Source organism: Pantoea sp. X-Soil-OKNW-713 (genome assembly GCF_059730685.1).
On sequence record NZ_AP035998.1, the window covers coordinates 1 to 57,671 of the forward strand.

At 51.2% G+C, this 57,671-nt stretch carries 50 protein-coding genes and 3 pseudogenes (1 of these 53 running past the window's edge); 38 read left to right on the forward strand and 15 right to left on the reverse strand.

Annotation, left to right across the window (positions count from 1 at the left end; genetic code table 11):
- The first annotated feature begins 542 nt into the window (after positions 1–542).
- A complete protein-coding gene (locus tag AC6I8R_RS24980; protein ID WP_021183835.1) occupies positions 543–1,622 on the forward strand; it encodes a RepB family plasmid replication initiator protein in 1,080 nt (359 codons plus the stop codon).
- A 600-nt stretch (positions 1,623–2,222) separates the two neighbouring features.
- On the opposite strand, the pseudogene gstA reads toward AC6I8R_RS24980, so the two are convergent.
- A pseudogene (gene gstA / locus AC6I8R_RS24985) lies at positions 2,223–2,828 on the reverse strand (glutathione transferase GstA).
- 129 nt (positions 2,829–2,957) lie between these two features.
- On the opposite strand from gstA, the gene AC6I8R_RS24990 reads away from it, so the two are divergent.
- On the forward strand, positions 2,958–3,848 hold the full coding sequence (locus tag AC6I8R_RS24990; protein ID WP_021183837.1) for a LysR family transcriptional regulator: 891 nt from the start codon (positions 2,958–2,960) through the stop codon (positions 3,846–3,848).
- A 117-nt stretch (positions 3,849–3,965) separates the two neighbouring features.
- Here AC6I8R_RS24990 and AC6I8R_RS24995 read toward each other — a convergent pair whose 3' ends face one another.
- Positions 3,966–4,634 (reverse strand): DUF3313 domain-containing protein, encoded by a 669-nt coding sequence (locus tag AC6I8R_RS24995; RefSeq protein ID WP_051337950.1) that lies wholly within the window; start codon positions 4,632–4,634, stop codon positions 3,966–3,968.
- A gap of 118 nt (positions 4,635–4,752) precedes the next feature.
- On the opposite strand from AC6I8R_RS24995, the gene AC6I8R_RS25000 reads away from it, so the two are divergent.
- Both AC6I8R_RS25000 and AC6I8R_RS25005 read left to right on the forward strand, forming a co-directional pair.
- Positions 4,753–5,223, forward strand: a complete 471-nt coding sequence (locus AC6I8R_RS25000) for a hypothetical protein (protein ID WP_497833166.1) — start codon at positions 4,753–4,755, stop codon at positions 5,221–5,223.
- Between the two features lie 376 nt (positions 5,224–5,599).
- Positions 5,600–5,884, forward strand: coding sequence for a hypothetical protein (locus AC6I8R_RS25005; RefSeq protein WP_208727042.1), 285 nt, complete (start codon positions 5,600–5,602; stop codon positions 5,882–5,884).
- A 307-nt stretch (positions 5,885–6,191) separates the two neighbouring features.
- Here AC6I8R_RS25005 and AC6I8R_RS25010 read toward each other — a convergent pair whose 3' ends face one another.
- The gene (locus tag AC6I8R_RS25010) at positions 6,192–6,815 is read right to left on the reverse strand and encodes a TetR/AcrR family transcriptional regulator (protein WP_497833167.1); all 624 of its coding nucleotides are present in this window, start codon (positions 6,813–6,815) and stop codon (positions 6,192–6,194) included.
- A 79-nt stretch (positions 6,816–6,894) separates the two neighbouring features.
- The gene (locus AC6I8R_RS25015; protein ID WP_497833168.1) at positions 6,895–7,536 is read right to left on the reverse strand and encodes a TetR/AcrR family transcriptional regulator; all 642 of its coding nucleotides are present in this window, start codon (positions 7,534–7,536) and stop codon (positions 6,895–6,897) included.
- Between the two features lie 116 nt (positions 7,537–7,652).
- Between AC6I8R_RS25015 and AC6I8R_RS25020 the strand changes: the two genes are divergently transcribed.
- From AC6I8R_RS25020 to AC6I8R_RS25050, 7 genes and pseudogenes are all read left to right on the forward strand, one after another.
- The gene (locus AC6I8R_RS25020; protein WP_021183843.1) at positions 7,653–8,306 is read left to right on the forward strand and encodes an O-methyltransferase; all 654 of its coding nucleotides are present in this window, start codon (positions 7,653–7,655) and stop codon (positions 8,304–8,306) included.
- Positions 8,306–9,643 carry a hypothetical protein gene (locus tag AC6I8R_RS25025; RefSeq protein ID WP_497833169.1) on the forward strand — a complete coding sequence of 446 codons (1,338 nt, stop codon included), beginning with the start codon at positions 8,306–8,308 and terminating at the stop codon, positions 9,641–9,643. The genes AC6I8R_RS25020 and AC6I8R_RS25025 overlap by 1 nt, the downstream gene beginning before the upstream one ends.
- 29 nt (positions 9,644–9,672) lie before the next feature.
- Positions 9,673–11,142 carry a prolyl oligopeptidase family serine peptidase gene (locus AC6I8R_RS25030; protein ID WP_497833170.1) on the forward strand — a complete coding sequence of 490 codons (1,470 nt, stop codon included), beginning with the start codon at positions 9,673–9,675 and terminating at the stop codon, positions 11,140–11,142.
- Positions 11,143–11,322: 180 nt separating this feature from the next.
- Positions 11,323–11,616, forward strand: a pseudogene (locus AC6I8R_RS25035) (peptidase); the annotation flags it as partial.
- Positions 11,617–11,984: 368 nt separating this feature from the next.
- Entirely contained in the window at positions 11,985–14,330 is a 2,346-nt protein-coding gene (locus AC6I8R_RS25040) for a membrane-bound PQQ-dependent dehydrogenase, glucose/quinate/shikimate family (protein WP_497833171.1), read from the forward strand.
- 143 nt (positions 14,331–14,473) lie between these two features.
- Positions 14,474–15,823: an NTP/NDP exchange transporter gene (locus tag AC6I8R_RS25045; RefSeq protein WP_497833172.1), complete on the forward strand. Its 1,350-nt coding sequence runs from the start codon at positions 14,474–14,476 to the stop codon at positions 15,821–15,823.
- On the forward strand, positions 15,804–16,640 hold the full coding sequence (locus AC6I8R_RS25050; RefSeq protein WP_497833173.1) for an aldo/keto reductase: 837 nt from the start codon (positions 15,804–15,806) through the stop codon (positions 16,638–16,640). Before AC6I8R_RS25045 ends, AC6I8R_RS25050 begins: the two co-directional genes overlap by 20 nt.
- Here the strand turns inward: AC6I8R_RS25050 and AC6I8R_RS25055 are convergent.
- Positions 16,637–17,269 carry a hypothetical protein gene (locus AC6I8R_RS25055; RefSeq protein ID WP_497833174.1) on the reverse strand — a complete coding sequence of 211 codons (633 nt, stop codon included), beginning with the start codon at positions 17,267–17,269 and terminating at the stop codon, positions 16,637–16,639. The genes AC6I8R_RS25050 and AC6I8R_RS25055 overlap by 4 nt on opposite strands.
- The gene (locus tag AC6I8R_RS25060; RefSeq protein WP_013512403.1) at positions 17,269–17,601 is read right to left on the reverse strand and encodes a helix-turn-helix transcriptional regulator; all 333 of its coding nucleotides are present in this window, start codon (positions 17,599–17,601) and stop codon (positions 17,269–17,271) included. The genes AC6I8R_RS25055 and AC6I8R_RS25060 overlap by 1 nt, the downstream gene beginning before the upstream one ends.
- Positions 17,602–17,762: 161 nt before the next feature.
- Here AC6I8R_RS25060 and AC6I8R_RS25065 point away from each other — a divergent pair, with 161 nt between their 5' ends.
- From AC6I8R_RS25065 to ydfG, 4 genes are all read left to right on the forward strand, one after another.
- Positions 17,763–18,338, forward strand: coding sequence for a cupin domain-containing protein (locus tag AC6I8R_RS25065; protein ID WP_497833175.1), 576 nt, complete (start codon positions 17,763–17,765; stop codon positions 18,336–18,338).
- A 99-nt stretch (positions 18,339–18,437) separates the two neighbouring features.
- Complete coding sequence (locus AC6I8R_RS25070; RefSeq protein WP_497833176.1) at positions 18,438–18,986, forward strand: YbhB/YbcL family Raf kinase inhibitor-like protein; 549 nt, start codon at positions 18,438–18,440, stop codon at positions 18,984–18,986.
- 9 nt (positions 18,987–18,995) lie between these two features.
- A complete protein-coding gene (locus tag AC6I8R_RS25075; protein WP_208727054.1) occupies positions 18,996–19,181 on the forward strand; it encodes a tautomerase family protein in 186 nt (61 codons plus the stop codon).
- 17 nt (positions 19,182–19,198) lie between these two features.
- Entirely contained in the window at positions 19,199–19,948 is a 750-nt protein-coding gene (ydfG, locus tag AC6I8R_RS25080) for a bifunctional NADP-dependent 3-hydroxy acid dehydrogenase/3-hydroxypropionate dehydrogenase YdfG (protein ID WP_497833177.1), read from the forward strand.
- 87 nt (positions 19,949–20,035) lie between these two features.
- Here the strand turns inward: ydfG and AC6I8R_RS25085 are convergent, their stop codons facing one another.
- From AC6I8R_RS25085 to AC6I8R_RS25110, 6 genes are all read right to left on the reverse strand, one after another.
- A complete protein-coding gene (locus AC6I8R_RS25085; RefSeq protein WP_497833178.1) occupies positions 20,036–21,298 on the reverse strand; it encodes a c-type cytochrome in 1,263 nt (420 codons plus the stop codon).
- Positions 21,299–21,308: 10 nt separating this feature from the next.
- On the reverse strand, positions 21,309–23,078 hold the full coding sequence (locus tag AC6I8R_RS25090) for a GMC family oxidoreductase (protein ID WP_497833179.1): 1,770 nt from the start codon (positions 23,076–23,078) through the stop codon (positions 21,309–21,311).
- A 17-nt stretch (positions 23,079–23,095) separates the two neighbouring features.
- The gene (locus AC6I8R_RS25095; protein WP_497833180.1) at positions 23,096–23,824 is read right to left on the reverse strand and encodes a gluconate 2-dehydrogenase subunit 3 family protein; all 729 of its coding nucleotides are present in this window, start codon (positions 23,822–23,824) and stop codon (positions 23,096–23,098) included.
- Between the two features lie 434 nt (positions 23,825–24,258).
- The gene (locus tag AC6I8R_RS25100; protein ID WP_497833181.1) at positions 24,259–25,518 is read right to left on the reverse strand and encodes a glycerate kinase type-2 family protein; all 1,260 of its coding nucleotides are present in this window, start codon (positions 25,516–25,518) and stop codon (positions 24,259–24,261) included.
- A 2-nt stretch (positions 25,519–25,520) separates the two neighbouring features.
- Positions 25,521–26,609, reverse strand: coding sequence for a tartrate dehydrogenase (locus AC6I8R_RS25105; protein ID WP_021183859.1), 1,089 nt, complete (start codon positions 26,607–26,609; stop codon positions 25,521–25,523).
- 18 nt (positions 26,610–26,627) lie between these two features.
- A complete protein-coding gene (locus AC6I8R_RS25110) occupies positions 26,628–27,938 on the reverse strand; it encodes an MFS transporter (RefSeq protein ID WP_497831472.1) in 1,311 nt (436 codons plus the stop codon).
- Positions 27,939–28,068: 130 nt separating this feature from the next.
- Here AC6I8R_RS25110 and AC6I8R_RS25115 point away from each other — a divergent pair, with 130 nt between their 5' ends.
- The 5 genes from AC6I8R_RS25115 (at position 28,069) to AC6I8R_RS25135 (ending at position 33,056) form a co-directional block, all read left to right on the forward strand.
- Positions 28,069–28,977, forward strand: a complete 909-nt coding sequence (locus tag AC6I8R_RS25115; RefSeq protein ID WP_497831473.1) for a LysR family transcriptional regulator — start codon at positions 28,069–28,071, stop codon at positions 28,975–28,977.
- 383 nt (positions 28,978–29,360) lie between these two features.
- Entirely contained in the window at positions 29,361–30,656 is a 1,296-nt protein-coding gene (locus tag AC6I8R_RS25120; RefSeq protein ID WP_497833182.1) for an MFS transporter, read from the forward strand.
- Positions 30,657–30,715: 59 nt separating this feature from the next.
- Complete coding sequence (ttdA, locus tag AC6I8R_RS25125) at positions 30,716–31,576, forward strand: L(+)-tartrate dehydratase subunit alpha (protein ID WP_021183863.1); 861 nt, start codon at positions 30,716–30,718, stop codon at positions 31,574–31,576.
- Complete coding sequence (gene ttdB, locus AC6I8R_RS25130) at positions 31,573–32,181, forward strand: L(+)-tartrate dehydratase subunit beta (protein WP_021183864.1); 609 nt, start codon at positions 31,573–31,575, stop codon at positions 32,179–32,181. The genes ttdA and ttdB overlap by 4 nt, the downstream gene beginning before the upstream one ends.
- A 20-nt stretch (positions 32,182–32,201) precedes the next feature.
- The gene (locus AC6I8R_RS25135) at positions 32,202–33,056 is read left to right on the forward strand and encodes a fumarylacetoacetate hydrolase family protein (protein ID WP_021183865.1); all 855 of its coding nucleotides are present in this window, start codon (positions 32,202–32,204) and stop codon (positions 33,054–33,056) included.
- 121 nt (positions 33,057–33,177) lie between these two features.
- On the opposite strand, the gene AC6I8R_RS25140 is transcribed toward AC6I8R_RS25135, so the two are convergent.
- Together AC6I8R_RS25140 and AC6I8R_RS25145 are read right to left on the reverse strand one after the other, a co-directional pair.
- The gene (locus AC6I8R_RS25140; RefSeq protein WP_036625976.1) at positions 33,178–34,188 is read right to left on the reverse strand and encodes a substrate-binding domain-containing protein; all 1,011 of its coding nucleotides are present in this window, start codon (positions 34,186–34,188) and stop codon (positions 33,178–33,180) included.
- A 36-nt stretch (positions 34,189–34,224) separates the two neighbouring features.
- Positions 34,225–35,499 carry an O-acetylhomoserine aminocarboxypropyltransferase/cysteine synthase family protein gene (locus tag AC6I8R_RS25145; RefSeq protein ID WP_497833183.1) on the reverse strand — a complete coding sequence of 425 codons (1,275 nt, stop codon included), beginning with the start codon at positions 35,497–35,499 and terminating at the stop codon, positions 34,225–34,227.
- A 318-nt stretch (positions 35,500–35,817) separates the two neighbouring features.
- Here AC6I8R_RS25145 and AC6I8R_RS25150 point away from each other — a divergent pair, with 318 nt between their 5' ends.
- From AC6I8R_RS25150 to AC6I8R_RS25200, 11 genes are all read left to right on the forward strand, one after another.
- Entirely contained in the window at positions 35,818–36,897 is a 1,080-nt protein-coding gene (locus tag AC6I8R_RS25150) for an S-methyl thiohydantoin desulfurase (RefSeq protein WP_081692769.1), read from the forward strand.
- Between the two features lie 11 nt (positions 36,898–36,908).
- Positions 36,909–37,511 carry a glutathione S-transferase family protein gene (locus AC6I8R_RS25155; protein ID WP_497831477.1) on the forward strand — a complete coding sequence of 201 codons (603 nt, stop codon included), beginning with the start codon at positions 36,909–36,911 and terminating at the stop codon, positions 37,509–37,511.
- A 65-nt stretch (positions 37,512–37,576) separates the two neighbouring features.
- Positions 37,577–39,217: an S-methyl thiourocanate hydratase gene (locus AC6I8R_RS25160; protein WP_497833291.1), complete on the forward strand. Its 1,641-nt coding sequence runs from the start codon at positions 37,577–37,579 to the stop codon at positions 39,215–39,217.
- Positions 39,218–39,222: 5 nt separating this feature from the next.
- On the forward strand, positions 39,223–41,544 hold the full coding sequence (locus AC6I8R_RS25165) for a molybdopterin-dependent oxidoreductase (RefSeq protein ID WP_497833184.1): 2,322 nt from the start codon (positions 39,223–39,225) through the stop codon (positions 41,542–41,544).
- 156 nt (positions 41,545–41,700) lie between these two features.
- Positions 41,701–43,098, forward strand: coding sequence for a hydantoin-5-propionate amidohydrolase (gene ertD, locus AC6I8R_RS25170; protein ID WP_497833185.1), 1,398 nt, complete (start codon positions 41,701–41,703; stop codon positions 43,096–43,098).
- Positions 43,092–44,357: an N-carbamyl-l-glutamate amidohydrolase ErtE gene (gene ertE / locus AC6I8R_RS25175; RefSeq protein WP_021183873.1), complete on the forward strand. Its 1,266-nt coding sequence runs from the start codon at positions 43,092–43,094 to the stop codon at positions 44,355–44,357. The genes ertD and ertE overlap by 7 nt, the downstream gene beginning before the upstream one ends.
- Positions 44,358–44,425: 68 nt before the next feature.
- Entirely contained in the window at positions 44,426–45,529 is a 1,104-nt protein-coding gene (locus AC6I8R_RS25180; protein WP_497833186.1) for an ABC transporter ATP-binding protein, read from the forward strand.
- Entirely contained in the window at positions 45,526–46,176 is a 651-nt protein-coding gene (locus AC6I8R_RS25185) for an ABC transporter permease (protein WP_021183875.1), read from the forward strand. The genes AC6I8R_RS25180 and AC6I8R_RS25185 overlap by 4 nt, the downstream gene beginning before the upstream one ends.
- Positions 46,173–46,892: an ABC transporter permease gene (locus tag AC6I8R_RS25190; RefSeq protein WP_021183876.1), complete on the forward strand. Its 720-nt coding sequence runs from the start codon at positions 46,173–46,175 to the stop codon at positions 46,890–46,892. Before AC6I8R_RS25185 ends, AC6I8R_RS25190 begins: the two co-directional genes overlap by 4 nt.
- 5 nt (positions 46,893–46,897) lie before the next feature.
- Positions 46,898–47,773: an ABC transporter substrate-binding protein gene (locus AC6I8R_RS25195; RefSeq protein WP_021183877.1), complete on the forward strand. Its 876-nt coding sequence runs from the start codon at positions 46,898–46,900 to the stop codon at positions 47,771–47,773.
- A gap of 66 nt (positions 47,774–47,839) precedes the next feature.
- Complete coding sequence (locus tag AC6I8R_RS25200; RefSeq protein ID WP_497833292.1) at positions 47,840–49,375, forward strand: HAL/PAL/TAL family ammonia-lyase; 1,536 nt, start codon at positions 47,840–47,842, stop codon at positions 49,373–49,375.
- Positions 49,376–49,455: 80 nt separating this feature from the next.
- Here the strand turns inward: AC6I8R_RS25200 and AC6I8R_RS25205 are convergent, their stop codons facing one another.
- A complete protein-coding gene (locus AC6I8R_RS25205; RefSeq protein WP_497831487.1) occupies positions 49,456–50,355 on the reverse strand; it encodes a LysR substrate-binding domain-containing protein in 900 nt (299 codons plus the stop codon).
- Between the two features lie 302 nt (positions 50,356–50,657).
- Between AC6I8R_RS25205 and AC6I8R_RS25210 the strand changes: the two genes are divergently transcribed.
- From AC6I8R_RS25210 to AC6I8R_RS25240, 7 genes and pseudogenes are all read left to right on the forward strand, one after another.
- Positions 50,658–51,194, forward strand: a complete 537-nt coding sequence (locus tag AC6I8R_RS25210; protein WP_036625989.1) for a sugar dehydrogenase complex small subunit — start codon at positions 50,658–50,660, stop codon at positions 51,192–51,194.
- Positions 51,195–51,205: 11 nt separating this feature from the next.
- Complete coding sequence (locus AC6I8R_RS25215; RefSeq protein ID WP_021183881.1) at positions 51,206–52,810, forward strand: GMC family oxidoreductase; 1,605 nt, start codon at positions 51,206–51,208, stop codon at positions 52,808–52,810.
- The gene (locus tag AC6I8R_RS25220) at positions 52,807–54,195 is read left to right on the forward strand and encodes a c-type cytochrome (RefSeq protein WP_497833187.1); all 1,389 of its coding nucleotides are present in this window, start codon (positions 52,807–52,809) and stop codon (positions 54,193–54,195) included. The genes AC6I8R_RS25215 and AC6I8R_RS25220 overlap by 4 nt, the downstream gene beginning before the upstream one ends.
- 216 nt (positions 54,196–54,411) lie before the next feature.
- Positions 54,412–55,358 (forward strand): annotated as a pseudogene (locus tag AC6I8R_RS25225) (LysR family transcriptional regulator).
- Between the two features lie 120 nt (positions 55,359–55,478).
- Positions 55,479–56,594: an alkene reductase gene (locus AC6I8R_RS25230; RefSeq protein WP_497833188.1), complete on the forward strand. Its 1,116-nt coding sequence runs from the start codon at positions 55,479–55,481 to the stop codon at positions 56,592–56,594.
- A 49-nt stretch (positions 56,595–56,643) separates the two neighbouring features.
- Complete coding sequence (locus AC6I8R_RS25235; protein ID WP_021183885.1) at positions 56,644–57,327, forward strand: type 1 glutamine amidotransferase domain-containing protein; 684 nt, start codon at positions 56,644–56,646, stop codon at positions 57,325–57,327.
- A gap of 6 nt (positions 57,328–57,333) precedes the next feature.
- A protein-coding gene (locus AC6I8R_RS25240; protein WP_497833293.1) for a type 1 glutamine amidotransferase domain-containing protein crosses the window boundary here: on the forward strand, positions 57,334–57,671 show its 5' portion. It continues 523 nt past the right edge of the window; only the first 338 of its 861 coding nucleotides appear in the window; it begins with the start codon at positions 57,334–57,336; its stop codon lies off the right edge, out of view.

Here is a 57,671-nt window from a genome sequence, read left to right on the forward strand (position 1 = left end):
ATGGCCTGGATAGATGTTGATGACTGCTGTAGGGAGAGGAAAGACTGCTGTGTTGAGTTAATTGACTGCTAAAGAGAGTACTGATGACTGCTATGTTGAGCAAGCGATGACTGCTGTAGTGAGTAACTGTTTGATTTGGTTGTTTATAAGTCAAAATGCCTAAAATCCGCGCTAAGCTGCGTCCTTACTGTTATCAACGGACTGCCTGAGTTCTCTGTAATTTGATTTCATTGAGTTATACACAGGCCAAAAACATAAAAATAGTCCTCTAAAATCATCCTCAATCTGGATCCAATAAACGATCCGTTAGATAGCGCAGCAGTTTGATCGTTTTCGATTATCGTCAATATAATGATTTATAACAAATTATCTCCCACAATGACTACTATAGAGAGTGAAGAAGACTGCTGTGATGAGTCAAATGACTACTATGGAGAGCAATTAAACTGCTGTAGTGAGTAGAATAACCGCTGTAGTGAGTGCTAGTATCCGAAATATCGAGTAACGGCGATCATCGCTTGTTCAGATCACGGATTTTTCAAATGCCGAAAAAAGAACAAGAAAACAAACTGATAGCTGAGGCTTTCAGTGAAACGGATAAACGAACTGGAGAGGTTGTTCACCTCACGCCAAACAGTAATAACACTGTTCAGCCGGTTGCATTAATGAGGCTGGGACTGTTCGTTCCGACCCTCAAATCCACCGCGAATGGCAGAAAAAATCAGTTATCCACTATGGATGTCACTGATGAGCTGAAGCAACTGACGATCGTTAAAGCCGAAGGGTATGAAAATATCAAGATCACCGGCGCGCGTCTTGATATGGACAACGATTTCAAAGCATGGGTTGGCATTATTCATGCGTTTGCCAAGTACAAAGTGCTGGGAGACAGTGTCACGCTGCCTTTCGTCGATTTTGCCAAACTCTGCGGGATCCCGTCACTTCGCTCTTCCGCTAAGCTCAGAACACGCCTGGAAGCCTCTTTGACGCGTATCGCGACGAATACCATCCACTTCACCAATAAAGAAGGGGAGTATTACGTTACGCATCTTGTCCAGTCAGCGAAATACAGCGTAAAAAATGACACTGTCACTTTGCAGGCGGATCCCAAGATCTTCGAACTGTATCAGTTCGATCGTAAGGTACTGCTTCAGCTTCGCGCAATTAACGAATTAGCCCGCAAAGAGTCAGCTCAGGCGCTTTACACCTTTATCGAGAGTTTGCCCCCGGATCCTGCTCCTGTGTCGATGCAGCGCTTACAGGCGCGCTTAAATCTGACTTCGCGACCAAACACCCAATACGCGACCGTCAGAAAGGCGATGGAGCAGCTCAAAGAGATTGGCTACCTCGATTACACCGAGTTTAAGCGTGCCAGCACCGTTTACTTCTCCATTCATTATCGACAGCCCAAACTCAGACCAGCAAACATCCCGCTGAGCCTGCCAGAACTCGGAGAAGACGATCTCGATAATGAGATCGATATCGTCCCGGTTAAGAAGAAGGTGAGGGCAAAAACGACGGTGAAGAAGACCAGGGAAGAGTCGGCAGGGAAGATGGTGATGCTTTCTGATGAGGAGTTGGCCATCCTGGAAACCATCAGGAAGACCAAAAAAGCTGAATAGTCCGTCAGCTGTTATGCGCTCAACATTCCCCTAACGCTGTAGTGAGTTTTACTCACTACAGCGGTCTTTTGTATTTCAGCCACTCAATAGATCCCCGATCACAACTCGCTATAGCAGTCATCTGCACTCACCATAGTGGTCATTTGGCACTTCTGAAAAGAAACCGCTGTAGAGAGAAAGAAGACTTCCAACTTGCCAGTAATGACCACTATAGAGAGAAGGCATTGATGTTTTCAGGCCTCCCTTTGCACAACCCCCCTGGTAGTTACTAACCTGCAAGGCCTTTATATACGTGATGTTAGTGTTTACTAACAATGAGTATTTCCTTATCAAGTGGATGTTTACTGCAAAAATCAAAACACGGGTGATATCGCCCAATTCTGGTAATTCTCTCCATAGCAGTCATCCCTGAAACGGTCGTTACTCTCCATAGTGGTTATCCTGAAGAACACGCATTACTCTCCACAGTGGTCATCAACAACAACTGACGATCTCACCTGTTCTTTGCAAGTCTTCCGGCAGGCTTCATCGTGGTTCCAATGTAACCTCGGGCTTGGAAACCAGATTCAGATCAGGCGCGCGGGAAAGGTTCACGGGCCTTTAATTTGGGGCTTCAGCGCGTAATGCAGCCTGCACCGCAGGCCGCAAAGTAACAGAGGCCTGATAGGCCGATAGCGCAGGCCAGTTATGAAGTTCGATGGAGAACCATTTACACCAGCCCAGCACGGTGAAAAGGTAGGCATCGGCAATGCTGAACGATGAGCCTGTCAGACAGGTTCTTCCTGCGAGAGTGTCTTGCAGGAAATCGAACCGTTTGAACAGCTTTTCACGGAAGATATCTTTGGTGGTCTCGGGTAGCGTGGTATTGAACAGCGGTGCCGAGCCAGCGTGAATTTCAGTGGCGATGAAGTTCAACCATTCCTGTAATCGTAGCCGCTCCCAACTGCCTGCGGGCGGTGCCAGCTCACGCTCAGGTTTCAGGTCAGCCAGATACTGCACAATAGCCGGACCTTCTGTAAGTATCTGCCCATTTTCCAGTTCCAGCGCAGCGACATAACCCTTGGGGTTAATGGTGCGAAAGTCTTGACCATCTGCGGTCAGCTTACTTTTGTTGTCCACTCAGATTAGCTCAAATTCAAGCTCAAGTTCGCGCAGCACTATATGGGGTGAAAGCGAACAGGTGTTTGGGGCGTAATATAACTTCATGATATCTCCATAAATATTGAAAACAGTTTCGAAGTGCACTACCTGCACTTGCAGTCACTGTGATTGAGTTGAGATATTCTGTAAAATTAATAGTTAATTAATGAAGTATTAGTTGAGCTACTGATCATCATGATGAATCTATTGCACTGGCGGCTACTGGTTGCTGTCGCCGATGCCAGCAATATCTCGCGTGCCGCAGAGGATGTGGGAATGACTCAGTCTGGTGCCAGCCAGGCTATCGCTCAGTTGGAATCATCACTTGGGTTCCAGGTTTTTACCCGTGAGCGACGGCAGATCACCGTTACCGCATTGGGCGAGCTGGTGGTTGAGCACGCAAGGAATATGCTGGTTCAGCTGGAGGCGATCCGGGCGCTGGCCGATAACAATCGCGGTTTAAGCACTGGACGCATTCGCCTGGCCAGTTTTCCCTCGGTCACGTCAACGCTACTACCCGGGTTGTTGCGGGATTTCAGGCGCCTGCATCCCGGTATTGAAGTTGTCGTGTTGGAGGGGACAGACGAAGAGGTGGAGGAGTGGGTGGCTGAAAGCACTGTCGAGTTGGGGATCGTCATGAACCCTGATTCTGGCCGTGCGGAAATGGTAATAGGGCAGGATGCCTGGGTCGCGGTCTTTCCAGCCAGTCACTTGCAAGCACGCCGTGTAAGAGCACAAGGTATTACGCTTGGGGAACTGGCCTCTCAACCCTTTATCCTCGCTACCGGTGGCTGCGCTGTAAACGGGAGAAGCTTGATGGAGCAAGCGGGTTTGCAGCTTTCAGACATACGCATGACGGTACGAGATTGGATCAGTGCCAGCAAGATGGTGCGCGAGGGGATGGGCGTAGCTTTGGTCCCTGAATCAACCCTTCCGGAAGATCGGCGTGGCTTGTGCGTGGTGCCATTGCTTCCTCCTGTCTGTCGTGAATTTGCGCTGGTTTGTTCACAAGCCGGAAAATCTTCCCAGGCAACTCAGGCCTTAATTGCACGGCTGCGCATATACAGCAAAGCAATGCACGATTGATCACCGTAGCGTCTTAAAGCGGTACGTGGAGCATTAGCACAACGTAAACTCCACGTACCGTGAGAACAGGGATGTTGACAGTGGACTCAACTCCACGCACAACACGCCATTAATTTGTTAATGGAGTTTTTCTAAAAGCTGTTCAGCCCCTTTGTCTATCCCGGTTTCAGCGGCACTCAACGAGCCAAAGGTGGCACCGACGTTCATTGCATTCGGATACTGTTCAGTGACGTAGGCCAGCAGAAGTTCGTTCGTCTCGGCATCCTTTATCTCGACTGCATAGTTAACGTATCCGCTCATCAGCCCGCGACCGCCCCGGACAGACTGAACAATGTTGTAAGGTCCACCAGCCAGATCGAATTTCGTAAAGGTACCAACAACCTGCGGTGTCGTATCCGCACCGGTTAGCGTCAGTTTAAGCCGGAGGGAGGGGGACGTTCCTGTAGCAGCATCTACGACAAACTTTTCTGCCAGCACTTCGCTAAATTTTTTCTGCATATAGTCGGCGAGCTTGCGCCGATCATCCGGAGAAAGATCGTTAAATTGTGCGTCACTTCCACCATAGATCTGCACAGGTTCTAACGTGATGCTGCGATATTTGTTCCAGTTTACCGGGGCCGCATAACGGAAAGGTATACGATCGCTATCCTCTGACGTATTTGGCGTCATCCGTGATGAAGATTCAATCCCAGAATACTTTACTGGGGAGGTGTCAGCGCAACCGACAACAGCGATAGCGGCGGCCAGAGTCACGGTACAACAAAATGGGCGGAACAATTGCTTCATATCCAGGCTCTCCAAAAATTTCTTTAAATGAACTGTACGGTATAGTTAAGATCGATTAACATGCCTAAGTCAAGAATATGTTTCAGTTCATTTCGGTATTTTTCATTGCGGAGGCCATATGCTGAATATCCAGTCGCATCCCGTTGGTCGGTATTTAACTATCTGTTCTTCACGCACAAAACAGCACGTTAATGCTCCAGAGCACCTCAGCACTTCGCAAGAAATTGCCGAGTCAGGATTCCATTGCGAACTGCCGTTCCGCTATATCGGCCTGCCTGTCAGGAGGAAACTCACCCGGATGATGCTCATGATGAAAAAAAGCGAGAGCAGGGCTTTGCAGCATTCAGGCAATCCCTCTTCTTATCGGCACGCGGTGGATTATGTGCGCGGGGTAATGGACGCAGCCATGCTGCGAGGCGAACTGCGTTACCGGCCAACTGAAGAAGTGGTGCGTTTTTATCTTTCGCAGCTGAATGAGTTAAGCATTCTGCTGGCCGGATCATGCTGGACGAATTTCGAGTTGCGTTGCGAAGTGCGCCGCAGAACAGAGGTATTTATCGAAAAGTACGCAGCCGTTAGCCGGGGATAAAAATAATTCTGATGGTTAGCAGACTGCTGATAGTCGCCGGGGAAATGACGTACAGGGAGTGGGTCATAGATGTGGCAATGATAACAGTATCCATCCTGATTCTCTGGCGAGCAGGCAGCAATGTCAGAGAGATTCGGTATATCCGTCGATTAGGCATAAAGCGGGGCAATTATTATGCATCCCGGGTCTGGGGGGCCCGTCTGCTACCCCTCATTGTTTTGCTGATGGTTGAGATCGTGGTGGTGCTGGTAGTCGGTGTTCTGACTGTCCTTAAGTTGAGAGAAGTAACGTTCTGGTGAATCACAGCCAGGGTTTCGGTATTTGCGTGCTGCCCATAAGGGTGAGTGATATTTCTTAACTCAGGAGAACCATCCAGATGAGAGACAAGTTTCTGACCTTAACGGAAGAAATGACATTCAGGGACTGGAGCATGCTGTGTGTACTTGTCACCACTGTCATTATCATGTGGTGGCGGGTGGGGAGTAACATCAGAGATGTCATCTATATCAGACGATTCAGAGCGCAGCGTGGCAGGCAATATGTATCCGGGGCCTGGGGAGCGCGCCAGAATTCCCTGATTACCCTGCTTGTTGCGGAAACACTGGTGGCGGTGGCCATCAGTATTCTCATCGCGCTTATGCTGGTTGGTGTGACATTGTAACGGTTGGACGCGATGATGTTGCCCGCCAGGTGCGGGCAACATCCGATCAAATATGACTACCGACAGACAAACAGCCAGTAAGAAGAATGACCGCCGCGCTGGTAAACAGGGGGAGAATGAAACGCATTTTATTTCCTTAAAAGAGAGAAACACACCCGCTGAGCAGCAGCGAGCCGAAAGTAATACCTGCCAATAACAGAACACGGTGCAACATAAGATAACCCTCATTTATGAACTGTACCGTTTAGTTTAATTATAATCTGTGGTCTGTCAATCGAATCATGATTTGTTGACAGACTTACATCCCTTATCTGACGTTCAGGGTGGTCCCTTGCAGAAATACCTGCACGGCATTTTCAACCATTGTGGCAACTTCTTTATCCGTATACACCGGCATCTGGCGTCGCAGAAAGAGTTCATCTGCTTCAGCCTTAACCAGGGCCGAAAACTGCTTTGCTCTTAGCCCTGGGTTGCTAAGGGATAATTCCCCGCTTTCCATGTATTTTTCCATCACCTGCGTCAGTGCGTTCATGCTTTCCCGTACACCGGATTCATAAAAAAGCTCTCCGATATCGGAATGGCCGGCTTCGCCAACGACCATGCGGTAAAGTTGCATGGCCTTCCAGTCGGACGTCATGACGCCCAGCATCCTCTCACCGAACTGCTGTAGTTTATCCGCGAGGGTAAAAGATTGATTATCCGCACTGTACAGCTCATCAGCAGCACGGGTGAGATAGTTGGTACTGAAGGTTCTGACGACCGCCTCAAACAGGCTTTCTTTCGAGTTGAAGTAATTGTAAAGGGTGGCTTTTGAACAACCGGCGGTTTTTGCAACGCCATCCATCGAAGCCCGTTCATATCCTTGTTCAAGAAAAACGGAGGAAGCCGCGTCAAGGATCTCTTTTCTTTTTTGTTCAGTTAGCTTACGCATTGTTATCTCCAGGGTCAGAAAGACCACCTTAACAAAACCAGATGGTTCATTAAAGGATGAACTGCTCCGTTACGTAACATCAGGCGGGCAACCAACCCATACCGCGTAACGTAATCTGGATGCGTCTTTTTATATGTTCTGCGATCGCCTGTTTTTCTCTGAAGTCTGCTACACGCCGGTGTGGCATAAGTGCGCCGAAGACCACATCCATCAACATTCCGGCATAGACCGCCACATCATCCAACGGCAAATTTTTCTCGCTGGCGGTGCTCTGTAACCAGCCCATGAGCATTTCCCTGGAACTTACCGCCCGGGTTTCATAGAGATAATCGGAAAGCTCAGGGAACAGGATTGATTCGCGCGTCATCAACCGCAGGATCGCTTCACGCTCCAGAGATTGTTCTTCGCTGACGTCGAGGCGAAAAATTCGAAACAGACACTCGTCCAGCGCGCAGCGTTCATCCTCGGGTCTGGGCAAATCAAGCAACAGATGGCGATGCTCGCTGATTACCGCGGCAAACAAGGCCTGTTTATCGCTGAATACCTCATACAGCGTACGTTTCGAAACTTTTGCCCGCCGGGCCACTTCTGCCGTGCTGGTATTGGCAAAACCCAGTTCAACGAAGGCGCGATAGGCACTTTCAATGATGACCTGACGTCGGCTGGCGGCATCCTGGGTTCTGGGGCGACCGCGAGTAGGCAGTGAGTCACTACTTTTCATGTTAACTGTGGGTTCCGTTAATCTTCGTCACAATTATGGTACTTGATAAGTACCATAAAAAGGTACAGGATATTTTTCAGCAAAGGCCGATTTTAACGTAACCCTGGAGAACATCCATGAAAACGGAACCGTTTACTCACACCTCCTCCGCCATCCGTGATCCGCAGATTTTAAAAGTGATCGCGCAGATGAATGCACGAAGGAAGCATCCGGATGCGGCCGCATTTGCCGGGCCGGGCGCACCGGACCCGGAAATGTTTGCCGATTATGGCTTCTCGATTCATCCCGAGCAGGGCGACCTTATTTATCTGTTATGCCGGGCAATGAAGGCAAAAAAGGTGGTGGACTTTGCCACTTCGGTTGGAATGTCAGCCCTCTATTTTGCGGCCGCAATGCGCGACAACGGCGGGGGGGAGGTCATTGGTGCCGAACTGGTGGCGGCGAAAGCAGCAACCGCACAGCGCAATCTGGCTGCCGCCGGGTTGGAGAGTTACGTGGATATCCGTATCGGTGATGCACGCGAAACGTTAAAAGATCTCGGCGGTCCGGTCGATTTTGTCCTGATTGATGGCTGGCCGCTGGCAGATGGTCCGACGCTGGCAAGACAGGTCATTGAAATCATGGCGCCGCAGTTACGGGTGGGGGGTTACGTGCTGAATGATAACGCGGAACCTGATTTCCTGGCGTTTATCCGTAATCCGGACAACGGATTCATCTCGGTGACGCTGCCCATCAAGCGTGGAACTGAACTGGCAGTGAAGGTCGGATAATGTCGATGTTTACCCGACGACATTTCCTTCAGGCCGGTGTAGGGCTGGGGGCTGCCGCGATGTTGACGCCTGGCTTTTCCGCTTTCCTGTCCGGCAAAAACCATCGGCTTAAGGCGGGCGTGGGACGGGCAAATGTGGTTCTGACCGGGTTATATCCGCTGGATGATTTTGTCGGTGAACACGATCCACTGGCTACCCGTGTATTGCTGCTGGAGCAGGATGGCCAGCGTCAGGCCATTGTCGTAGTGGACCTGACTTCACTGACACAGGATGTCATTGTCCGGTTCAAGTCTATCCTGGCAGAGGTCGGCGGTGTCACCGCTGCGAACACCATCATCAACGCCAGTCACTCCTTCTCAACACCGCATATTTTTACCGGAGCCTCAGCAGCGATGCTCGCCGCCTTTGAGAATGCCGTGCGTAGCGCAGCAACACAGGCGGTCAGTTCCTTACAACCCGTACAACCGGGTATCGGTAATGGTCTGAGCAGAATCGGTGTCAATCGTAATATCAATACCCCTGCGGGCTGGTGGCTTGGCGCTGACGATGCGGGTTATAGCGATCCCCATGTGGGGCTGATAAGTCTGAATACGGCAGACGGCCATCCGCTGGCGATTCTGATCAACTATGCCGTGCAACCGGCGGTGATGGATGCATCCGAAAGAGCAACCGGGGGCCGCCTGGTCAGTGCGGATCTGGCGGGAGCGACCTGTCGTTATGTCGAAAACCATTACGGCAGTGGCACGGTGGCGTTTTATCTCGTGGGCTGTGCCGGGGATCAGGTGCCTTATCTCCAGGCCAGTCGTCATGTTGTGCATAAAGATGGCAGCACCGATCGTATCGATATTCACGAAAAAGGTTTCGCGTTGCTGGATTCATTCGGACAGCGGCTGGGGGACGAAGTTATTCGAATCGCTGATGGTATCAGCCCTCAGCCAAGTGGCATCTTCAGAGTCGAACGGCAGAACATTACCGTCAAATCGCAAAACTTCTCCCCCCGGCACGCGCCAACCGGTCCCGTTAAGACATTTGATTATCAGGTCAGCGGTGTCAGCAGCCTGCCAGTGGTGATGATGCAATGGGGAGACAGCGTATTAGTCGGTGTCCAGCCGGAGTTTTCTGCCAGCCTCGGTGTACATATTCGTGCCGAATCCCCTTTCGCACAGACCTTTGTGATGACCATGGTGGATGGTGCGGCCAAATATCTCCCGGACAGCGACAGCTACGACCGCTTTACCTATGAAGCTCGCTCTTCACCTTTTGCACCTGGCGCCGGTGAAGTGGCAGCCCAGGCCATTATTAAACAGTTAAAGCAGATGCGGGCGTTACCTGCATGACGCGCAACCTTCATTCAGGAAGATAAAATATGGCAAATATGTCACGAAGAACTTTCATGGTGGCCGGAACCGCGCTGGCCGGAGCTATCTCTGCGGCAGGGATATCCCGTGAGGCGGTGGCGGCAGATAAAAATGGATTTATGGCGGCATCGGCAAATGCGACGAGCAAGGACGATGGCGTGAAAAAAGGACCCGGTTTACAACGTATTTTCGCACTTTGCGAAGTCACGGGGGGTGGGGAGAAGATTTACGGCATTGCCGCTGAATATGACGCAGATATCGATCCCACCAGTCTGGCGCTCACAACGTTTAAAGCGGGGGTAATACCGGCAGCCGAGGGATTCTTTGCCGGTATGCCCAATGAACCCGACAAAAATGCCACGCAGGCTAAGCCCTTACCACGCGCCATCACATCAATTTACACCCATGCCGAACCCGCGTTGCAGGCAGGAAAATCCAGCGTAACCGGACGTTATGTGATTGTCGAATTCGCTCATGATCCGGACCTTAGCCTGCCGACCCAGGACAGCGATATCGTATCGCTGACGCAGGTTAAGAACGTCAAGACCCTCGCCGGTCATGTCTATGCCGCCAGCAATACGCCGTGGAGCAATGCCGCTGCGCGCGGCAACAACGTTGTTATTCGGGGCGTTGATGAGTGGGAGCAACATCACTGGTGGTGGGATGACACCCGCTCGGCGTGGCTTGAATACAGCATTTATCTGCCGAAATCATTCCTCAAACCGGGTGGTGAGAACAAGGCATATCCGCTGGTACTGGCCATTACGCACTCCGGCACCAGCTATGATGGCACCTGCGCCCAGACGCTGACTGAGCAATGTATTGCGTCGATCTGGAGCATGCCGGAAGAGCAGGACTTACATGAATGTGTGGTTATCACACCGCGTTACGAGCGCACCACCATGAACGATTACTGGGAGCACACCAGTGATGTGGAGAATACCTGGCGGCTGGTGCAATCCCTGCTAAGTAACACCTGGGACTACGGTAATCCGAATCTCGAAGATCGTGCCGACAAGGTGCTGAAAATTGATGCATCGCGGGTGTACTGCACCGGATGGTCTATGGGTGCCATGACATCGCTGTGGCTGATGGCGAAACACCCGGAGACCTTCGCCGCCGGACTCATCATTGCCGGGCAACAGCGCCCCAAAGATGTTGCGACCCTGGCGAACCAGAAATTGCTGATCATTACCGGGTCTGACGACAACAAAGCCACGCCGTGGAATGAAAAATGTGTGCCCGTGTGGGAGCAGGGTGGCGCGAAGGTGACTCGCCCGAGTGAATTGCTGGACCCGACACTGATTTTCCCGGTTAACAATCAGCAGGCATTAACGGAGCAGGTTAATGATTATCTGGATCAAGGCGGGAACATTACGTTTTTGACCTTCAAAGGTGTTGATCATATGGCCTCTGCACGCAAGTTCTTCTATATCAATGCCGCACGGGCGTGGTTGTTTAAACAACAAAAGGTGTAATTATCAAATCGGATATAGACGGTTTACTGGTCCTGCCTTATGCCGATAAGCGCCAACAGTGACGGTATGAAGCAGGATATGTACGTCATTGTGGGCCGTAAATGTAGTGGAGGTGGGCCGATAAAGAGGCTTGTGGGCCGTAAATATTGTCATGATGGGCCGTAAATTCTGCTGCACGGGCTGATCATTACCGGGTCTGACGACAACAAAGCCACGCCGTGGAATGAAAAATGTGTGCCCGTGTGGGAGCAGGGTGGCGCGAAGGTGACTCGCCCGAGTGAATTGCTGGATCCGACACTGATTTTCCCGGTTAACAATCAGCAGGCATTAACGGAGCAGGTTAATCATTATTTGGATCAAGGCGGGAACATTACGTTTTTGACCTTCAAAGGTGTTGATCATATGGCCTCTGCACGCAAGTTCTTCTATATCAATGCCGCACGGGCGTGGTTGTTTAAACAACGAAAGGTGTGATCTGCACTTCTCCCGTTACCCCCGTTCGGATGAAAATTCATATCAGCCGAACGGTTATCACATTGAACACTCCCACAAAAAATTCCAATAAAAACCAAATTAATCATGTGGTTATGTCTATTATTTATCTGAAAAACATATTGACAGCCCTGTCCCTGCATACCTAGATTATAAAGGCATGCTGCCAAATGTTACAACAACAATCTTTTCATGTTGCAGACATGTAAGTGTGCTGGTGGCACAAATTCTTACTTCTCGCGTCTGCAAGATTCCCCACCACCAGCCTGTAATCAACTTACTCATTGAGCTTACTCATGAATTCATCACTTGAAGGAAATACCAGGATCTCAGGCTGGCGAGGATGGTGCATGCTGGGATTTGGCGTTTTGCTGATTCTCACCGGTGCCGTTCTTGCCATACCGGGTTTTAAACTGGTTCGACTCTCTGGCAGTCCCTACTACCTGGTGATGGGGGTAGTGTGGATCGTTGCGGGTTTACTGGCGGTATTACGTCGTGCGAGCGGGTTGTATCTGTACCTGGTAAGCTTTATTGCCACGCTAGTGTGGTCACTATGGGAATCGGGCCTTGACGGGTGGGCGCTGGTACCGCGCCTCGATCTGGCCCTGCTATTCCTGATCATTACTGTGGTGCTGATGCCAGCCCGCCGCGCTGATGGATCACGCGCTTATCGACGCTATGGGGTGGGCTTGCTGGTGGTGACAGTGGTGGGGCTGGCAATCGCCATCCCGCTGGCGCAAAAGCCTTATCCGGTTGAAGCGGCGACCACGCCGGTGGGGAATTATTTTGACAATGCCACCACGCCAGCCGCGCAGGACTGGCCGACCTATGGAGGTGGTCAGGGTGCACAGCGCTTCTCTGCGCTAACGCAGATCACCCCGCAAAACGTCAGCCAGTTGAAACGCGTCTGGGTCTATCACACCGGTGAAGCACATACGCCGAATTTCGGTAACGAGCTGACCCCGATTAAAATTGGTGATGTGGTGTATGGCTGTACCATCCGCCATAAAGTGTTCGCGATCGATGCCGCTACCGGTAAACAGAAATGGATGTTCGATCCTAAAACCCCGGCAGAATCCTCCCCGCCCAACTCGGCCTGTCGCGGCGTGGCTTACTATGAAAACCCTGCCGTCCCTGCCGACCAGGCCTGCTCGCAGCGCATTATCGTGGGTACCCTGGATGCCAAACTGGCAGCGGTGGATGCCCGTACCGGTGAACTGTGCCAGGACTTTGGTCATCACGGCTTTGTCGATCTGATGGATGGCATGGGCAAATGGCCTGCGGGTATCGTTTCCGTCACAGCGGCACCGACGGTAGTGAAAGGCGTGGTGGTCACAGGTCAGCAGGTGATGGACGGCCAGCTCCGCCACGCACCTTCTGGTGTGGTGCGCGGTTATGATGCCGTCACCGGTCAGTTGCGCTTCGCGTGGGATATGGAGCAACCGGATATCACCACCACACCGTCGCCGGGTAAAACCTATTCACTCGGCACGCCGAATATGTGGTCTACGGCGGTGGCTGATGAAAAGTTAGGGCTGGTGTATCTGCCAATGGCCAACTCGGCGGGAGATTACTACAGCTCCACCCGTACCCCGGAAGAGCGTAAATACAGCTCCTCGATTACCGCGCTGGATGTCACCACCGGTAAACCGCGTTGGGTGTATCAGTTCGTGCATAACGATGTCTGGGACTACGATACCCCTGCACAACCAAGCCTGGTGGATTTCCCTACTGATAAAGGTCCGGTTCCGGCGCTGATTGAAACCACCAAGCAGGGTGATCTCTGGGTGCTGGATCGTCGCACCGGTCAACCTCTGCACAAGGTTGAGGAGCAACCGGCACCGCAGGGCGGCGTGGAGCCAGAAGAACGGGCGAAAACCCAGCCACGCTCGCTGTATAGCCACACGCAGAAACCCGATCTGACAGAGAAAATGATGTGGGGCGTGTCGCCTATCGATCAACTGGTGTGTCGTATCCAGTATCGTGAAGCGAACTATCAGGGCATCTTTACGCCACCGAGCGCGGATAAACCGTGGATTGAATACCCGGGTAACAACGGCGGATCTGACTGGGGCAGCATCTCGGTTGATGTGCACAATGGCGTCATTATCTCCAACTACAACGATCTTCCCAGCTATTCGCGTCTGGTGCCGCGTGCCAAAGATGACGAGATGGGCGTGTTCTGGCTGGGTGACCCGCGTTACAAGAACCCACCACCGGGACGTAATCGTCCGCAGGCTGGTCTGCCTTACGGTCAGGATGTTAACACCGGCTGGGTATCCAATATCGGTGTGATCTGTAAACAGCCGCCGTTTGGCATGATTAAAGCCATCGATTTGGCAACGGGTAAAACGCTGTGGGATCGTCCACTGGGCACCGCAGAACGTAACGGTCCCTGGGGGCTGCACTCCATGTTGCCGTTACAAATCGGTTTGCCGAATAACGGTGGTGTGTTAACCACGCAAAGCGGCCTGGCGTTCGTGGGGGCGACCACTGATGATTACCTGCGTGCGATAGACGTGAAGACGGGCAAAACGTTGTGGAAAGATGAACTGCCAGCGGGTGGTCAGGCAACGCCAATGACTTATGAGGTCAACGGTCAACAATTCCTGCTCATTATGGCGGGTGGCCATCACGGCATGATGACGCCGGAAGGCGATGAAGTCATCGCATATGCCCTGCCTGACAAGGTCTGAGTTTCCCTCCAGTTAAACGACCTGCTGTGAAGCAGGTCACAATTCCTTGACAGTGAAAACCCACTTACCTAGATTATCTAGGTAAGTGGGTCATCCGGCTTGATACCTGATGACATGGAATCATTATTTATCCAGGAGTCGTTATGGGCAATCAGCCGACTGAACCTGTCCGTCAGTCAAAGGTGCCTTTCTGGTTACGTCTGACACCCGTCAAAGCAGAGGAAGTGAGCGCGCTGTTGGTCTGTATGATCTACATCTTCTGCGTGTTATCTGCTTATTATGTCCTGCGCCCGATCCGCGACACCTTTGGTATTGATGGTGGGATGCACAATCTGCAATGGCTGTTCTCTGCCACGCTGTTGGCGATGCTGGCCCTTAATCTGCCGTTTGCGGCGCTCTCGCGTAAACTTCCGCGCAAAAAGCTCATTCCTTTGGTGTATCGCTTTTTTATCAGCCATTTACTGATTTTTGCCGTGCTGAAGTTTTATCTGCCGGTGGATGCCCAGGTATGGCTGGGGAGAGTGTTTTTTGTCTGGCTTTCGGTCTTTAACCTTTATGTCGTGTCGGTGTTCTGGTCACTGGTTGCCGATATCTTTTCGCGTGAGCGTGCCAGCAGGCTGTTTGCCATGATGGCTGCCGGGGCCACGTTGGGGGCGATCGTCGGATCGGCGACTACCGCGTTGCTGGTACATCGTTTCAATACCATCGGTCTGTTCGTGCTGGCAGCGGTGCTGCTGGAATGTGCCGTTGTCTGCGTCAAGCGGCTGAACAACGTGACGCATCTGGCGGATGAAGCCAATGATGGCGCAGTCCAGACGCAACCGCTTGGCGGTGGGGTGTTCTCAGGCATTGTTCGTATCGCGCAATCGCCGTATTTGCTGAACATCTGCCTGTATATGTTGCTCTACTCGGTCACCTCGACATTGATCTATTTCCGCCAGGCCGACCTGGTACACCACCTTTTTCAACATGACAGCGATCGAACCGCCTTTTTTGCCACCCTTGATCTGGTGGTCAATGTGCTGACGCTGGTGACGCAGTTATTTATCACCAGCCGTCTGATGGCGCGTTATGGCACTAAGCTGGTGCTCGGTCTGTTGCCAGTTATCACGCTGCTGGGATTTGCCAGCCTGTCGATCTGGCCGGTGGCCGCTTCGATTGTGATGTTCTCGGTGCTCAGACGCGCCAGTAATTTTGCCCTGGCGCGCCCGGCGCGCGAAGTGCTGTTCACGGTGTTAAAACGCGAAGACAAATACAAAGCGAAAAACGTGATCGACACCGCTGTCTATCGTACCGGTGACCAGGTGGGCGCATGGAGCTGGGCGGCCATGAATGCGGCTGGCATGAGTGGCGGCATGCTGCTGTGGTTGGCTTTACCCCTTTCGCTGATCTGGCTGGTTAACAGTCAGTGGCTGGGCCGCAAACAGATACAGCTTGAAGAGAAAACCTTTTATCCCCTCAAAGAGACATTGCATGAAAACAGTCACTCTTAACGGTCAGACAGTTCCCGCTATTGGTATGGGGAGCTGGCATCTGGGCCAGGGCAGGCACAGCGCACAGGCGGAAATTAATGCGTTACGCGCCGGTATTGATAGTGGGCTGAAGGTGATCGACACCGCCGAAATGTACGGTGATGGCCGTTCTGAATCACTGATCGGCAAAGCGATCGATGGTTTGCGCGATAAGGTGTATCTGGTGTCAAAGATCTATCCTTATCACGCCAATCGTCTGATGATGGAGCGTAGCTGTAACGACAGCCTGAAGCGACTCAACACCGAATGCCTCGACCTTTACCTGCTGCACTGGCGTTTCAGCAGTATGCTGTCTGAAGCGGTGTCCGGTTTTGAAAAGCTGAAGCAGCAGGGGAAAATCAAAGCGTGGGGCGTCTCCAATTTTGATGTCAGCGATATGGAGGATCTTTTCGCTACCGAGAATGGCGATCGCTGTGCAACCAATCAGATTTTCTATAATCCGGCGAGCCGTGGCATTGAGTTTGATTTGATCCCCTGGTGTAACCAGCATCATATGCCGATGATGGCCTACTCCCCGCTGGGTGGTGAAGGGGCATCGCTGCTGCGCCATCCGTTGATCACTCAGTTGGCGGCCAAATATCAAACCAGTCCCTCCACCATTCTTCTCGCCTGGGTGATCCGTAATGGCAATATGATCGCTATACCGGAGTCAGGGGAGGCGGCACACATCAAAGAGAATGCCGCCGCGCTAAGCGTGCAACTACAACCAGCAGACCTTAACGTCATGGACGAAGCCTTCCCGCCCCCTGTGCGTAAAGTCCCTCTGGAGACACGTTAATGCTGTGCGGTTTTCTTCCACAGCGCGCACATACTGCGGCTGCGTAATTTCAAATGAAGCATACGTGCGGCGAGGATCACCACCGCCGCCGATTCGAAAGAATGGTAGTAAAGGGAGCTGTTGGGGGAGCTAAAAATGTTCCACAGCAGCGCCATCAGCAGGGCGCATGACGTCGTCTGGCAGGCGATCATCGGGGTACACAGCCAGTGGTAGAGGCGAACCCCTTCGAGTTGATTGCGATGAATAGCCAGCAGACCCGCCCAGGTGACACAACCGCTCAGTGCGGCGGTGATCACCGCAGGCCCACCGTGGTGATTGGTCAGGCAGGTAAACACGGCAAATACGATGGCGATAATGATGCCGAGATTGATAAACAAGGTGTTGCGCAGTTTGCGCGTGATTAATACCACGGCAAATTCAGCGGCCAGGTTTTGCGGGGAACCAAAACGTTGCGTCACGCGCAGGGCCGCTTTTTCTGGTGTATCGTTGCTGCATTCCACCGCTTCATAGAAATGCTCACTGATCTCCAGACAGATGTTGTCTGCATATTTCTGCTCAAAACTGAGTTCATGCTTTAGCTCCAGCAGATAGCGTTGCGCAGGTTCTGGCAGTTCAGTCAGCGTGGACATTATGACCTCTGTAATAAAGAGGAGACGGCCAGGGAATAGCTATCCCAGGCTTCGCGTTTTCTCACCAACTCCTGCTGACCTTCTTTGGTTAGTTGATAAACGCGACGTTTCCGTTTGGATGGTGCGATCTCCCACTCTGCGCCAATCAGGCCACGCTGTTCCATGCGGTGCAGAAGGGGGTAGACAGTCCCTTCCTGGAAGGAGAGGACGCCATCCGTCAGCTGGTGGATCAATTCAATTAATGCGTAGCCATGACTGGGGCCTCGCTCCAGCGCGGCAAGTATGACCATTTCAATATGGCTTTTCAGATTGTCGTCAGCACTGCTTCTCATGGTCATTTTCCGCTTACAAAGATAGATACAAACTTCGCCGTTATCTTAGCTTGACTTAGGCTGCCTTGATACCTAGTTTATCTAGGTATGATAATGAAACCGGATGGCTGATTTTGCAATCTGTTCCGGTACTGGCAGACCACGATATTTCAGGAAGGGATATGGCTCACTTCACCCGACGCAACTTTTTGCAGCACTCGGCGCTACTGGCTTTGTTTTTACCCTCTCTCGCCGTGCAGGCCGCAGACAGTTCAACCGCAATGCCATTGCAGTTGGTCAATCAATGGCGTCTGTCAGCTGATGGATGGGTGCCGAATAATCCCGCCTTACCCGTTATGCATTTCCGTACGACACAACCTGAGACTACTGCGGGCGGGTTAATTAAGGCCGGATGGACGCAGCAATGGCAGGGAAAACCCTTCGCCTATCAGCATTTCCACAGCAGTACGCATGTGATTTTTGTCGTGGCGGCAGGCAATGGTCAGTTGCAGATTGGCGGCGATAACGGCGAGGTGGTGCCAGCCAGGGTTGGCGATGTGATTTTTTTACCGGCAGGGACAGGTCAGCGCCTGTTGCAGAGCAGCCATGATTTTTCGGTTCTGGCCTGCTATCCCGAGGGCAACAACTGGGATGTCTGTCGATCGGCGATCAATGTGGAAACGTTGCAAAGAGCGTCGAATCAAAAACTGGAAAATCGCACCCGCCGATTTTTTAACCGCAGCGGTACAGTGATTTAAATCATATTTATACGTCTCATTGCAGATACCGATCTGTCACTTGCTGCTGTACCCGATATTAAAAGCATCGATTTATAATTCAGAAGAAAGGAGAAAGCCGTGTTATCACGCGTTCATACAGGATTATTTGCAGGCCTGATGTTATGTTCTGCCGGGGCGTTGGCTGCGCCCTTTACGCTGCACTCAACCCAGTTCCACAATGCAGGGAAATTACCGGTTGCGATGGGCGGCGGTGGCCAGTGTCCTGGGCAAAACGTTTCACCGCAGCTGAGCTGGAGTGGCGCACCGGCCAACACCAAAAGTTATGTGCTGCTGATTGAAGATCCACAGGGTGCCAACGGCCTGGGCATGACCCATTTCCTTGGTTATGGCATCGACAGCAGTCGTCACCAATTTGCTAAAGGGGATCTGACCGGAGTTGTTGGCTATACCCCTGGCACCAATGGGAAGAGTGTTCAGGGTTATTCCGGTCCTTGCCCTCCGGTGAATGGTGATATTCACAACTATAACTTCACCTTAATTGCTACCGATTATGCTCCTGATGCGCTGCAAAAAGGGCTGGCAAGAGAGGCTGTCATGTCGCAACTGAAAGGTCATGTTCTGGCATCAGCAGGTCTGGTCGGTCAGTTTATTATGCCTAAGAAATAAGGTGAAAAGATGCCAGAAATTATTGTGCACATGGTGAGTGGCCGTACAGCTGACCAAAAGAAAAAACTGATGGATGGAATTTATCAGGCAGTGAAAGACGCCTTACCGGTTAAAGAGGAATACATTGTTATTTCGCTGATTGAAACGGATAAAGAACACAAGTCTCGCGGCGGTATTTTATTTAAAGATCTTTAATTACCAGGATAGTTATCATGCTTATTCTTATTACCGGAGCCACGGCCGGATTCGGCTGGGATTTGGCGCTGCGTTATGCGCAACATGGACATCGGGTGATCGCCACCGGGCGGCGGCAGCAACGTCTTGATGATCTTAAAGCCATTGCCGGAGACAACATTTTCACCCTCAAGCTGGATGTCAGTGATTCACTGGCTGTTGATAGCCTGCTGGAACAACTGCCGCTGAACTGGCGTGATATTGATGTACTGATCAATAACGCCGGGCTGGCTTTGGGTCTGGAACCTGCTCAGCAGGCCAGCATGGACGACTGGAACCGGATGATTGACGTCAACGTCAAAGGTCTGGTGCATGTGACAAGGGTGGTTTTACCGGGGATGGTTGCACGCAATCGCGGCCATATTATCAATCTCGGCTCTACGGCGGGCAGCTGGCCTTATGCGGGCGGCAACGTCTATGGCGCGTCAAAAGCTTTCGTGCGGCAGTTCAGCCTGAATTTACGCACCGATTTAGCAGGTACCGCAGTACGTGTTACCAATATCGAACCGGGGCTGGTCGGTGGGACAGAGTTCTCCAGCGTGCGGTTCAAGGGAGATGCCGGGCGCGTTGATCAGACGTATGCCAATACGCAACCCCTGTTGCCGGAAGATATCACTGAAGCCATTTGGTGGGTCAGCAATCTACCTGCGCATGTGAATATCAACACGTTGGAAATGATGCCAGTTTGTCAGTCATATGGCGGATTGCGCGTGATTAAAGGCGAGTAAAAAAACGTAGCGGCGCGATTTATCGCGCGTTTTTTCCGGCAACATGCACGGAATTGCGCGATAAATCGCACCGCTACGCGGATTACATTAAGGTTTAGCCAGACTTTCCCGTACTTTTGTCACCTCTTTTGGCGTGACAGCCGGTGCGTTGTTACTCCAGCCACTACGCACAAATGTTGCCAGTTGCGCCACCTGTTCATCACTCAGTCGGGAAGCAAAGCCCGGCATCGCCATCACAGACGGTGCTTTCGGTGTCGAAGGGGTCTGAGCCCCTTGCAGGATGATGTTGATTAACCCGGTTGGGTTATCCGCGACCACCACATCCCCCCCGTTCAGGCGCGGGAATATTCCTTTGGCCCCGTTGCCGTCGGTCCAGTGGCAGGCTTCACAGTTGTTCATGTACAGCATCTGCCCGGCATTCAGATTATGTCCCTGGGTCAGGTAATCAGCGGTTTTCTTTGTCTCCTGCTCTGCATCGGCGCGGCGATTGATCACCGGGGTATCAGCAGGCAATGACTTGAGATACGCCGCGATCGCGTGCAGGTCCTGATCATTCATATGCTGCATACTGTGCTCAACGACACCGGTCATTTCTCCGCCCACGGAGGCAAAGTCATTACGGCCTGTAGCGAGGTAATCGGTAATGTTCTGGATACTCCAGGTTGGCATACCGCGCAGTGAAGGCACAGGCCAGCCATTTAATTCCCCACCGGCGAGATACTTGTCGCTGGATTCATTCAGTGCCTTCTCCTGCATGCCGATGCCCCTGGGGGTATGGCAACTGCCGCAGTGCCCGAGTGTTTCCACCAGATATTTACCGCGATTGATATCGTCAGGCACGGAATGGCGCGGTGCAAACGGCTTATCCTCGGTGAAGGCAACATTCCAGAACCACATGCCCCAGCGCTGGCTGAAAGGGAACATTAACGACGTTTCCGGTGCTTTTTCAGCTACCGGTTTTACGCCTTTCATAAAATAGACATACAACGCATGAATATCTTCATCGGTAATCCCACGATAATCCGGGTAGGGCATCGCCGGATAGAGATGCTTACCATCGCGACGAATACCTTTGCGCACCGCGTCAGCAAACTCCTGTTCGGTGTACTTGCCGATACCGGCTTCGGGATCAGGTGAAATGTTGGTGGAATAGATCACCCCCATCGGGCTGGCAATCGCCAGGCCACCACCAAACTCTTTTCCACCGGCAATGGAGTGGCAAGCGGTGCAATCCCCGGCGCGCGCCAGATATTCCCCTTTGGCAATCAACGCAGCATCCTGATTGTCTGCCGCCTGCGCGGCTGTGCTCACCAGGCCCGCCATCAGCAGATAACGAAGTTGCAGTTTCATGGTTATCTCCTTATGCCTGCACCAATGGGCCGGGGTTTTTCAGATATTGTTCGCGAATCGCTTTTGCTGACCAGTACGCCAGTCCGGCAACCATCGCCGAGGGGTTGGCATAGAAGTTTTGCGGGAAGGCATTAGCTCCCATCACGAAAAGGTTGTGAACGTCCCAGCTTTGCAGATAACGGTTAAGCGCAGAGGTGCGAGGGTTATCGCCCATAATCGCGCCACCGGCGTTATGCGTGTTGACATAGTTCGGCGAACTGGCGAAATGGCTGTCCATCTTCAGAATGTTATGCGAGTACTGCGTTGGATTGAGGTGTTTGGTAATCGCCTCCATCTTCTCTTTCATGTACTGCAACATGCGCAGATCGTTTTGCACGTAATCGTAAGTCACACGCAGCAGCGGCATACCAAAACGATCTTTATATACCGGGTCGAGATCGAGGTAGTTACCGCGCGTTGCCATATTGCTGCCTTCAAGCTTCACGCCCATCGAATGGCCATAACTTTCTTTCAGCGCTTTTTTCCAGCCGCTGCCCCATGATGGCGCGCCTTTCTTTATTGCGGCTCCCATCGGCGTACCGGTCGGCTGTGAACTGTAGATCTTGGCTCCACCAATAAAACCAAGCTGGGCCGTCTCAACATTGCCGGTGCCGTAGTCGCTGATGACGGTGCCGGTCGGTCCTGCCGTGGCGAACGGGTTGAACTCAAGGTTATCGAAGAACAGGGTAAATCCGCCGCCATACTGGTGGGTGTAGTTACGACCAATCACACCTTCTTCCGTAATGGGGTTGTAAGGCTTACCGATTGAGGAGTTCAGTAACAGGCGAACATTGTTCAGGCCAAAGGTAGACAGAATCACGATGCTGGCGGGCTGGAACACCTCGTCGCCATTTTCATCAATGTAAGTCACACCCGTCGCTGTTTTACCATCGGCATGTTTTTCCACGCGAATCACGTTGGCGCGGGTTTTATAGTCGAAGTTTTTAAACTGCTTCAGTCGGTCGAGGATGGCAGTTTGCGGCGATGCCTTTGAATAGTTCAGGCATGAGTAGAACTGACAAAAGCCGCAGTAGTTACAGGGGGCAATCTGCTGACCATAAGGGTTGGTATAAGGCACAGAAACTGCCGCCGAAGGCATGGAGTACGGGTGAAGTCCCATCTCCTGAGTGGCCTGACGAAACAGGGTAGCGTTAAGGCTATCTTCCAGTGGTTTATTGGGGAAGGGGTTGGAGCGCGCACCTTCAAAAGGATCGCCGCCCTGCTGGATCACGCCCCGCAGGTTGCCTGTCTCGCCGGAGGAGCCACACACTTTATCGAAGAAATCCATATGCGGCTCGATCTCTTCCCAGCTGACCGGGAAATCGGCGATACGCAGTTCTTCATCCAGTTCACCTCGTTTGAAGTGTTCGTCGGCGTAAGTTTTCATTTTAAGGTCGACAGGCGTTGGACGGGTGATCATCCCGGTCCAGTGCAGACCCGCACCACCCACGCCATCGCCCAGACGGAAGGCACCCAATTCACGCATGGGCAAGGCGGTTTCTGAGGCGTTGTGACGAATGGTAAAAGCCGCATCATGCGGGCTTTGCATGATTTTATGGCGTTTGGTAAAGGCCAGTTCATCAGCCGGTTTGGGATAAGCATAATCGCTGTTCAGGCGGTCTTCTCCGCGCTCCAGCGCGCGCACTTTTAATCCGGCCTGCGCCAGCTCAATACCCATAATCGAGCCAGCCCAACCTAAACCGACGATGATGACATCGACGGCGTCATTGATCTTTTTCATTTATTTTCCAGGAAGAATCAGGCTTGCTCGCCGCTGAGAGAGACCGGGCCAAGGGGATATTTAACGTTATGGATCTTTATCCATTGCGGGTAACTGGCGCGTGCACCGGGGAAATTAATCATCTTCCATGCCGCCATATTCTTATTCCCGCCGTACTGCGGATCGGCCAGATAGCCTTCTTTAGTATTTTCCAGCAGTCGGGTAAAGAAATAACCGGCATTCAGGTCGGCTTCGCCAAACTGGGAAAAATCGGCGACATTCTTTTGCAGATCGGTTAACACCGCATCTTTCATTCTGGCTGGCAGGTCGCAGAAATTTTGATTGTATTTGATGCGCGAGTATTGATTGGTCAGTGAAATGCCTTTGCGGTACAGCACCTGCAACGGGAAGGGCATCTGATAGCCGAACAGCAGGCTGGCATGGCTGTCGAACGGACCTTCCATATACCAGTCTTCACCCTTGCCATAAGGGGTCAGCATCTGCTTATCAATAAAGACCGGAACATGGGTATCTAATGCCCCCGGACCTTCTCTGTCCGACGGGATCAGGCGGTCACAGGCGGCCAGCATAAATTGCCACTCTTCTGCGGTGAAAAATACCGGTTGATATTGTTTTAGCTCGTCCGCAGTGGAGGGAACGGCGGCAAAAACACTACTCACACCGCCTTTCATCCCGAGTGAGGCGATGCCAATCAGCGACCCAATAATAAAAGGACGCCTTCCAATACGACAGGGTTCATTTGCCATTTGCTTTCAGTTTCTCGTTATCGTGCGAAAATCATTCACTTGCCTGGTGGGAATACAACGCTTCATTACTGTTAACGAATCGACGTTAATATTTAAATAGCCTTAGAAATCCTGTTGCCATTTTGTAACGGCGCATCATAGGCGCATTGGTAGCACATGATCACGTTATCTGGTTTATATAAACTATTTAAATAATCCATCTCATCCTTGTTATATGATTTATAAGAAAAAACCTTAATGTACCTTACGGTACATTTACACTTTGTTTTATCTTCACAACCCTGTGAAATGTTTTAGTTCATTAGTTATCCAGCCATCCGAGATAACGGTGTTAACAATTGGCTTTTTTTTGCTCTCATAATATTTAATAAATCACGCTGGTGATTACAGAAATAACAGTTTTCCCGGATGTCCGGGAAAACTGTGGGGGAGGGTCAGGCAATTAATATGGCGCGAATATCATTCACGTTGGTGAGGGTGGGACCGGTCATCACCAGGTCGCCAATGGAGTGGAAATAACTGTAGCTGTCATGTCCATCCAGATACGTGGCGGCATTCAGACCATTCAACTTCCCGCGTGTCAGCGTGTCCGGCGAGATCATGGCACCGGCTGCATCTTCCGTGCCGTCGATACCATCCGTATCACCGGCAATCGCCCAGATACCGGCTTCCCCCTGTAAAGCACAGGCCAGACTGAGCAGAAATTCAGTATTACGCCCACCTTTACCCGCGCGGCCATTGGTCACCGTGACGGTGGTTTCGCCCCCTGACAGCAACACCGCTGGCCCTTTAACGGGATGACCATACTGTTTCACCGATCGGGCGATACCCGCCATCACGACAGCAACCTGGCGGCTCTCGCCTTCGATGGCGTCACCGAGGATCAACGGAGTTAAGCCGAACTTACGTACCTCTGCGGCGGCAGCTGCAAGGGCTAATGCCGGGGTAGCAATCAGCCTGGTTTCAGCATATCTGGTCTGCGGTGGTACTTGCTGGGGATGAGTCAGCACATAACGCACTGGCTCTGCGATGGGAATGCCATAGCGTTCCAGCACTTTCAACGCTTCCGCCGGAGAACTGTTATCGGCAACCGTTGGACCAGAGGCCACGTCGGTTGGGTTGTCACCCGGAACATCGCTGATAATCAGAGAAACCAGCCGTGCCGGTTGTGCCAGCAGCGCCAGTTTGCCCCCTTTAACCGCTGACAGATGGCGACGTACCAGATTCATCTCCCTGATATTGGCCCCGCTGTGCAACAACGCGCGGGTAATCGCCTGCTTATCAGCCAGGGTCAGCCCCGGTGCAGGGAGTGCCATCAGCGCCGAACCACCACCGGAAATCAACGCCAGCACCAGATCATCCGGGGTCAGTCCACGCAGCGACTCCACGATCAACATCGCGGCGGTTTCGCTCATGGCATCGGACACCGGATGGGCCGCTTCCAGAATACGAATGCGACCGGCAGGGACGGCGTGACCATAGCGAGTCACCACGACGCCACTGACATCCACATCTGGCCAGGCCGCGTCTACCGCAGCGGCCATTGCGGCAGAGGCTTTACCCGCGCCAATCACCACACAACGGCCTTTCGGTTTTTCAGGCAGTGCCGGGGGAATGACAGGCCCGGGACGGGCACTGTCAACAGCACGCTGAAAGATATCTTGCAGAATCTCTGCGGCCTGTTCATTTCTCATCGTTATGCGGTCTCAGCTACGGTGGCCTTCGAGGTGATAAATTCAACCACGGCTTTGGTCACATCCGCGGTTTTTGCCGTACCGCCGACGTCCGGCGTCAGAATGCCTTTGGTGCAGGCATACTCGATACCTTCCATCACCAGCGCAGCGGCATCATGTTCGCCGAGATGTTCCAGCATTTGCACCGCAGTCCAGAAGGTGGCAATCGGGTTCGCGATGCCTTTGCCGGTGATATCAAAGGCTGAACCGTGGATCGGTTCGAACATGGACGGGAAACGATGCTCAGGATCGATATTGGCGGTTGGGGCGACACCCAGGCTGCCCGCCAGCGCACCGGCGAGGTCGGAGAGGATATCGGCATGCAGGTTAGTCGCGACGATGGTGTCCAGGCTCTGCGGATGCACGGTCATGCGATGTGTCATGGCATCGACCAGCATCTTGTCCCATTTCACATCCGGGAACTCCTGTGCCACTTCTGCGGCGATCTCATCCCACATCACCATACCGTGACGTTGGGCGTTGGATTTTGTTACCACGGTCAGCAGTTTACGCGGGCGAGACTGCGCCAGTTTAAAGGCGTAACGCATGATGCGGGTCACACCCACACGGGTGAAAATCGCCACTTCAGTCCCAACCTCTTCAGGCAGACCACGGTGTGCACGACCGCCGTTACCGGAATATTCGCCTTCCGAGTTTTCACGCACGATCACCCAATCCAGGTCGCCAGGACCGCGATTACGCAGCGGCGAGGTGACGCCCGGCAGGATTTTGGTCGGACGTACGTTAGCGTATTGGTCAAAACCCTGGCAGATCGGCAGGCGCAGGCCCCACAGCGTGATGTGATCCGGCACATCTGGCGCGCCCACGGCACCGAAGTAAATCGCGTCGAATTTCTTCAGCGTTTGCAGGCCGTCTTCCGGCATCATCACACCGTGTTTTTTGTAGTAATCCGAACCCCAGTCAAAAGTTTCGATATCAAATTTCAGCTGTGGATTCTGGCGTTCCAGCGCATGGAGCACCTCAACACCGGCAGAGATCACTTCAGGGCCGATACCGTCCGCAGGGATAGCGGCAATTGAGTAGTTACGCATGTTATTTCTCCTGTTAAATCAATGTGTATGAGGATGTGGAATATCGACTGTCTGCGGTTTATTCGCCTGGGCAGACAGAATCAAAACAATCAGGGCCGACAGGGCGAGCAAGCCCGCAACGAAGTAAAGCCCCCAGGTGTAGCTGCCGGTTTGTTGGCGGATCACGCCGATCATCATCGGACCGACGAATCCACCCAGGTTGCCAATCGAGTTGATGGTGGCGATACCGGCGGCAGCGGCCGGGCCACTGAGAAACAGCGTTGGCATGCTCCACAGCGGGGGTTTAGAGGCGCTGATGCCGACCGTCACTAAGGTCAGTGCGAGAATCACCGTCAGCAGGGTGCTGACATTACCGGCGTAAATCAGCCCGGCCGCCGCGAGCAGGCAGGCACCAATCACATGCCAACTGCGTTCGTTTTTGCGGTCGGAATGGCGTGCCCACAGAATCATGGCGATAACGCCAATCACCGCCGGGAAGGCATTCAGGAAACCAATTTCCAGCGATGTTGCACCGAAGCTATGGATGATTTGCGGCGACCAGATCCCAAGTGTGTAGAGGCCAGCCGAGGTGCCGAAATAAACCAGCGCCAGCGCTAACACACGCTTATCAGCCAGCCCGCGCCAGGCGCTGGTGTGACTCTGTTTTGCTGCACGCGCCAGTTCTTCGGCCTGCATGGTATTTTGTAGCCACTCACGCTCTTCATCGGTCAACCATTTGGCTTTCGCCGGGCGGTCGGTCAGGAAGAACAGCACCACGATGCCAAACACCACGGCAGGAATGGCTTCCAGCACAAACATCCACTGCCAACCGGCGAAGCCCATCAGGCCGTGCATCTCGAGCAATGCGGCAGAAATCGGTGATCCCAGCGCGGTGGAGAGGGGAGCCGCCGCCATAAAGATCGCCGTGACCTGGGCGCGTTTCGCCGCCGGGAACCAGAAACTGAGATACAGAATGATGCCGGGGAAGAAACCTGCTTCCGCGACACCGAGCAGGAAGCGCAGCACGTAGAAGCTGGTGGTGCCCTGGACAAATGCCATGCAGCCAGACACCAGACCCCAGGTGATCATCACGCGGGCGATCCAGATGCGGGCGCCCACCTTATGCAGTATTAAGTTGGATGGGACTTCGAAGAGAAAATAGCCGAGGAAAAAGATCCCAGCACCCAGCCCAAATACGGTGGGGGAGAAACCTAAATCCTGATTCATGGTTAATGCAGCAAAACCAATGTTTACGCGATCGAGAAATGCGATGAAGTAGAGCAGCATGATGAAAGGGACAATGCGCAACGTCACTTTACGCATCACCCTTTTTTCGAGGTGATTATTCATATTAAAGTGCTCCAGATTGTGTAGGGGTGTGTTATTTTTTTGTAATCAAGTTCAGTATGCAGTTTTGGATTAGCAGATCATTAATGTACGATTATATAAATTATTTGAATAATGCTTTGGCGAGGAAAATGTGGATATAAATCAATTGCGTTGTTTTGTCGCCGTGGGCAAAGAGTTACATTTCGGTCGCGCAGCCCAAAGAATGGAAATGATGCCTGCGTCACTTTCTCGCTTCATTCGATTACTCGAAGAGGATCTGGGCGTCCGACTTTTAAATCGATCAACACGTAATGTTTCGCTCACCGCGGAGGGCGCGATTTTTTTTGACGAAGCTAACAAACTCATCGATCAATTTGATGCGCTGGCACTACGATTTAAAGGTGGGTTAAAAGATGAGCGTCGTACCTTAAGGATTGGTGCGATTGACAGTGCGGCACGCGGATTAGTCCCGGCGTTACTCAATCGCTTTGTTCCGACGCACCCCAATACGGATATTCATATTATTGAAGATAAAACCATCAACCTGCTGCCGAAATTAAAATCAGGCTGGCTGGATATGATTTTTTTTCGCGCGCCACAAATCATTGATGCATCCATTTCCGTACGTTTTATTACGCGCGAAAGTTGTGTCCTGGCAGTACCGGCGAGCCACCCGCTGGCTGAACGTAACGAAGTTTCATTAGATGATTTTAAACATGAAGCGATGATTATCCCGGAAAGACGTACTCGCCCACATAGCCATGACCTGACCATGAGCATCTACAAACTGGCGGGACTCACGCCGGTGATTGCGCAATTTGCTGAAGAAAAACAGACCATTTTAAGTCTGGTGGCAGCCGGTCTTGGCCTGGCGGTGGTGCCAGCGTCCTATCGCAATATGAACAGCGAGAATGTCGCCTATATCGACCTGCAATTAGATGAACATATTAAAGGTTTGCCGTTGAGTATTGCCTGGCAGAAAGGCAACGAAGATGAATATTTAAGGGATATGTTGAAGTTATTAACCGATCATAAGAGCGAACTTACCGGAAAGTTGTGATGTTTTGCGGGTGCAGACGGGGTGTTGCTCGTCTGCAAAAGTATTGAAGTAATGAGAATCACTGTTATTCCATCCTGTTTGCATCCCCCTCCCGCCTGGCAACAATTTGAATTCGATCACATTTCTGTATATTGGTTTTTCGGTCAATTGTTTCTTAATCGTGTAATTAAGTTTGTCTCGCTGTAAAAATAAATCATTATCAGCTGAATTAAGTGATCCAGGTCAATCAAAAGGACCTGGTGGATTTTTTCTGTGGATTGTGTGAATTATTTATATAACCAGGGTGCAATGATTGCCTGAGTTTAATTCATTATAGTTTCCCCAGTGCAATGTAAACATCAGTCCAAAACGTACCCCTGATAATACTTAAAAGGCTGGAAAATATGAATAATGATATTGAGCATCTCACGTTACGAAAAATAACGTGGCGCATCGTCCCTTTTGTTATGTTTGCCTATTTTATTGCTTTTTTTGATCGAATAAATATTGGCTTTGCGGCATTAACCATGAATCAGGATTTAGGATTTTCTTCATCGGTTTTTGGTCTTGGCGCAGGGCTGTTTTTTGTTGGTTATTTTATTACCGATGTTCCCTCAAATGTTATTTTGCAAAAAGTTGGCCCACGTATCTGGCTGGCGCGCATTATGATCAGCTGGGGGGTGATTGCTGCCTGCATGATGTTTGTCAAAAGCGCCAGCGGATTCTATCTGTTGCGTTTTCTGCTGGGGGTGGCGGAAGCGGGTTTCTTCTCCGGTATCATCCTCTATCTCAGTACCTGGTTTCCAATTAAACGCCGTGCTCAAGTGATTGCTTTTTTTATGGCGGCAGCGCCTATCTCGGCGATGTTGGGTTCGCCGTTAGCCGCCACCATTCTCAGCATGCACGGCGCCCTGGGTCTGAAAGGTTGGCAGTTGATGTTTCTGCTGGACGCCATTGCCGCTGTCATCCTCGGTATTTTTACCTTCTTCTATCTGAATGACCGTCCGGAAAAAAACAGCTGGCTGAATAAGAGCGAGACGGCATGGTTAATTAGCACCCTTGAGCAGGAAGGCAAGAATAAAGCACCGGGTGAAAAAACCAGCCTGTGGAAAGGACTCTCTGATATCCGCGTATTGACGCTGGCTATCGTCTATTTTGGCACCTCAGCCGGGCTGTATTCTCTGAATATCTGGTCGCCGCAGTTCCTGAAATCCTTTGGCCTGACCACCCTGCAAACCGGTTTTATTAATGCGTTACCGGCTGCGCTGTCGGTAATCGCGATGATCAGCTGGGCAAAACACTCCGACAAAACCCATGAACGTACCTGGCATGTGGTGTCTGCCTGTTTGCTGGCGTGCGTCGGTTTCATTCTGGCCGGTTCGGTGCACAGCTTAACGCTGGCGGTGTTCGCGCTGGTGATGGCCAGTGTCGGCATCTCTTCCTGCAAGCCTCCCCTGTGGAGCATTCCGTCGCTGTTCCTGAAAGGCCCGGCGGCCGCAGCCGGACTGGCGGCAATCAACTCAATCGGCAATCTGGGTGGTTTTGCCGGTCCGGCGATCATTGGCTGGCTAAAAGAAACCACCGGCAGCTTCTCTCTGGCGATGTATTGCGTGGCGGGAATGTTACTGCTGTCGGCCATCCTGACCCTCTCTATTCAAATTAACCGCAAACGGGAAGCGGTGAACAATTCCCTTGCCTGATTTAATGCTGGAGAACCCTTGTGAGCACATTAACTGCTGTTGAAAACCTGACGGACATAATGACCCGATTTACGGGCTACGTCGGTAAACGTCTGCCAACGGACGTGATGAAAAAACTGGAAGCGCTGCGCGAGCAGGAGACTGCCCCATTAGCCTGCGCTGTTTATGACTCGATGTTTGAAAACCAGAAACGCGCCGATGAACTGGATCGCCCCTCCTGCCAGGACACCGGCGTGATCCAGTACTTCATTACGGCGGGTGCACGTTTCCCTTACCTCGGCGAACTTGAAGACGTGCTGCGCAATGCCACGCTGGAAGCCACACGCAAGGCGCCTTTACGCCATAACGCGGTGGAAACTTTTGTCGAGAAGAACACCGGCACCAATACCGGCTCGCGTGTGCCCTGGCTGGACTGGGAGATCATCCCCGATGACGACGGTTGCACCATTGAAGTGTATATGGCCGGTGGTGGCTGCTCGTTACCTGGCGCGGCTAAGGTGCTGATGCCAGGTCAGGGCTACGAAGGCGTTAACCAGTTTGTGTTCGATGTGATCACCTCCTATGGCGTCAACGCCTGCCCGCCGTTACTGGTGGGGGTCGGGGTATCCACCTCGGTTGAGACGGCGGCACGGTTGTCGAAAAAAGCCATCCTGCGCCCGGTCGATTCACGCCATCCCAATGCGGATGCGGCGAAAATGGAGGAACTCCTCGAATCGGGCCTCAATCAGGTGGGACTGGGACCGCAGGGCTTGGGCGGCAATGCTTCGGTGATGGGCGTCAATATTGAATCATCGGCGCGCCATCCCTCCACCATTGGGGTGGCGGTGTCTACCGGCTGCTGGGCGCACCGCCGTGGAGCTATCCGTTTCTCTGCCGATTTGTCGTATGAAATTCTGTCTCACAAGGGGGCGGTACTGTGAAAAAAATCCTGACAACACCGATTAAAGATGAAGACTTACTGGCGCTGAAACCGGGTGAAGTGGTTTATCTGACCGGAACCCTGGTGACGTGCCGTGACGTGGCGCATCGCCGCCTGATTGAGCTGGGTCGTGAACTTCCGGTGGATTTGCGTGGTCTGGCTATTTTCCATGCTGGCCCAATCGTCGTCGAGCAGGGGGATAACCAGTTCCAGATGATCTCGATTGGACCGACGACCAGCATGCGCATGGAGAAATTCGAAAAAGAGTTTATCGAACGAACCGGGGTGAAGCTGATTGTTGGCAAAGGCGGCATGGGGCCAAATACCGAAGAAGGTTGCCGTCAGCATAAAGCGGTACACGCGATCTTTCCCGGTGGTTGCGCGGTATTAGCCGCAACCTGTGTAGAAGAAATTGAGGATGCCCAGTGGCGGGATTTAGGAATGCCGGAGACATTGTGGGTATGCCGGGTTAAAGAGTTTGGCCCGTTAATCATCTCTATCGATACCGAAGGTAACAACCTGATTGAAGGGAATAAGCAGGTTTATAATCAGCGCAAACTACCGGTGATTGAAGAGATTAACCAACAGGTCAAATTCATTAAATAGCCTGATGGCTGAGGGTTTATATGAAACTACTGAGTTTTATTCATCCCAACACCGGAAAACGAACGTGGGGATATCATCAAAATGATCAGGTGGTTGATTTAGGCGGTCATTACCCGGATTTAAAGTCTGCGCTAATGAGTGATTTTTTAAGCGATATTCTCCCTGTGGGTGAGCAATTTCCGACGTTCTCACTGGACGAAATCACCTTTCTGCCCGTGATCGACAATCCGGATAAAATATTCTGCGTGGGGATGAATTATCAGGATAAACGTATCGAGTTTGAACAAACCATTGATGCGCCGACGTTGTTTGTCCGTTTCCCTGATTCGCTAACGGCGCACAGCGCGGAGCTGTGCAAACCGGAAAGCAGTAATGAATTTGATTATGAAGGTGAGCTGGCGGTGATTATTGGCAAGCACGCCAGTAATGTAAGCTGCGATAACGCGCTGCAATATGTGGCAGGTTATAGCTGTTTTATGGATGGTTCTGTGCGGGATATGCAGTACACCTGGTTTACGTCAGGTAAAAACTGGCAGAGAACCGGCGCATTTGGCCCCTGGATGGTCACCCGCGATGAGATTGAAAATCCGCAGACGCTATCCATCAACACCTGGTTGAACGGGCAACGGGTACAGCATGATTCCACGCAAAACATGGTGCGTTCGGTTGCGGAGCTGATTGCTTATATTTCCCGTTTCAGCCCGCTCAACCCAGGGGATGTGATTATTACCGGGTCACCCGGCGGTGTGGGTAAAAAAAGAACCCCACCGTTATTTATGCAGGAGGGTGACACTATCGAAGTTGAAATCAGCGGGATCGGGCGTTTATCTAATCGCGTAGCGGGTTTGAGAGTGATTGAGTCACTTCATTCGTAGTCATTATCAGGATCGTGACGAACTCACGTTAGCTCAGAAGGGTGTGAGTTCGTCGTTATTGGCCGAAAAGAGCAGCGGATGATGGCTGAACTTACACGCGACTACGACCAAAATGGAAAATTTAATCTGATTCCCGAATGATCAGCATCGCTTTTTGTAAGTGGTGAAATTCTGACTCACTTCGCTGATACAGATGGCGGCTAAAAAACATCCCCAACTGTTTACCATTCTCTTTAGGAAAGGGATCCATCGTGGTAAGGGGCGGGCTGGCATAAGTCGCCCCCGGCGTATTACCGTAACCAATCAGGGAGATGTCTTTTCCCGGCTGTAAACCCATGAGACGACAGGCAGCCATCGCCCCAATCGCAATATCATCTGTGGCACAGACAATTGCCGTGGGCCGTGGCTGAACTTTCAACAAACGGCTGGCAAGCACATACCCGTCCATTTCGGTCAGTCCTCCCATCATCTGCCATTCGTTACGATAGATAAGCTGATGATCCTGCAAACATTGCCGGTATCCTTCATGCCGCAACCGGGCATAATTGAACTCAGTGGAGGTATTTATAAAGGCAATGTGCTTATGGCCGCGGGCAATCTGTCGGGCAGTGGCCTGATAAAAGGCATCGAAGTGATCGACATCGACCCATGCATAGGGTTGCTGTGACTGTGTCCGGCCAAACGTGATAAATGACAGGTTGTTATTTTGTGCATACTCGACGCGCGGATCATTAACGCGGGTTCTCAGGATCAGAATGGCATCAACCAAATTCTGCTGCACCATATCCTGATAGCTGCGGACATCCTCATCACTTTCGTTGCTATATTGATTGGTGATCAGCAGCTTCAGCCCGGCGGCCTGGAGTTCAAACACCAGTGTGCCGAGCATTGAAGAATAGAAAGGCTCCACCAACATGCCATTCATCAGCGGAGGGGGGAGAACCACGCCAATCATGTTTGTTCGTCCGCCCTTCAGTCTTCTTGCTACGGGATTCGGTATGTAGCCCAGTTCAATCGCCCGTTGCATGACGCGCTGTCGCGTATCATAAGCCACATCGCTGTAGCCGTTGAGTGCCCGTGACACTGTTGATTTGGATAATTTAAGGTCTCTGGCAAGTTCAGAAAGCGACATGTCTTTTCCTGGTATTGATAACTGGGCTGTTATGCCTTACGCGGTGTGTTCCAAAGCCTGAATCAGGTCATTCAGGATATCTTCAATATCTTCTATTCCGACAGACAGACGGATCATTTCCGGTGAAACACCCGCAGCGAGCAACTCGGCGTCGTTCAGTTGCCGGTGGGTTGTCGATGCCGGATGACAGGCGAGTGAACGTGCATCACCAATGTTTACCAGGCGCTTAAACAGTTTGAGTGCATCATAAAATGCCTCTCCCGCGGCAAATCCCCCTTTTAACCCAAAGGACAATATGCCTGACGGGCGGCCCTGCATATACTTAATCGCGAGCTCGTGATGGCGATGACCGGGCAATCCCGCATAATTGACCCATGAAACGGCGGGATGGTTTTGAAGAAATTCAGCGACCTTGAGGGTGTTTTCTACATGCGCCTTCATACGTAAAGTCAGCGTCTCCAGGCCCTGGATGATAAGAAATGCATTCATTGGAGATAATGCCGCGCCTGTATTTCTGAGGGGAACTGTGCGCGCTCTGGCGATAAAGGCCGCATCACCAAAAGTTTCTGTGTAAACAACACCATGATAAGCAGGTTCAGGTGAGGTGAGGCAAGCGAATTTTTCCGGATGCAAATGCCAGGGAAATTTTCCCGCATCGACGATGACGCCACCCAGTGAGTTACCATGTCCTCCAACATATTTGGTCAATGAGTGGACCACGATGTCTGCACCGTGCTGGATAGGCTTGCATAAAACGGGTGAGGCGACGGTGTTATCCACCATCAATGGGATGTGGTGCCGATGCGCAACCTCTGCCAGACCGGCAATGTCGATAATGTTACCCGCTGGATTACCAATACTTTCACAGAAAACGATTTTAGTATTTTGGTCGATCGCCTTTTCAATTGCCTCGGGTGTGTCATTCTCGGCAAAAGTCACCTTTATCCCCAGCCCCGGTAACATATGGGCTAAAAGCGTATAGGTACCGCCGTACAATTGCGGTGTTGCAACGATGTTGTCCCCTGAGCGAGCGAGCGCCAATATTGCAGCGGTAATAGCGGCACTCCCTGAAGATAATACCAAAGCGGCAATCCCTCCCTCGAGGGCTGCCATTCGTTTCTCCAGTACATCATTTGTCGGGTTCATTATGCGGCTGTAAATGTTACCCGGTACTTCCAGATTAAACAGATCGGCGGCATGCTGTGCACTGTCAAATTCATAAGCCACGTTTTGATAAATAGGAACCGCGACACTTTTTGTGACGGGGTCACACTGAAATCCGGCATGAATGGCAAGCGTAGCATCTTTCATTATTCTCTCCTTAAAATGTGTAATGAATGGCGTAGCGGGATAAGTAAATTGTGCATTAGATGTAATGCATCTCTGGAATGACTTCAATCCCTCCTGTTTTACATATCCATGATAAAAATTATGTTGCGATCCATGCTGGTGCACTAAAATGGTGCCAATGCACGTTATTTGATCGAGTTATTTAGGTAATACAGGGTAAAAACGCGAACAAAAACGGTTTTGTTAACTGGCATTTTGCTTGCAGCTAACTATAAATATCGACTTATTTTATTTTTAAATAAGCTTATTAATAAATTGTACTGTCATGGTGATTGATAAATGAGAGACCTTAGTGTTAAAGATGTCCTCCCGGCAATGTATGGTGGCTTGCTGCTCTCCGCCGGTGGAAGTGGTGTTAATAACTCGTTAGAGAAACACGATTTGGCTGCTGAAGTGGCACTCGGTCTTAACACCATCCGTCTTGCAAAACTTGATGAAATAGACGATGAAGGGTATGTGTTAATTTCGACATCAGTGGGTGCGCCAGGTTTTGCAAAACCTGAATTGGTGTTAAAAGATCATATTAGTGCCGCAGAGTCATTAATTGAAAAACTCGGTAGTAAACCTGTCGGTATCATGTGTGGACATGTACCGGGATTTAATGGCTGGCTTGTCGCCGCGGCATTAGATGTCCCCTATATTGATGCAGCGGCAAATGGTCGTGGTCACCCGACAGTGAAAATGGGTGGGATGGGGTTAGCATCCCGACCGGATATTTCAATTGTGCAGGTTGCTCAGGCAGGATATGCCTCAACAGGATCAAAAATCTCCGTGGTCGCGGAAGGGAATTTGGTTAAAACATCCCAGGTGATGCGACATTGCGCCACAATAAGCGGGGGACTGGTTGCCTCCGCCAGAGGGCCATATAAACCTGATTTTATTGCAGAAAATGGTGCTTCTGGTGCTATTTCATTTCAAATTGAGCTGGGAGAAGCCATGTTGTCAGCGGAGCCGGGTCTGAACCGTGCCACGGCAGCAGCCTCATTTATGGGAGGCGAAGTGATTATCAGCGGCAGAGTAATAAAAAATGATGTGGTTTATAAAGACGGATTCGACATCGGTTATGTCACGGTCAGTAATGGCAGTGAAACTCTCAGTCTGGGTGTCTATAACGAATTTATGACGGCGGATAAAGAAGGGACTCGCGTGGCGACTTTTCCAGACATGATTGGTTCAGTTGATGCTCGCACGGGTGACCCGATTGCTATTTCAACGATGTCGGAAGGACAGGAAGTCAGCATCATTATTGCGCATCATACTCAGTTTCCGCTTGGCAAAGGTGCTATTGACCCGGTTGTATTTACAGAAATAGAACAGGGACTTGGTGTTGAACTTTATTCTTATATTAAATCGAATTAATAGGGCGTTTTATGATCAAGTTGTATGACAGCAAACTTTCAGGCAATGCATGGAAAATTAGATTGATGCTGAACTTCTTACAGATCCCTTATGTAAGGGAAACACTTAATCTGGCCGAAGGAAAGCATAAAGAAGACGCCTTTAAAAAAATCAACCCCTTTGCTCGCATTCCCGCTGTGGAGCTTGCAGACGGACGCTTCCTGAATGAGTCTAACGCCATACTGCTCTATTTTGCCGAGGGCACTTCTTTATTACCTGCCGATCCCGTATTACGGTGCAAAATCAATGCATGGTTGTTCTTCGAACAAGCGGATTTGCTGCGCTTTTTGGCGTACCCACGCTTTTATACCATGATCAATCAACGTGAAAAGCACCAGGATATTATTTCTCATTATATGGAATTAGGTAAACCCGCCCTTACCCATGTAGATAAGTGTCTCGAAAAGAATACCTGGATTGCGGGTGAAAGCCTGAGTGTGGCCGATTTTAGCCTCTATCCTTATATTTCGATGGCTGAAGAAGGTGGATATGTATTAAATGAGTGGCCATCGATCCAGCGCTGGTTGAAAGATTTTAAAGATATCCCTGGTTACGAAAATATTGTGAACGCCTGATGCTTATTCTGCGTCATTACTTTTTCATCAGGTAGTTAATGGGTTAACTTTTTCGATTGTTCAGGATATTAAATATGTCACGTAAGATTACTGCCCAGCGGGGTAGCGAACTCCGGTGTAAAGGATGGCGCCAGGAAGCCATTCTCAGAATGCTGGAAAATAATCTTGAGAATGCTGAGAACCCCGATCAACTGGTGATCTACATGGCCTGGGCGAAAGCGGCACGAGACTGGGTGAGTTTTGACCAGACGGTCGATGCGCTTAAGCGTCTCGAAAGCAACCAGACCCTGGTGATGCAATCGGGTAAACCTGTGGGGATTTTTCCATCACAAAACACCACGCCTGTCGTGTTAATGGCTAACGGCAATGTGGTTGGCGGATGGGCGGGTGACGATGATTATCGCAAGCTTGAGCGGGCGGGACTCACCGTTATGCCGGGGATGACGGCTGCCGCCTGGCAATATATTGGTAGCCAGGGCATTTTGCAGGGCACCTATGAGACATTCATGTCTGCGGCGCGTGAACATTTCTCGGGCAGTCTGGCGGGGCGGCTGATTGTTACAGGAGGATGTGGCGGCATGAGTGGTGCGCAACCCCTTGCCGGACAGCTCGCCGGTGCGGCCACCCTGGTGGTTGAGGTTGACGAAAACAAAATCCAGCGTCGGCTGGACAGCGGTTATTGCCAGGTCCTGACATATGAGCTGGATGAAGCGCTTGCTCTGTGCGCCAATGCTCAACGTGCGGGTAAAGGCATCTCTGTTGGGCTGGTTGGAAATATTGCTGAAGTTTTAACGGTGCTGGTTGAACGCGGTCTGACACCGGATATCGTCACCGATCAGACGATTGCTGAACCGGTAAACGGCTATTTCCCGCTTGGCGTGACAAAAGAAGACGTCGTGAGCTTACGCCAATCGGATCCTGAAAAACTGAAGGCTTTGTCCTACGCAACCATCAGGCAGCATGTTTCAGCGATGCTGACGTTGCAGGAACGTGGAGCCATCGTTTTTGAGTACGGGAATAATCTCCGAAAATATGCGAGTGAAGCCGGGGTCAGTGCGGCCTTTGAAATTCGTTCGTTTATTGAAATGTTTATCCGTCCACTTTTCTGTCAGGGGATTGGCCCCTTCCGTTGGATTGCAGTAAGTGGCGATCCTCAGGACATTTATAAAATTGATGATCTGGTGCTGGAATTGTTTCCGGGCAACCAGCGGATTGTCGACTGGATAAAAACCGCCAGAGATAACGTTCAGTTCACCGGCCTGCCAGCGCGTATCGGCTGGATGGGATATGGCGAACGCAAGAAACTGGCGCTGGCCGTCAATCAACTGGTGGCGGAGGGTAAGATTGGACCTATTGCCTTCACGCGTGATCATCTTGATTCTGGATCTGCCACCTTGCCGCACCGTGAAACTGAAAATATGTCTGACGGTTCGGATGCGATTGCCGACTGGCCAATCCTGAATGCTTTACTGAACTGTGGGTCAGGTGCCGATCTGGTGGCCGTTCACTCTTTAGGTAACTGGGGGGTCTCGGCTGGAGTGACCACGGTAGCGACCGGGGATCAGGATGCGGCGGAGCGGTTATCGCGGGTGATGGATAATGATACCGGCATCGGTATTCTGCGTCACGCCAGTGCCGGGTATGAAACTGCGGTAGACCTTGCCCGCGAGTCGGGGCTGGGTATCTCTGCGCAGTTTAAGGATTAACGGTCATGTCACTCTCGCCAGAACGTAAAATCCTGACTTCAACCCACTGGGGTATTTACGAGCTTCATATTGAGAATTCGGCCCTCGTTGCGGTTAAACCGTGGGCGGAAGACCCGGAACCTTCACCAATTGGTCAGTCACTGCCGGGGGCGATCGACGGGCCGGTGCGTATCGCCCGTCCTTTGATTCGTAAAGGGTGGCTGGATAAGACATCCAGAGAAGCTACCCCGCGCGGCAGAGATGCGTTTATTGAGGTTTCCTGGGATGAGGCGCTGGGGATTGTGGCAGCCGAACTGGATCGGGTACGGCAACAATATGGGAATCAGGCTATTTATGCGGGTTCCTATGGCTGGGCAAGCGCAGGGCGTTTTCACCATGCGCAAAGCCAGATTCATCGCTTTCTGAATCTGGTCGGCGGGTACACGAGTTCAGAGAACACCTATTCGTCAGCGGCGGGTGAAGTGGTGCTGCCGTATATCATTGGCAACCAATATGGTCTGGTCAGCCACTACACCACCTGGGAACAGATCGCCAGTCACGGTGAGCTGGTGCTGGCGTTTGGCGGTCTACCAGGGCGTAACAGTCAGATTCAGGGGGGTGGCGTTGGCAGACATCTGCACAATGCATCCCTGCAACGTGCTGTGGAGCAGGGCGTGCGTTTTATTAATCTCTCCCCCTGTCGCGATGATATGCCTGAGAACATCCCTTCTGAGTGGTTACCGCTGCGACCCACCACGGATAGCGCATTACTCCTGGCATTGTGCTTCGAGCTGATTCAGCAGCAACGTTACGATAAGGCGTTTATCGAGCGATGCACCGTCGGATTTGAGCAGATTTCAGCTTATTTGCGGGGTGATAACGATGGCATTGTGAAAGACGCCGCATGGGCGGCGGCTATCTGCCAGATCCCGGAAGCCAAAATTAGAGAACTGGCCGATCTGATCGCCTCGCACCGTACGATGGTGATGGTTAATTGGGCGATTCAGCGAGCAGAGTTCGGCGAGCAACCTTACTGGGCGGCTGTCACCCTGGCAGCGCTATCCGGTGATATTGGGCTGCCAGGGGGGGGATTCGGCTTTGGTTATGCCTGTCTGAATGGCGTCGGACAGAATGAGCTGGGTTATCGTTGGCCCAGTCTGCCTCAGGGTAAAAATCCGGTTGCTGAAAGCATCCCGGTTGCGCGTCTGGCAGACATGCTTCTGGCTCCGGGTGATGAGTATGACTTCAACGGCATGACCCGGCGTTATCCGGACATCCGACTGGTGTACTGGGCCGGTGGCAATCCTTTTCACCACCATCAGGATCTCAATCGGCTGGTTAAGGCGTGGCAACAGCCGGAAACCATCATTGTTCAGGAGCCGTTCTGGAACGCTACCGCGCGGCATGGCGATATCATCCTGCCCGTCACGACGTCATTTGAACGCAATGACATCGCGCTGGTAAATCGTGATAACACGATTGTTGCCATGAAAAAAGCGCTCCCTGCCTTCAGGGAAGCGCGTGATGATTATCATATTTTTCAATCTATTGCGCAGCAGCTCGGCATAGAAGAAAACTTTACCCTGGGCCGGACCGCTGAGGAGTGGGTGGAGGATTTGTATGAACAATCCCGTAAAAGGAATCCCCTTCTGCCGCCGTTTGACCAGTTCTGGCAGGAAGAGGTGGTGACCTTTGCCCAGCCTGCAAGCCATTACAATCTTCTGGAGGATTTCAGGGCAGATCCTGCGCGTTGCCCCCTGATGACAGCATCAGGACGTATTGAACTCTATTCACAATCGGTTGCTGATTATGGCTATACGGAGTGTCCTGGGCATGCGGTCTGGCGGGAACCCGAGGAGTGGTTGGGGTCGCCGCTGGCGCGCACCTATCCGATTCATCTGTTGTCGCCGCAGCCAGCGGATAAATTGCACAGTCAATATGACCACGGCAAGGTGAGCCAGTCAGCAAAAATCCACGGAAGAAACCGGCTGTTGATGCATCCGCTGGATGCGCAGCACAGAGGGATTGTTGCGGGTGATGTTGTGCGGATTTTTAACTCCCGTGGGCAGTGCCTGGCCGGTGTAAAACTCAGTGATGCCATGATGCCGGGTGTGGCGCAACTCCCGACAGGTGCCTGGTTTGATCCTTTATATCAGGATGGGGAGTGTCTGGATAAACAGGGTAATCCCAATGTACTGACACAGGACAAGGGAAGTTCCCGACTTTCTCAGGGGCCGAGTTGTAATTCTTTGTTGGTTGAGATTGAGCGTTATATTTCGCGATTGCCAGAAATCACCGCGTTCACGCCACCACAGATATTAAGGCGATGTCAGAATGTTAAAGAATAAATGTTCCTGCGAATTTCCATGATCTTTTTATGAGGAATTAGCCAGAACGGGTTATTGAAACTTCAGGTTGCCCGACTACTTATAATCTTCCACTGCAATATCTTGTCCGAGGTGCAGGGAGTGATGTTTATTTAATTTACTACAGGTAAGATGAATATGTCTTTGAATGACTTTGCATGTGAAAAAATCATTTTAGGTACTGTGGTTCTTTCCGATAAAATTATTGAAGATGGCTTTGTCGCGATCAGCAATGGCCTGGTGGTTGCGGTAGGTGAAAGGAGGCAATCATTGCCCCAAACCAATGATCTCATCGACTACCGTGGCAGTTATATTTTTCCGGGTGCGATTGATGCTCAAGTTCATAGTCGTAGCCAGAAAGGCAATGAGGATTTTATCTGGTCAACCAAGGCGGCTGCCGCTGGTGGTGTGACCACGATTGTTGATATGCCTTATGATGCCGGGCGTCTCATTTGTAATGAAGCGTTGTTCAACCTCAAGAGAAAAGAGGCAGAAGAGCAGGTAAGAGTTGATTTTGCGTTGTATGGCACTGTTCATCCGGAAGAAGGGAAGCAGCACCTGGAAGCCATGGCCCAGGCTGGTGCGATAGGCTTCAAATTCTCAAGTTTTGGTACCGATGCCCAGCGTTTTCCACGTATTGCTCCGCATATGTTATATGAATGTTTTAGTGAAATATCTAAACTTGGCTTGATTGCTGGCGTGCATAATGAGAACGATGAATCCGTAAAATACCTTATTGAAAAATTAAAACAGGAAAATATCACCGATTACCGGGCGCATAATCTTTCACGACCGCGTTACACTGAGAATATTGCCAGTGCGGAAGTGTATGAATTAGGTGCAGAAACGGGATGTCGTGCGCATATTGTCCATTGTTCTAATGGTCGTGGTATTGAATTATGCAAAAGCTACCGCGATCTGGGTTATGACGTGACGGTTGAAACCTGCCTGCATTATTTAACCTTGAGTGAAGAAGAGGATGTGGCCCGGCTGGTGGGGAAAGCAAAAATTAATCCCCCGGTGCGGCAAAAGGCAGAACGTGAAGCGCTGTGGCAGCATCTCGAAAAAGGGAATATTACGGTCCTTTCGACCGACCACGTAAGTTGGTCACTGGAGCGTAAAAACTCTGCGAATATGTTCGAGAATGCTTCCGGTGCGTCGGGGCTGGAATTACTGGTAACCCTGGCACTGACCGGTGCTGAACAGCGCAATATCGCTTTTCATCATCTGGCCAAAGTCCTCAGCTACAACGCCGCCCGGCTGTTCCGGTTGGATAATTGTAAAGGTGCGCTGGAATCTGGCAAAGATGCCGATCTGATCATCATCAAACGTGATCCCTATATCTACTCAGCCGCTGAAAGTGGCAACAACTTCTCTCCGTGGTCACCCTATGACGGGCGCGAAATCTATTATCGCGTTGAACGCACCATGCTGAGAGGTGAATGGATTTATGCCGACAACGTCGTGACGGCTGAGCCGGGGAATGGCCAGTTCGTTTCTCCATATTGTCGCCGTGAGGTGGCGGAAAAATGCTGATCAATGATTCTCGTATGTGGCAGTGGCTGCTGACGCTGAGCCAGTATACCGATCCTGCACAACCCTACACCCGGCGCTCATTCAGTGAGCGCTTTCTGGCGGGCAGAAGTTGGTTAACGCAGCAAATGGAAATGTTGGGTCTGGATACACACATTGATAGCGCAGGTAATCTGATTGGCCGCATCAACGGCACGGATCCTGATGCCGGAACCCTGGTGATGGGTTCTCACAGCGATACGGTTCCGGGTGGCGGCCGCTTTGATGGTATTGCTGGGGTCATTGCCGGTCTGGAATGCATTGCCGCGATGAATGACGCCAATTATCGTCCTCGCCATAGCATAGAGATCATTGATTATCTGGCTGAAGAACCCAGTGAATGGGGCATTTCCTGCGTTGGTAGCCGAGGGATCAGTGGCTTTCTGCATGAGGCCCTGCTGGAAACGCCTCATCCTGAAACCGGTGAGTTGTTACGAGATGCAATTCGCAGAGTGGGCGGAAAACCTGACCAACTCAGCATCAGAAAGGACATCAAAGCCAGCTTCGAGTTGCATATTGAGCAGGGACAGATCCTGGAACAACATCATGAAGATATTGGGATTGTCAGTGGCATTGTCGGGATTCTACGCCTGTCGCTAACGCTGGCGGGCCAGGCTGCACACGCAGGGACTACGCCAATGCATATGCGTCAGGACGCCCTGGTTGCCGCGGCCAATACGATTCAACGGGCAGATAACCTTGCCCGCGCGATTTCAGCCGCAGGCGAGCATCATCTCACCGTTACCTGCGGGCAAATATTCTCCTCTCCCAACGCCAGTAATGTCGTGCCCGGCGAAGTGCGGCTGGTGTTCGATATTCGTTCTGACAGCCATCAGGTCATGGAAGATTTTGCCAATGCGCTCAGCAACATGGCCGGGCAGGTCACGCAGGAGTTCGGCGTTTCATTACAGGATTTCGTCATCCTTACGGATACACAACCCACCCTCTGTGACGCTCAGTTGATGTCGTTGATCCAGCAGTCATCTCAGCAACGGGGATGGTTGTCCCGCGTCATGCCCAGTGGTGCAGGGCATGACAGCGCCTTCCTGGCGACGCTCGCACCCGCAGCAATGCTTTTTGTCCCCAGTTTACTGGGGAAAAGCCACTGCCCGGAGGAATGGACGTCGCAGGAGCAACTGGCTCGTGGCATCAGTGTGCTGCTGGATTCTGCCATCGCATTTGACAGGCAGGGATTCGAGCCATCGGTACGCAACGTTTCCTGAATATCAGACAGTGCCCCTCATCAGCATGAGATGAGGGGCTGCTCAAAAAATAAGGCAGTGGGCTAATCATGATTTCGTTCGAGAACGTCACAAAACATTATGAAGATGGAACCCTGGTTGTGGACCGGCTCTCTTTCACGGCACCAACGGGGAAGTTGACTATTCTTGTCGGTCCCTCGGGATGCGGAAAGACGACAACATTGCGCATGATCAATCGTTTGATTGAGCATTCATCGGGGAAAATTTTACTTAATGATCAGTCGATTGACGAATTGGATGTCGTCAAATTAAGAAGAAAGATTGGTTACGTCATTCAAAATGCCGGACTTTTCCCGCATAAAAACATCGTTGATAACATTGCAGTGACCGCCATGCTTAATGGTGCAACGCGCCACGCCGCGCGTAAAACGGCCATGGAATTGCTGGAACGTGTGGGCCTGTCTGCATCGCTGGCCAATCGCTATCCCTGGCAACTTTCCGGTGGGCAGCAGCAGCGGGTCGGGGTTGCCCGAGCGCTGGCGTCCGATCCTGAATTTATGCTGATGGATGAACCCTTTAGCGCGGTTGACCCCGTTGTGCGCGAGCAGCTCCAGGATGAGTTTTTGCGTCTGCAAAGGGAGATTGGCAAAACCATTATCATGGTCACGCATGATATTGATGAAGCGATGAAGTTGGGTGATCAAGTTGCCGTTCTCATGCCGGGAGGACGGCTGGCACAGGTTGCCTCACCGGCTGAACTCCTGACCTCACCGAAGAGTCCGTTTGTCGCCGATTTTATCGGCAGGGATCGCGGGTATCGTCGTTTAACCTTTAGCCCATTGCAGCCTCAATTACCCCTGCAAACCGAACCGACCGTTAATCTGGGTGAAAGCGTCACACGGGCCAGAGCGGTGGCTCAGGGACGCTGGGTACTGGTTACTGGGCAGAATAAACCACTGGGTTGGTTTGATCTGGAACAGGCCACTGAGCCAACGATTGAACTCAGTGACATCAATCTGGGGAGCACTTTTTCGCCACTTTCCGGCAACTTGCGTCAGCTGACAGATGCGGTACTCAGTTCACCCTGCCAGCGAGGTGTCATTGTAGATGACGAGCAGCAACTGCTGGGAACGCTGGGGTTTGATGATGTTCTGGACGTTCTGCGCGCCAGCAACAAGGCGGTGGGGCTATGAGATTTGACTGGCTTTTACGGCAAAGTGACCAGATAGCCCAGTTGTTTCTCTGGCATCTTTGGTTATCGGTGTTACCGGTGCTCATCGGCCTGGCACTGGCGCTCCCGGCTGGTGGGCTGATTCAGCGGCTACCCCGTCTGAAAGCGGTGCTGCTTAACCTGTTTGGGTTGTTATATACCATTCCTTCCCTCGCATTATTCATTTTACTCCCCGGTATCCTGGGCACGCGCATTCTGGATACGGTTAATGTAATGGTCGCTCTGGTTATTTATGCCTTTGCACTGCTGGTGCGCACGGTATGTGATGGGCTGGATTCCGTATCACCAGACACCCGCCAGGCTGCCATCGCATTAGGATACAAGCCCTTTCACCAGTTTCTCACGATCGACCTGCCTGTTGCGATCCCCGTCATCGCCGCTGGATTTCGGGTCGCGGTGGTCTCGAACGTGAGCATTGTATCGATTGCTGCCCTGGTGGGAACGCCGCAGCTTGGCAGCCTGTTTACACAAGGGTTTCAGCTACAGTTCCTGACGCCGATCATCGCGGGTGTAGTTTTGTGTGTCCTGCTGGCGTTGTTGCTCGACAGCCTGGTGGTGTATGGCACGCACAAGCTGGTGGTATGGCAACCGGCAAGGAGAAAATCATGATTGCATGGTTTGCGGACAGTTCACACTGGCTGGGAGATGACGGCTTGCTGCTCCTGATTTGGCAGCATCTGCTTTACAGTGCGGTTGCTCTGGTGTGCACATTGCTGGTGGCTTTTCCGATTGGTTGTTATTGCGGGCACACCGGGAAAGGTGAACGCGTGTTGATAGGGTGCGCGAACGCGCTCAGGGCTTTACCGTCTTTTGGTCTGATCATTATTCTGGTGATTATCTTAGGCCCGGTTTTCACCTCGGATTTGGCTTTCATTATACCCAGCCTGATTGTCTTAATCGTACTGGCGTTACCATCAATTATGCTCGGAGTATGGTCTGGTATCACCAGCATCGACCGTACCGTTATTGATGCGGCCAGAGGAATGGGCTATTCCCCGTGGCGTTTACTGTTAACGGTGGAATTACCTTGTGCGTTACCTTTAATTATCTCCGGTATTCGAAGTGCGACGCTACAGATCATCTCTACGGCGACCATTGCTGCTTATGTCTCTTTAGGTGGCTTAGGACGATTGATTATTGATGGGCGTGCGCAGAGTGATTACCAGCAAATGATCGCAGGTGCATTGTTAGTGGCTGTTTTAGCGTTATTAGTTGACTTTATATTTTCATTATTAATCAGGGTAGTGGTTTCGCCCGGTATTTTACGGCGTGAAACATCACAAAAATCTTCCGTTCCATCTATTCTTACACGCAACCGGAGTTAACTTAAATGAAATTGAGTCATTTATTTGCGGCATCTCTGTTATCGCTCGCTTTTTGCCAGGTCACCCATGCAGCAGAAGCGTCAGAAACGATTATTATTGGTTCAGCAGACTTCCCTGAGAGCCAGGTCCTGGCAACTATTTATGCGGATGCACTGGCGGCAAAAAATATTCATGTAGAAAGAAAAATGAATATTGGGAGTCGCGAAGTCTATATGCCCGCGCTGATTGACGGGTCGGTCAATCTTATGCCTGAGTACACCGGTGCCGCGCTGCAATATTTTGATAAAAAATCACAGGCCAAAACGACCGAGCAGGTGGCCGGTGACCTTGTAAAAGCGCTGCCCAAAGGCATCACCATGCTGACACCGTCGCAAGCACAGGACGTGGTGACACTGGCAGTGACCGAAAAAACAGCTGAAAAGTTTAAGCTGAAAGATATTGGTGACCTGAAAACGCACAGTCAAAGTATGACACTGGGCGGCCCGGCTGAATGGAAAACCCGTCCCGAAGGGTTGCCGGGACTGAAATCTGTCTATGGTCTTGAGTTCAAATCCTATAAAACGCTGGATGTTTGTGGCCCACTGACATTATCGGCGCTGGTGAACGGTCAGGTTAATGTTGCCTGTGTATTCTCAACCGATCCCTCGATTAAGACCAGAAATTTAGTTTCTCTTAACGACACGCAGAATTTAAATCCGGTGCAGAACGTTGTCCCTCTTATTTCTTCGGCTAAGGTCAATAGCACGGTAACTGACACGTTGAATGCCATCTCACAGGCATTAACGACACAGGATCTGATTGCGATGAATGCGCGTCTCGATAATCATGATGATTACGATGTTATTGCTTCTGACTGGCTCAAAGCACACAAATTAAATTAATGCCGCCGCAGGTGGGGAGCGCGATTCTCCACCTGCATATTTTTGGATAAAAAAATGAAAGATTTCATGCATGCTGTGCTGAAGAAGAAAGAGACGATAACTCTCAGTGAGCAAGGGTGTACGGTTGAGGATATTGTTGCCATTGCCGCCGGTGCAAAAGTGATGCTTGACCCATGTTCTCTGGAAAATATGAGAAAAACGCAGCAGCTAATGCAGGATGCAATTACCAGTGGCGTTCCCATATATGGCCTGACGACCGGCGTTGGTGACCTGTACAGTGTCAAACTTTCTCCCGAAGAAATCAGACAAACACAACTCAACATGTTACGCAGTCATGCCAGCGGCGTGGGCACCCCACTGGATAGCTGGAATGTTCGCGCCATTATGGCCACGATTATTGTCGCCATGCTGAAAGGTGCGAGCGGTGTTTCACCCGAATTGCTGGAAACAATGGCCGCCATGTTAAACAAAGGCGTGACACCGCGGGCACCATTAGGTGGATCTGTGGGCTATCTGATCGCGACAGCACATATCGGACTGAGTGTCTTTGGTTATGGAGAGTCATGGTTTGAGGGTGAATGGCTATCGGGCGCTGAAGCCATGCAACGCGCGGGTATTACGATTCTCGAACCCGGCCCAAGGGAAGGACATGCATTAATCAGCGGCACCTATGAGATCACCGGACTCGGTGCTATCGCGTTGGTGCGATGCGAAGCGCTGATCGCGCTTGCCGACCTTGCGGGGGCAATGAGTTTAGAATCTATGCGCGGAAATGTAAGTGGATTCGATCCCCGACTGCACCGTTTTCGCCCGCATCCCGGCCAACTGGAAACCGCGGATCGGCTTCTGAAGCTTTTAGCCGACAGTGAAATTCTTGATGCACATCGGCATTACCGTCTACAGGATGCACTGAGTTTACGCTGTATTCCTCAGGTCCACGGCGCAGTTCGGGATGCAATCACGTATTGCAGGAAAGTGCTGACTACCGAGCTCAATTCACTGACAGACAATCCTATTTTCATTGTGGAAGATGATGAATTGGTCGCGTTACCTGGGGGCAATGGACACGGGGCACCTGTTGCGCTGGCACTGGATAATCTGGCGATTGCGGTTGCCACATTATCAACGATTTCTCAGGCCAGAAGTGACCGGCTTGTGAATCAGCACCTGAGCGGATTGCCTGCATTTCTCTCGGGCCGTGAGGGCGGAGGGTCTGCATTTTCTATCTCACCTTGTATTGCTGCTGCGCTCTCGGCGGAGAATCGTGCGCTTGCCGCACCAGCCTCCGTGCATACCCTGTCCACAGTGGCCGGGCAGGAAGATCATATTTCTCAAGGCGCGTTGGCAGCGCGTAAGGTGCAGACTGCGATTGAAAATCTGGCGGATTTATTGAGTGTCGAATTTCTCTGCGCGGCACAGGCGCTGGATTTCCATAAACCGTTGCGTCCGGGAAAAGCGACAGCGGCTGCGTGGGAATTAATAAGAACTAAAGTCACCTTCCGCGTCAGTGATCGTGAAATGTACCCGGACCTTGCCGATGTGCGCCGTTTTATTGATGATGGCAGTTTGAATCATATTGTGGATAACGTACTCAGCGGTTGACAGGCTGATATGGCCAGTATGTTTAGCCTCCTGTTATCCGGGAACCATTGGGCTAGAACTGGCCATTTCGTGGCAGAGTATTATTTTGTCGAGTAGTTTCTGAAAAAATCAGTCATTAACTTCTGCACAGGATTGGTTTGATCATGATTCCAGACAAAAATTAGCTGAGTCAATGCGTTAGCATCTTCCAGCGGGCGGAAAACCACATTCCCAATACTATAGGAAATAATGTTTTCCGGAACCAGGCTGACGGCCATCCATGCATTGACCAGGCCAAGGCTATTATTTACCGCTGATACTCGCCATTCTATTTTTGGATTAAATCCGGCCTGATGGGAAAGTTGGATTAACGAGCCGCTTATGCCCTGAATATCCGGTTCCTGATAACTCACAAAGGATTCGTTTTCCAGATCCTTCATTGACAATGATTGTCGTGAGGCGAGGGGATGATTAGGTGACATCGCCACACAAAGCCTTTGCGCCGAGAATGTGCAATTGAGCGTTCCTTCCGGTAATAAAGGATAAGGCCCACGAATGATTGCCAAATCCACTTTTTGCTTACGAAGCAAGGTAAGTTGCTCTGGCATGGCGAGTTCGATCAGTTGTATTTCGATCGCCGGATAATGACTACGGAAGTCTTTTAAAAGATTGAGAAACTTCTCATCCAGCAGTGCCGTCCCCACATGACTTATCGTGACCTTTCCCATCTCTCCAGATGCGGCTTTTTTGGCCTTTTCAATGGCAAGTTTGTGATTCTCAAGTAACTCAATAACGCTCTGGTGATAATGTCTGCCCGCCGCAGAGAGACATATCCCCCTGCCGGCCGGTTGAAACAGGCGAAATCCCACTTCCAGCTCAAGTGCTTTTATTTGCTGACTGAGTGCTGATTGAGCAATTCCAAGTTTCTCAGCTGCCTTGCCATAATGTTCAATTTCGGCGAGACAGGTGAAATATTCTAATCTTTTTAACGTATCAGCCATCTTTTTCTCATAAGCATTTGCTTATCAAATTAACATTGTAGTTATCTGGATCACATTTTTTTATCAAATCATAATACTACCCACATGAAGACTAAGGGGACCATTTTGCATGAATGTGTCTGCCTGACCGACGTTGTGGGATGAAAACAATGCAATAACCAAATCAAAGCAATGTAACTTTAAGTGTCTGTTTTTCAGTTGTTTGTTCTGAATTTGGACATTTATTGCTGCTCCTACAGCACATTACAATATTCAATAGATGCAAAAAGGCAAGTCTAAAAATTTAAGCAAGGCAAATTAATATGAGTATGTCGACTGACGTCAGTCCCGCGGGAAGAAGGCGATTCATCAAGCTTTTGGCAACAACCACGGTACTCGGTGCAACCAGCAGTTTACTTCCCGGACAGATGGCCTGGGCAATAGATGCTGGCATGCGTTCAAACCCCGTTTTTACCGCTTTTATGACCGTCTCTGAGATTATTTGCGGCTATCCTGAACTGGATAACGCACTTGGGCAGCGCATTTTTACCTTGATGCAAAGTCGCAATGCAGAATTAAAAAACCAGTTAGTGACACTTAATAAAATTCTGAATGCAGACATGCGTTCTGTTGATATGCAAAAGGCTTTACAGGGTGTTGATCAGAATACCCAGACGTTGTTCACCGATATTTTACGCGCCTGGCAATTAGGGATTGTGGGTAGCGGGAAAGAGGCGAAAGTGGTCGCGTATGAATATGCGCTGATGTACACCCCCATTGCCGATGTTGTGGTACTCCCGACCTACGCCAGAGGTGAACCGCATTACTGGGCCAAGCCGCCTGTCATTAAAAGCCTGTAAGAGAATAATTGATGAAAACAACGCATTCAGCCACCGTCGTCATCGTTGGCTCGGGGATTGCTGGCTCTCAGATCGCCCAAAAGTTACAGAAAGCGGGGATTGATACCCTGATGCTGGAAGCGGGCCCGCGTATCGAAAGATGGAAAATCGTAGAAAACTACCGTAATTCTCCGTTCAAAGGCGATTTTCAGTCACCTTATCCACCGACGCAACATGCACCTCACCCGCAATATTCACCCCAGGATAACGACTATTTTATTCAGTATGGTCCGGAGCCTTACAAGGCGGGATACCTGCGTGTCGCGGGCGGTACCACCTGGCACTGGTCGGCTCAGGCATGGCGTTTATTGCCCAATGATATGAAGCTCAAAACACTTTATGGTGTCGGGCGCGACTGGCCAATCAGCTACGATGATCTGGAACCCTATTACTACGAGTCAGAAGTTGAGATGGGCGTTGGTGGTCCCGACGATACCGGATCCCCGCGCAGTAAACCTTATCCGCAGCCCCCGCTGCCGTTGTCTGACTTTGACAAGGCCTTCAAGAAGGTGGTCGATCAGAATGGCTATCACCTGATCACCGAACCGGCTGCGCGTAACACCCAACCGTTTGATGGCCGTCCTGCCTGCTGCGGTAACAGTAACTGCATGCCCATCTGCCCGATTGAAGCGCAATACACCGGCGAGACGGCTTTGCGTAAAGCAGAACGTGCTGGCTCGCTGTTGGTGCCGAACGCGGTGGTTTATAAAATCGAGCACGATGAAAAGGGCAATATCACCTCGGTGCTGTACAAAGATCCGAACGGTGAAAGCTTCCGCGTCACCGGGAAAATTTTCGTGCTGGCCGCCAATGCCATCGAAACCCCAAAATTGATGCTGATCTCCAAAAGTGATAAGTACCCGAACGGTATCGGCAACACCACCGATAACGTCGGACGTCACCTGATGGACCATCCGGGCACTTCCGTTTACTTCCTCAGCAAAGAGCCGATGTGGCCGGGACGTGGCCCGATGCGTCTTAGCTGCATTAACAATCTGCGCGACGGTGCGTTCCGTTCTGAATACTCCGCCATGAAGATTAACCTGGGTAACTACTCTCCGACGCTGGCCGTCAGTAATTATCTGTTAAGCAAGGGAATCTCAGGTAAAGAGCTGCCCGCTATGGTGCGCGACTATGCATCGCGTTGGGTCGCAGTGAATACCTTTTTCGACATTCTGCCAGACCGAAATAACCGAATTGTGGCGGTTGAGGACAGAAAAGATGCCCTCGGTATTCCAAAACCGGGCGTGCATTATTTTATCAACGATTACATCAATAAAGCCCGTGATGTCGCGCATCAGCACTTCGATCACATTGCCAGCCTGTTTGGTGGCACAGAAGTTCGCCACGATGATAAGTATTTCAATAACAACCATATTATGGGCACGCTGATCATGGGCAATGATGCAAATGATTCAGTCGTTGATGCGGATTTACGTACACACGATCACCAGAATCTGTTTGTCGCTTCCAGTGGTGTGATGGCAAGCGCCGGCACCGTCAACTGTACGCTGACACTCTCCGCTCTGGCGATGAGACTGGCGGATAAACTGATCGAGGAGTGTAAACACGTATGATGCGCTTATCACTCAGAGCATCGTTACTGATGGCTCCCCTGGCTGGTCTGTTTTTCTGTTCTGCAAGTTTTGCCGCTGGCGCGCCGCAGGATTTAATCCGGCAGGGCGAATATCTCAGCAAAGCGTCTGACTGTGAGGTATGCCATACCGCACCCGGTGGGACGACGTTTGCCGGTGGGTTAGCGTTCAAAACCCCGTTTGGCGTGATTTACTCTTCGAATATCACCCCGGACAAAAGCACCGGTATTGGTCGCTGGACGGAACAACAGTTCAGCAATGCACTGAAACACGGGATCCGTGCCGACGGGAAAAACCTCTATCCGGCCATGCCTTACACGTCATACTCGAAGCTGACTGACGCTGATATTCATGCGATGTATGCGTATTTTATGTCGATCCAGGGGGTTAACCATAATCCGCCGGAAAACGAAATGGGCTTCCCGTATAACCAGCGTCTGGCGCTCAAGGGGTGGAATTTAATCAATTTCCACTACAAGCCTTTTGAAGAAGATCCGCAGCAATCTGCCGAATGGAACCGCGGGAAATACGTCGCGACGGCGCTTGGACATTGTGAGGAGTGCCATACACCCCGTAACCTCGCAATGGGACTGAGTAACAAAGCCTACGCCGGGGCGATGGTCGATGGCTGGGAGGCGTTTAACATCTCATCAGATAAAGTGTCGGGCATTGGCAACTGGAGCCATGACGATCTGATGCAATATCTACGTACCGGGGCACTGCCCGGCAAGGCTACCACGGGCGGCGGTATGGCGGATGTTATCTCGCACAGCTTGCGTTTCCTGACCCCGGAAGATATGAGCGCGCTGGCGACCTATATCAAAAGTGTGCCGGCACAGCAGACATCCTCCCGCAACCGCTCGGCTGCCGGTCAGGACGCACAAAGCAATATCACACAGGATGTGCGTGGTATGCCGATTGATGATGCTTCGCCTTCTGGTGCAGTGTTATATAACGGTAACTGTGCGAGCTGCCACGGTACTGCCGGGCAGGGTATTGGCGAAAATAGATACTACCCCTCATTGTCGCAAAACAGTGTTGTCGGTTCCGATAAGCCGAACAATCTGGTGCAGGTGATACTGCATGGAATAGACCGTGAGAATGGGGCAGGGGATCACATTGTCATGCCGGGATTCGGTGACAATCTGACCGATGCACAGATCGCCACGTTAACCAACTATGTGCGCAATCAATACGGCAACGGCGGAGATAATGTTGACGGTGCTGCGGTGAAAACCTTGCGTGACAATAATGTCACCGTTATCCCGGGTTATTTGCTGATCGCGGGTGGCGGAGTGGGCGCGTTGATCGTCATTGCCCTTGTCGTTTATTTCCGCCGCAGAAGAAAACTGCGCCAGCTACGTTAATTTATCAAAATAAACGTAGCAGGTAATTGCTCAGGTTAATGGGTCAGTGATATTCACTGGCCCATTTTTTTTCAGGAAGCGCATCTCCTCTGCGGATCAATCTAACCTGACTAAATATTTATGATGCAATATTCTTTTTTCCCAGGTTATGCTTCCTCACAGCGTCAAATGGGTATTCTCCGCACATTTCTAAACATTCATCCATGCTGGTAAAAAATGAAACAGGATTTGCAGGCGTTAGATTTTAATCTTCTCAAAGCCCTGAACGCGCTGCTGGAACAGCGTAGTGTGACACGGGCGGCAGAACAGTTATCGCTTTCGCAGCCTGCGGTGAGCCTGATGCTGACAAGGTTACGTGAATACTTCGGCGACCCGCTTTTTGTCAGGGGGCAACGGGGAATGATCCCCACCAACAGAGCGATGGAACTCGCTTTGCCTGTCAGTCAGATTCTGTCGAATATCGCGCTTTTATCGCAGCCCGCAGAGTTCGATACCGCCACCGCGAAAATGGATATCACCGTGGCAGCAACAGATTACGCGTTGAAAGCCGTGGTTTTACCCTTTATGTCAGTATTGAAAAAGCGCGCACCAGGCATTCGCCTGGCTGTCATTCCGGTTGATGCAGAACGCATGTCCGGTCAGTTTGAGCGGGGGATATCGACCTTGCGCTCGTCAGACATGATGCAACCCCAGAGGAGCTACATTTCAGAACATTATATCAGGAACGCTATGTCTGCATGATGCGAGCGGATCATCCGGTCGCCAGCAAAAACGCGCTGACGCTGGATGATTTCTGCGAACCTGAACATGTCATCGTGTCTTCGACCGGGCAATTCCAGGATGACATTGATCAACGGTTGGCTGAAAAAGGATACCACCGCCGGATCGGTATGGCGGTAAACAGCTATGTCGTGCTACCCGAGGTGTTACGCACGACGGATATGATCGCTGTTGTCCCTTACCGCCTGACCTGTGCTTATGACTTTCTTGCCCGGTTTGAATTGCCGTTAGAGGTGCCGGGGTTCAATCTTACGATGGCCTGGCATGAACGTTCTCACCGCGATGTGGCCCATCAGTGGATTCGCGCCTTATTGTTTGAGGTTGGCCAAAGGCCGAATATCTTATCCCTGACGTCTCAACCCCACCTGGTTTCTGGCGTATAGTCGAAAATCCCGATTCTGATATAAGTTATCAATATAGTCGTTATAGAGAATACGATGTTTTACATATAGCAAACTCTCGCTATTCTCCTGGTCTTTCCAACTCAGAAGATGGAAACACCAATGACAAGTCTTTTTGATGGCTACCAGTTAGCGGGGAATACCCTAAAAAACCGGGCGGTCATGGCTCCCATGACCCGCGCTCGTGCGCCGGGCAATATACCGACCGAAGCGACAGCGCGTTACTATGCACAACGCACCGATGCTGGATTGATTGTGACGGAAGGAACGCCGATCTCCCAGGAGGGGAATGGCTTTGTCGATTGTCCCGGTATCTGGAACGATGAGCAAATTGCCGGCTGGCAACAGGTTACGCAGCGTGTTCATGACGGTGGCAGCCTGATTTTTACGCAAATCTGGCACGTCGGTCGCATCAGTCATACTTCTCTTCAGAAGAATGGTCAGCCCCCAGTCAGCTCTACGGCGGTCCAGGCGGCGAAGAGTTCGGCCTTTGGATTTAATGAGGCCGGAGAGCCGGATTTCGTTATTGCTAGCAAACCCCATGCACTCACCACAGAAGAGGTGAAACGGGTGGTTAAGGATTTCGCCAACGCCGCTGTCAACGCAGCAAAAGCTGGATTTGATGGTGTTGAAATTCACGGTGCAAATGGTTATTTGGTGGAGCAATTTCTGAATGGTGCGGTGAATGACCGCCAGGATTGTTATGGTTCTGACACACTGGAAAACCGCCTGCGATTTGCGCTTGAAGTTGTTGACGCCTGTATAGCCAAAATCGGTGCTGACCGCGTGGGTATCCGGCTGTCACCCTTTGGGCGTTTGCATGAACTGGGGGATTTTGCCGAAGAAGAAGAAACGTTTTTGGCACTGGCGCATGAACTCAGTCATCGCAATTTCGCCTATATCCATATTATGGATCAAGCCAGCCGTGGCGCACCTGCGATGCCCGATGGTTTTCTTGAAAAATTCCGTCAGGCTTATAATGGAACATTAATCCTTGCGGGGGGTATGGACCTGAATAAAGCCAACGAGATGATTAATAATAATATTATTGATCTGGCTGCATTCGGTGCGAAATATATCTCCAATCCCGATTTGGTTGAACGTTATCGTCATGGCTGGCCAGTGAGTGAACCCGACCATAAATATTATTATGGCGGAACGGAGCAGGGATATACAGATTATCCCGCCTTCAGTGGTGCGACGACTATTAAGCAGTAACCTGATATCACACCGATTTAAATTAATTAATGACGTAATGGAGTAAACCATGTCAGCTATTAAACCCGTATTATTTGTTTTGACCAGCCACAAAGATCTGGGAAAAGGCCACGACGATTCCGGATTCTACCTGCCTGAATTAACCCACCCGCTTCATGTGCTTGATGAGGCCGGGATCGCCACCGAGTTTGCTTCGATCCTGGGGGGAGAACCGCCGGTTTATGGCATCGACCTCGAAGACAAAATCAATAAACATTACTGGGAAAACCCGGCATTCCGGGAGAATATCCGCAACACTCTCGCCCTGGATAAAGCGGACAGCAGCAAATATAGCGCCATCATGTACGTTGGCGGTCATGGTGTGATGTGGGACTTCCCGGATAGCAACGCGGTTAAACATATTACAAAAGAGATGTATGAGAATGGCCAGATCGTAGCCGCCGTTTGTCATGGCCCGGCTGCTCTGGTGAATGTGAAACTCAGCGATGGCTCGTACCTTGTAGCAGGTAAAAATGTGGCGGCCTTTACCGATACCGAAGAGCAGGAAGTCGGCATGGCGGATACGGTTCCTTTCCTGCTGGAATCTGCTTTGAAACAGCGTGGTGCACATCATCACGGTGTGCCGAACTGGCACGAAAAAGTGGTTGTGGACGGAAACCTGATTACAGGCCAGAACCCGCAGTCGGCAACAGGTGTGGGCAAGGCGATTCTCAACGCCTTGAAGGGTAACTGAGATTTAATCGTTATGATGAAGAAAATGCTGTTGGCTGTGGCATTAACCACGGCCAGTTCCTGGGCTTCTGCTGCTCATGTCCTTGTTGTGCTTTCAGATACAGATCAGCTTGAACTGCAAGGTGGAAAAATTCATCCGACGGGATTCTTTCTTAATGAGCTGATGCAGCCGGTCAAACTGCTGCTTGACGCCGGGGATACTTTGACATTTGCAACGCCCTTAGGGAAAGCGCCAACTATGGACAAAGTCTCCGTCAATGCGAAAGATTTTGGCGGGGATGAAAAGGCACTGGAGACACACCTCAAGCTGCTCGACAGTCTTAAGCTGACCGATCCGGTGCACTC

What these genes read in the sequence shown, in the direction of transcription:
- AC6I8R_RS24980 (WP_021183835.1), top strand. Translation starts at nt 543, where the DNA reads ATGCCGAAAAAAGAACAAGAAAACAAACTGATAGCTGAGGCTTTCAGT.
- AC6I8R_RS24990 (WP_021183837.1), top strand. Translation starts at nt 2,958, where the DNA reads ATGATGAATCTATTGCACTGGCGGCTACTGGTTGCTGTCGCCGATGCC.
- AC6I8R_RS24995 (WP_051337950.1), bottom strand. Translation starts at nt 4,634, where the DNA reads ATGAAGCAATTGTTCCGCCCATTTTGTTGTACCGTGACTCTGGCCGCC.
- AC6I8R_RS25000 (WP_497833166.1), top strand. Translation starts at nt 4,753, where the DNA reads ATGCTGAATATCCAGTCGCATCCCGTTGGTCGGTATTTAACTATCTGT.
- AC6I8R_RS25005 (WP_208727042.1), top strand. Translation starts at nt 5,600, where the DNA reads ATGAGAGACAAGTTTCTGACCTTAACGGAAGAAATGACATTCAGGGAC.
- AC6I8R_RS25010 (WP_497833167.1), bottom strand. Translation starts at nt 6,815, where the DNA reads ATGCGTAAGCTAACTGAACAAAAAAGAAAAGAGATCCTTGACGCGGCT.
- AC6I8R_RS25015 (WP_497833168.1), bottom strand. Translation starts at nt 7,536, where the DNA reads ATGAAAAGTAGTGACTCACTGCCTACTCGCGGTCGCCCCAGAACCCAG.
- AC6I8R_RS25020 (WP_021183843.1), top strand. Translation starts at nt 7,653, where the DNA reads ATGAAAACGGAACCGTTTACTCACACCTCCTCCGCCATCCGTGATCCG.
- AC6I8R_RS25025 (WP_497833169.1), top strand. Translation starts at nt 8,306, where the DNA reads ATGTCGATGTTTACCCGACGACATTTCCTTCAGGCCGGTGTAGGGCTG.
- AC6I8R_RS25030 (WP_497833170.1), top strand. Translation starts at nt 9,673, where the DNA reads ATGGCAAATATGTCACGAAGAACTTTCATGGTGGCCGGAACCGCGCTG.
- AC6I8R_RS25040 (WP_497833171.1), top strand. Translation starts at nt 11,985, where the DNA reads ATGCTGGGATTTGGCGTTTTGCTGATTCTCACCGGTGCCGTTCTTGCC.
- AC6I8R_RS25045 (WP_497833172.1), top strand. Translation starts at nt 14,474, where the DNA reads ATGGGCAATCAGCCGACTGAACCTGTCCGTCAGTCAAAGGTGCCTTTC.
- AC6I8R_RS25050 (WP_497833173.1), top strand. Translation starts at nt 15,804, where the DNA reads ATGAAAACAGTCACTCTTAACGGTCAGACAGTTCCCGCTATTGGTATG.
- AC6I8R_RS25055 (WP_497833174.1), bottom strand. Translation starts at nt 17,269, where the DNA reads ATGTCCACGCTGACTGAACTGCCAGAACCTGCGCAACGCTATCTGCTG.
- AC6I8R_RS25060 (WP_013512403.1), bottom strand. Translation starts at nt 17,601, where the DNA reads ATGAGAAGCAGTGCTGACGACAATCTGAAAAGCCATATTGAAATGGTC.
- AC6I8R_RS25065 (WP_497833175.1), top strand. Translation starts at nt 17,763, where the DNA reads ATGGCTCACTTCACCCGACGCAACTTTTTGCAGCACTCGGCGCTACTG.
- AC6I8R_RS25075 (WP_208727054.1), top strand. Translation starts at nt 18,996, where the DNA reads ATGCCAGAAATTATTGTGCACATGGTGAGTGGCCGTACAGCTGACCAA.
- ydfG (WP_497833177.1), top strand. Translation starts at nt 19,199, where the DNA reads ATGCTTATTCTTATTACCGGAGCCACGGCCGGATTCGGCTGGGATTTG.
- AC6I8R_RS25085 (WP_497833178.1), bottom strand. Translation starts at nt 21,298, where the DNA reads ATGAAACTGCAACTTCGTTATCTGCTGATGGCGGGCCTGGTGAGCACA.
- AC6I8R_RS25090 (WP_497833179.1), bottom strand. Translation starts at nt 23,078, where the DNA reads ATGAAAAAGATCAATGACGCCGTCGATGTCATCATCGTCGGTTTAGGT.
- AC6I8R_RS25095 (WP_497833180.1), bottom strand. Translation starts at nt 23,824, where the DNA reads ATGGCAAATGAACCCTGTCGTATTGGAAGGCGTCCTTTTATTATTGGG.
- AC6I8R_RS25100 (WP_497833181.1), bottom strand. Translation starts at nt 25,518, where the DNA reads ATGAGAAATGAACAGGCCGCAGAGATTCTGCAAGATATCTTTCAGCGT.
- AC6I8R_RS25105 (WP_021183859.1), bottom strand. Translation starts at nt 26,609, where the DNA reads ATGCGTAACTACTCAATTGCCGCTATCCCTGCGGACGGTATCGGCCCT.
- AC6I8R_RS25110 (WP_497831472.1), bottom strand. Translation starts at nt 27,938, where the DNA reads ATGAATAATCACCTCGAAAAAAGGGTGATGCGTAAAGTGACGTTGCGC.
- AC6I8R_RS25120 (WP_497833182.1), top strand. Translation starts at nt 29,361, where the DNA reads ATGAATAATGATATTGAGCATCTCACGTTACGAAAAATAACGTGGCGC.
- ttdA (WP_021183863.1), top strand. Translation starts at nt 30,716, where the DNA reads ATGACCCGATTTACGGGCTACGTCGGTAAACGTCTGCCAACGGACGTG.
- AC6I8R_RS25135 (WP_021183865.1), top strand. Translation starts at nt 32,202, where the DNA reads ATGAAACTACTGAGTTTTATTCATCCCAACACCGGAAAACGAACGTGG.
- AC6I8R_RS25140 (WP_036625976.1), bottom strand. Translation starts at nt 34,188, where the DNA reads ATGTCGCTTTCTGAACTTGCCAGAGACCTTAAATTATCCAAATCAACA.
- AC6I8R_RS25145 (WP_497833183.1), bottom strand. Translation starts at nt 35,499, where the DNA reads ATGAAAGATGCTACGCTTGCCATTCATGCCGGATTTCAGTGTGACCCC.
- AC6I8R_RS25150 (WP_081692769.1), top strand. Translation starts at nt 35,818, where the DNA reads ATGAGAGACCTTAGTGTTAAAGATGTCCTCCCGGCAATGTATGGTGGC.
- AC6I8R_RS25155 (WP_497831477.1), top strand. Translation starts at nt 36,909, where the DNA reads ATGATCAAGTTGTATGACAGCAAACTTTCAGGCAATGCATGGAAAATT.
- AC6I8R_RS25165 (WP_497833184.1), top strand. Translation starts at nt 39,223, where the DNA reads ATGTCACTCTCGCCAGAACGTAAAATCCTGACTTCAACCCACTGGGGT.
- ertD (WP_497833185.1), top strand. Translation starts at nt 41,701, where the DNA reads ATGTCTTTGAATGACTTTGCATGTGAAAAAATCATTTTAGGTACTGTG.
- ertE (WP_021183873.1), top strand. Translation starts at nt 43,092, where the DNA reads ATGCTGATCAATGATTCTCGTATGTGGCAGTGGCTGCTGACGCTGAGC.
- AC6I8R_RS25180 (WP_497833186.1), top strand. Translation starts at nt 44,426, where the DNA reads ATGATTTCGTTCGAGAACGTCACAAAACATTATGAAGATGGAACCCTG.
- AC6I8R_RS25185 (WP_021183875.1), top strand. Translation starts at nt 45,526, where the DNA reads ATGAGATTTGACTGGCTTTTACGGCAAAGTGACCAGATAGCCCAGTTG.
- AC6I8R_RS25190 (WP_021183876.1), top strand. Translation starts at nt 46,173, where the DNA reads ATGATTGCATGGTTTGCGGACAGTTCACACTGGCTGGGAGATGACGGC.
- AC6I8R_RS25195 (WP_021183877.1), top strand. Translation starts at nt 46,898, where the DNA reads ATGAAATTGAGTCATTTATTTGCGGCATCTCTGTTATCGCTCGCTTTT.
- AC6I8R_RS25200 (WP_497833292.1), top strand. Translation starts at nt 47,840, where the DNA reads ATGCATGCTGTGCTGAAGAAGAAAGAGACGATAACTCTCAGTGAGCAA.
- AC6I8R_RS25205 (WP_497831487.1), bottom strand. Translation starts at nt 50,355, where the DNA reads ATGGCTGATACGTTAAAAAGATTAGAATATTTCACCTGTCTCGCCGAA.
- AC6I8R_RS25210 (WP_036625989.1), top strand. Translation starts at nt 50,658, where the DNA reads ATGAGTATGTCGACTGACGTCAGTCCCGCGGGAAGAAGGCGATTCATC.
- AC6I8R_RS25215 (WP_021183881.1), top strand. Translation starts at nt 51,206, where the DNA reads ATGAAAACAACGCATTCAGCCACCGTCGTCATCGTTGGCTCGGGGATT.
- AC6I8R_RS25220 (WP_497833187.1), top strand. Translation starts at nt 52,807, where the DNA reads ATGATGCGCTTATCACTCAGAGCATCGTTACTGATGGCTCCCCTGGCT.
- AC6I8R_RS25230 (WP_497833188.1), top strand. Translation starts at nt 55,479, where the DNA reads ATGACAAGTCTTTTTGATGGCTACCAGTTAGCGGGGAATACCCTAAAA.
- AC6I8R_RS25235 (WP_021183885.1), top strand. Translation starts at nt 56,644, where the DNA reads ATGTCAGCTATTAAACCCGTATTATTTGTTTTGACCAGCCACAAAGAT.